This is a genomic window from Micromonospora sonchi (assembly GCF_014646235.1).
In the GTDB taxonomy this organism is placed as follows: Bacteria; Actinomycetota; Actinomycetes; order Mycobacteriales; family Micromonosporaceae; genus Micromonospora; species Micromonospora sonchi.
The window spans coordinates 1-54,318 of record NZ_BMNB01000034.1 but is presented as its reverse complement, the minus strand read 5'-3'; the positions used below and the strand labels follow the sequence as shown (position 1 = coordinate 54,318).

At 71.3% G+C, this 54,318-nt stretch carries 60 protein-coding genes and 1 pseudogene (1 of these 61 only partly in view); 37 read left to right on the top strand and 24 right to left on the bottom strand.

The genetic code is table 11. The annotated features are described in order from the left end of the window. The 9 genes from IEY61_RS26390 to IEY61_RS26350 all read left to right on the top strand — a co-directional run. Positions 1-296, top strand: the end of a protein-coding gene (locus IEY61_RS26390; protein WP_189049061.1) for a UbiA prenyltransferase family protein. The gene continues 691 nt to the left of window position 1, outside the view; 296 of the gene's 987 nt are visible here — the last part of the coding sequence; its start codon lies off the left edge, out of view; it ends in the stop codon at positions 294-296. A 1-nt stretch (position 297) separates the two neighbouring features. After that, on the top strand, positions 298-1,344 hold the full coding sequence (locus tag IEY61_RS26385; RefSeq protein WP_189049059.1) for a thiamine-phosphate kinase: 1,047 nt from the start codon (positions 298-300) through the stop codon (positions 1,342-1,344). Further along, complete coding sequence (locus IEY61_RS26380; RefSeq protein ID WP_189049057.1) at positions 1,344-2,339, top strand: NAD-dependent epimerase/dehydratase family protein; 996 nt, start codon at positions 1,344-1,346, stop codon at positions 2,337-2,339. The genes IEY61_RS26385 and IEY61_RS26380 overlap by 1 nt, the downstream gene beginning before the upstream one ends. Continuing rightward, positions 2,326-3,246 (top strand): diacylglycerol/lipid kinase family protein, encoded by a 921-nt coding sequence (locus tag IEY61_RS26375; protein WP_189049055.1) that lies wholly within the window; start codon positions 2,326-2,328, stop codon positions 3,244-3,246. Before IEY61_RS26380 ends, IEY61_RS26375 begins: the two co-directional genes overlap by 14 nt. Before the next feature lie 37 nt (positions 3,247-3,283). Then, a complete protein-coding gene (locus tag IEY61_RS26370; RefSeq protein WP_189049053.1) occupies positions 3,284-4,585 on the top strand; it encodes a glycosyltransferase in 1,302 nt (433 codons plus the stop codon). After that, on the top strand, positions 4,582-5,754 hold the full coding sequence (locus tag IEY61_RS26365) for an acyltransferase family protein (protein ID WP_189049051.1): 1,173 nt from the start codon (positions 4,582-4,584) through the stop codon (positions 5,752-5,754). Before IEY61_RS26370 ends, IEY61_RS26365 begins: the two co-directional genes overlap by 4 nt. 78 nt (positions 5,755-5,832) lie before the next feature. Further along, entirely contained in the window at positions 5,833-6,318 is a 486-nt protein-coding gene (locus tag IEY61_RS26360) for an anthrone oxygenase family protein (RefSeq protein WP_189049049.1), read from the top strand. A gap of 39 nt (positions 6,319-6,357) precedes the next feature. Then, positions 6,358-6,657: a hypothetical protein gene (locus IEY61_RS26355; RefSeq protein ID WP_189049047.1), complete on the top strand. Its 300-nt coding sequence runs from the start codon at positions 6,358-6,360 to the stop codon at positions 6,655-6,657. A 100-nt stretch (positions 6,658-6,757) separates the two neighbouring features. Continuing rightward, complete coding sequence (locus IEY61_RS26350; protein ID WP_189049089.1) at positions 6,758-7,840, top strand: NAD-dependent epimerase/dehydratase family protein; 1,083 nt, start codon at positions 6,758-6,760, stop codon at positions 7,838-7,840. An 18-nt stretch (positions 7,841-7,858) separates the two neighbouring features. Here IEY61_RS26350 and IEY61_RS26345 read toward each other — a convergent pair whose 3' ends face one another. The 5 genes from IEY61_RS26345 to IEY61_RS26325 form a co-directional block, all read right to left on the bottom strand. Then, complete coding sequence (locus IEY61_RS26345; RefSeq protein WP_229706452.1) at positions 7,859-9,103, bottom strand: hypothetical protein; 1,245 nt, start codon at positions 9,101-9,103, stop codon at positions 7,859-7,861. 48 nt (positions 9,104-9,151) lie between these two features. Beyond that, positions 9,152-9,844 carry an ABC transporter permease gene (locus IEY61_RS26340; RefSeq protein ID WP_189049045.1) on the bottom strand — a complete coding sequence of 231 codons (693 nt, stop codon included), beginning with the start codon at positions 9,842-9,844 and terminating at the stop codon, positions 9,152-9,154. Next, the gene (locus IEY61_RS26335; protein ID WP_189049043.1) at positions 9,841-10,659 is read right to left on the bottom strand and encodes an ATP-binding cassette domain-containing protein; all 819 of its coding nucleotides are present in this window, start codon (positions 10,657-10,659) and stop codon (positions 9,841-9,843) included. Before IEY61_RS26335 ends, IEY61_RS26340 begins: the two co-directional genes overlap by 4 nt. Then, positions 10,656-10,994, bottom strand: a complete 339-nt coding sequence (locus tag IEY61_RS26330) for a PadR family transcriptional regulator (RefSeq protein ID WP_189049041.1) — start codon at positions 10,992-10,994, stop codon at positions 10,656-10,658. The genes IEY61_RS26335 and IEY61_RS26330 overlap by 4 nt, the downstream gene beginning before the upstream one ends. A gap of 70 nt (positions 10,995-11,064) precedes the next feature. Beyond that, complete coding sequence (locus IEY61_RS26325) at positions 11,065-11,784, bottom strand: PP2C family protein-serine/threonine phosphatase (RefSeq protein ID WP_189049039.1); 720 nt, start codon at positions 11,782-11,784, stop codon at positions 11,065-11,067. Positions 11,785-11,846: 62 nt separating this feature from the next. On the opposite strand from IEY61_RS26325, the gene IEY61_RS31540 reads away from it, so the two are divergent. Together IEY61_RS31540 and IEY61_RS31535 are read left to right on the top strand one after the other, a co-directional pair. After that, positions 11,847-12,107 carry an ATP-binding protein gene (locus IEY61_RS31540; RefSeq protein ID WP_229706451.1) on the top strand — a complete coding sequence of 87 codons (261 nt, stop codon included), beginning with the start codon at positions 11,847-11,849 and terminating at the stop codon, positions 12,105-12,107. Next, positions 12,104-12,310 (top strand): response regulator transcription factor, encoded by a 207-nt coding sequence (locus tag IEY61_RS31535; protein ID WP_229706450.1) that lies wholly within the window; start codon positions 12,104-12,106, stop codon positions 12,308-12,310. The genes IEY61_RS31540 and IEY61_RS31535 overlap by 4 nt, the downstream gene beginning before the upstream one ends. Before the next feature lie 24 nt (positions 12,311-12,334). On the opposite strand, the gene IEY61_RS26315 is transcribed toward IEY61_RS31535, so the two are convergent. Further along, positions 12,335-12,520 carry a hypothetical protein gene (locus IEY61_RS26315; RefSeq protein WP_189049037.1) on the bottom strand — a complete coding sequence of 62 codons (186 nt, stop codon included), beginning with the start codon at positions 12,518-12,520 and terminating at the stop codon, positions 12,335-12,337. A gap of 419 nt (positions 12,521-12,939) precedes the next feature. Between IEY61_RS26315 and IEY61_RS26310 the strand changes: the two genes are divergently transcribed. Both IEY61_RS26310 and IEY61_RS26305 read left to right on the top strand, forming a co-directional pair. After that, complete coding sequence (locus IEY61_RS26310; protein ID WP_189049085.1) at positions 12,940-13,131, top strand: DNA-binding protein; 192 nt, start codon at positions 12,940-12,942, stop codon at positions 13,129-13,131. Positions 13,132-13,219: 88 nt separating this feature from the next. After that, complete coding sequence (locus IEY61_RS26305; protein ID WP_189049035.1) at positions 13,220-13,420, top strand: helix-turn-helix transcriptional regulator; 201 nt, start codon at positions 13,220-13,222, stop codon at positions 13,418-13,420. Positions 13,421-13,513: 93 nt separating this feature from the next. Here the strand turns inward: IEY61_RS26305 and IEY61_RS26300 are convergent, their stop codons facing one another. Beyond that, a complete protein-coding gene (locus IEY61_RS26300; protein ID WP_189049033.1) occupies positions 13,514-14,056 on the bottom strand; it encodes a helix-turn-helix domain-containing protein in 543 nt (180 codons plus the stop codon). A gap of 54 nt (positions 14,057-14,110) precedes the next feature. Here IEY61_RS26300 and IEY61_RS26295 point away from each other — a divergent pair, with 54 nt between their 5' ends. Continuing rightward, complete coding sequence (locus IEY61_RS26295) at positions 14,111-15,343, top strand: benzoate/H(+) symporter BenE family transporter (protein WP_189049031.1); 1,233 nt, start codon at positions 14,111-14,113, stop codon at positions 15,341-15,343. A gap of 95 nt (positions 15,344-15,438) precedes the next feature. On the opposite strand, the gene IEY61_RS26290 is transcribed toward IEY61_RS26295, so the two are convergent. From IEY61_RS26290 to IEY61_RS26260, 7 genes are all read right to left on the bottom strand, one after another. After that, positions 15,439-16,098, bottom strand: a complete 660-nt coding sequence (locus IEY61_RS26290; RefSeq protein WP_189049028.1) for a response regulator — start codon at positions 16,096-16,098, stop codon at positions 15,439-15,441. Further along, positions 16,095-17,249, bottom strand: coding sequence for a sensor histidine kinase (locus IEY61_RS26285; protein WP_189049026.1), 1,155 nt, complete (start codon positions 17,247-17,249; stop codon positions 16,095-16,097). The genes IEY61_RS26290 and IEY61_RS26285 overlap by 4 nt, the downstream gene beginning before the upstream one ends. Next, the gene (locus IEY61_RS26280; RefSeq protein WP_189049024.1) at positions 17,249-18,082 is read right to left on the bottom strand and encodes a CPBP family intramembrane glutamic endopeptidase; all 834 of its coding nucleotides are present in this window, start codon (positions 18,080-18,082) and stop codon (positions 17,249-17,251) included. The genes IEY61_RS26285 and IEY61_RS26280 overlap by 1 nt, the downstream gene beginning before the upstream one ends. A gap of 145 nt (positions 18,083-18,227) precedes the next feature. Next, positions 18,228-18,587 carry a hypothetical protein gene (locus IEY61_RS26275; protein WP_189049083.1) on the bottom strand — a complete coding sequence of 120 codons (360 nt, stop codon included), beginning with the start codon at positions 18,585-18,587 and terminating at the stop codon, positions 18,228-18,230. Positions 18,588-18,736: 149 nt separating this feature from the next. Beyond that, entirely contained in the window at positions 18,737-18,967 is a 231-nt protein-coding gene (locus IEY61_RS26270; RefSeq protein WP_189049022.1) for a hypothetical protein, read from the bottom strand. Positions 18,968-19,048: 81 nt separating this feature from the next. Next, a complete protein-coding gene (gene mscL, locus IEY61_RS26265) occupies positions 19,049-19,510 on the bottom strand; it encodes a large conductance mechanosensitive channel protein MscL (protein WP_189049020.1) in 462 nt (153 codons plus the stop codon). Between the two features lie 39 nt (positions 19,511-19,549). Next, on the bottom strand, positions 19,550-20,233 hold the full coding sequence (locus IEY61_RS26260) for a FadR/GntR family transcriptional regulator (RefSeq protein WP_189049018.1): 684 nt from the start codon (positions 20,231-20,233) through the stop codon (positions 19,550-19,552). 50 nt (positions 20,234-20,283) lie between these two features. Between IEY61_RS26260 and IEY61_RS26255 the strand changes: the two genes are divergently transcribed. Then, the gene (locus IEY61_RS26255; protein WP_189049016.1) at positions 20,284-21,621 is read left to right on the top strand and encodes an MFS transporter; all 1,338 of its coding nucleotides are present in this window, start codon (positions 20,284-20,286) and stop codon (positions 21,619-21,621) included. A gap of 10 nt (positions 21,622-21,631) precedes the next feature. On the opposite strand, the gene IEY61_RS26250 is transcribed toward IEY61_RS26255, so the two are convergent. Then, positions 21,632-21,988, bottom strand: a complete 357-nt coding sequence (locus IEY61_RS26250) for an STAS domain-containing protein (RefSeq protein WP_189049014.1) — start codon at positions 21,986-21,988, stop codon at positions 21,632-21,634. 193 nt (positions 21,989-22,181) lie between these two features. Here IEY61_RS26250 and IEY61_RS31530 point away from each other — a divergent pair. The 4 genes and pseudogenes from IEY61_RS31530 to IEY61_RS26235 all read left to right on the top strand — a co-directional run. After that, positions 22,182-22,274: pseudogene (locus tag IEY61_RS31530) on the top strand (anti-sigma regulatory factor); the annotation flags it as partial. Then, a complete protein-coding gene (locus IEY61_RS26245; RefSeq protein WP_189049012.1) occupies positions 22,262-23,281 on the top strand; it encodes a SpoIIE family protein phosphatase in 1,020 nt (339 codons plus the stop codon). The pseudogene IEY61_RS31530 and the gene IEY61_RS26245, both read left to right, overlap by 13 nt. Then, positions 23,278-24,624, top strand: a complete 1,347-nt coding sequence (locus IEY61_RS26240; protein ID WP_189049010.1) for a sensor histidine kinase — start codon at positions 23,278-23,280, stop codon at positions 24,622-24,624. Before IEY61_RS26245 ends, IEY61_RS26240 begins: the two co-directional genes overlap by 4 nt. Before the next feature lies 1 nt (position 24,625). Then, positions 24,626-26,161: a SpoIIE family protein phosphatase gene (locus IEY61_RS26235; protein WP_189049008.1), complete on the top strand. Its 1,536-nt coding sequence runs from the start codon at positions 24,626-24,628 to the stop codon at positions 26,159-26,161. A gap of 557 nt (positions 26,162-26,718) precedes the next feature. Here the strand turns inward: IEY61_RS26235 and IEY61_RS26230 are convergent. Then, positions 26,719-27,537 carry a helix-turn-helix domain-containing protein gene (locus tag IEY61_RS26230; RefSeq protein ID WP_189049006.1) on the bottom strand — a complete coding sequence of 273 codons (819 nt, stop codon included), beginning with the start codon at positions 27,535-27,537 and terminating at the stop codon, positions 26,719-26,721. 31 nt (positions 27,538-27,568) lie between these two features. Between IEY61_RS26230 and IEY61_RS26225 the strand changes: the two genes are divergently transcribed. From IEY61_RS26225 to IEY61_RS26210, 4 genes are all read left to right on the top strand, one after another. Further along, positions 27,569-28,144 (top strand): TIGR03086 family metal-binding protein, encoded by a 576-nt coding sequence (locus IEY61_RS26225; protein WP_189049004.1) that lies wholly within the window; start codon positions 27,569-27,571, stop codon positions 28,142-28,144. A 100-nt stretch (positions 28,145-28,244) separates the two neighbouring features. Continuing rightward, positions 28,245-28,781 (top strand): PadR family transcriptional regulator, encoded by a 537-nt coding sequence (locus tag IEY61_RS26220; RefSeq protein WP_189049002.1) that lies wholly within the window; start codon positions 28,245-28,247, stop codon positions 28,779-28,781. Then, a complete protein-coding gene (locus tag IEY61_RS26215) occupies positions 28,778-29,479 on the top strand; it encodes an ABC transporter ATP-binding protein (RefSeq protein ID WP_189049000.1) in 702 nt (233 codons plus the stop codon). The genes IEY61_RS26220 and IEY61_RS26215 overlap by 4 nt, the downstream gene beginning before the upstream one ends. After that, a complete protein-coding gene (locus IEY61_RS26210; protein WP_189048998.1) occupies positions 29,476-31,008 on the top strand; it encodes an FtsX-like permease family protein in 1,533 nt (510 codons plus the stop codon). Before IEY61_RS26215 ends, IEY61_RS26210 begins: the two co-directional genes overlap by 4 nt. A gap of 56 nt (positions 31,009-31,064) precedes the next feature. On the opposite strand, the gene IEY61_RS26205 is transcribed toward IEY61_RS26210, so the two are convergent. Then, positions 31,065-33,161 (bottom strand): S9 family peptidase, encoded by a 2,097-nt coding sequence (locus IEY61_RS26205; protein WP_189048996.1) that lies wholly within the window; start codon positions 33,159-33,161, stop codon positions 31,065-31,067. A 97-nt stretch (positions 33,162-33,258) separates the two neighbouring features. On the opposite strand from IEY61_RS26205, the gene IEY61_RS26200 reads away from it, so the two are divergent. Beyond that, positions 33,259-34,605 carry an FAD-binding oxidoreductase gene (locus IEY61_RS26200; RefSeq protein WP_189048994.1) on the top strand — a complete coding sequence of 449 codons (1,347 nt, stop codon included), beginning with the start codon at positions 33,259-33,261 and terminating at the stop codon, positions 34,603-34,605. 224 nt (positions 34,606-34,829) lie between these two features. Here IEY61_RS26200 and IEY61_RS26195 read toward each other — a convergent pair whose 3' ends face one another. Next, positions 34,830-36,917: a SpoIIE family protein phosphatase gene (locus tag IEY61_RS26195; RefSeq protein WP_189048992.1), complete on the bottom strand. Its 2,088-nt coding sequence runs from the start codon at positions 36,915-36,917 to the stop codon at positions 34,830-34,832. A 154-nt stretch (positions 36,918-37,071) separates the two neighbouring features. Here IEY61_RS26195 and IEY61_RS26190 point away from each other — a divergent pair, with 154 nt between their 5' ends. Together IEY61_RS26190 and IEY61_RS26185 are read left to right on the top strand one after the other, a co-directional pair. Beyond that, a complete protein-coding gene (locus tag IEY61_RS26190; protein ID WP_189048990.1) occupies positions 37,072-41,442 on the top strand; it encodes a hybrid sensor histidine kinase/response regulator in 4,371 nt (1,456 codons plus the stop codon). After that, positions 41,439-42,008 carry a response regulator gene (locus tag IEY61_RS26185; protein ID WP_189048988.1) on the top strand — a complete coding sequence of 190 codons (570 nt, stop codon included), beginning with the start codon at positions 41,439-41,441 and terminating at the stop codon, positions 42,006-42,008. The genes IEY61_RS26190 and IEY61_RS26185 overlap by 4 nt, the downstream gene beginning before the upstream one ends. Positions 42,009-42,014: 6 nt before the next feature. Here the strand turns inward: IEY61_RS26185 and IEY61_RS26180 are convergent, their stop codons facing one another. Further along, positions 42,015-42,350, bottom strand: a complete 336-nt coding sequence (locus tag IEY61_RS26180) for an STAS domain-containing protein (RefSeq protein ID WP_189048986.1) — start codon at positions 42,348-42,350, stop codon at positions 42,015-42,017. A 139-nt stretch (positions 42,351-42,489) separates the two neighbouring features. Here IEY61_RS26180 and hemL point away from each other — a divergent pair, with 139 nt between their 5' ends. The 7 genes from hemL to IEY61_RS26145 all read left to right on the top strand — a co-directional run bounded on the left by hemL (position 42,490) and on the right by IEY61_RS26145 (position 49,177). After that, entirely contained in the window at positions 42,490-43,827 is a 1,338-nt protein-coding gene (gene hemL, locus IEY61_RS26175) for a glutamate-1-semialdehyde 2,1-aminomutase (RefSeq protein WP_189048984.1), read from the top strand. Between the two features lie 184 nt (positions 43,828-44,011). Further along, complete coding sequence (locus IEY61_RS26170) at positions 44,012-44,659, top strand: histidine phosphatase family protein (protein ID WP_189048982.1); 648 nt, start codon at positions 44,012-44,014, stop codon at positions 44,657-44,659. Further along, positions 44,659-45,234: a TlpA family protein disulfide reductase gene (locus tag IEY61_RS26165; protein WP_189048980.1), complete on the top strand. Its 576-nt coding sequence runs from the start codon at positions 44,659-44,661 to the stop codon at positions 45,232-45,234. The genes IEY61_RS26170 and IEY61_RS26165 overlap by 1 nt, the downstream gene beginning before the upstream one ends. Further along, positions 45,234-46,163: a cytochrome c biogenesis CcdA family protein gene (locus tag IEY61_RS26160; RefSeq protein WP_189048978.1), complete on the top strand. Its 930-nt coding sequence runs from the start codon at positions 45,234-45,236 to the stop codon at positions 46,161-46,163. Before IEY61_RS26165 ends, IEY61_RS26160 begins: the two co-directional genes overlap by 1 nt. After that, positions 46,163-47,836, top strand: coding sequence for a cytochrome c biogenesis protein ResB (resB, locus tag IEY61_RS26155; protein WP_189048977.1), 1,674 nt, complete (start codon positions 46,163-46,165; stop codon positions 47,834-47,836). Before IEY61_RS26160 ends, resB begins: the two co-directional genes overlap by 1 nt. Beyond that, entirely contained in the window at positions 47,836-48,906 is a 1,071-nt protein-coding gene (gene ccsB, locus IEY61_RS26150; protein ID WP_189048975.1) for a c-type cytochrome biogenesis protein CcsB, read from the top strand. Before resB ends, ccsB begins: the two co-directional genes overlap by 1 nt. Positions 48,907-48,964: 58 nt before the next feature. Continuing rightward, positions 48,965-49,177: a hypothetical protein gene (locus tag IEY61_RS26145; protein ID WP_189049093.1), complete on the top strand. Its 213-nt coding sequence runs from the start codon at positions 48,965-48,967 to the stop codon at positions 49,175-49,177. Here IEY61_RS26145 and IEY61_RS26140 read toward each other — a convergent pair. Together IEY61_RS26140 and IEY61_RS26135 are read right to left on the bottom strand one after the other, a co-directional pair. Beyond that, entirely contained in the window at positions 49,162-49,380 is a 219-nt protein-coding gene (locus tag IEY61_RS26140; protein WP_189048972.1) for a hypothetical protein, read from the bottom strand. The two genes, IEY61_RS26145 and IEY61_RS26140, sit on opposite strands and share 16 nt — an antisense overlap. 160 nt (positions 49,381-49,540) lie before the next feature. Beyond that, on the bottom strand, positions 49,541-49,813 hold the full coding sequence (locus IEY61_RS26135) for a hypothetical protein (RefSeq protein ID WP_189048970.1): 273 nt from the start codon (positions 49,811-49,813) through the stop codon (positions 49,541-49,543). 238 nt (positions 49,814-50,051) lie between these two features. Here IEY61_RS26135 and IEY61_RS31525 point away from each other — a divergent pair, with 238 nt between their 5' ends. From IEY61_RS31525 to IEY61_RS26125, 3 genes are read left to right on the top strand one after another with little or no spacing between them, the layout of a single operon-like run. Beyond that, positions 50,052-50,375, top strand: coding sequence for a helix-turn-helix domain-containing protein (locus IEY61_RS31525; protein WP_229706449.1), 324 nt, complete (start codon positions 50,052-50,054; stop codon positions 50,373-50,375). Between the two features lie 9 nt (positions 50,376-50,384). After that, the gene (locus IEY61_RS31520) at positions 50,385-50,843 is read left to right on the top strand and encodes a DUF5753 domain-containing protein (RefSeq protein ID WP_268240691.1); all 459 of its coding nucleotides are present in this window, start codon (positions 50,385-50,387) and stop codon (positions 50,841-50,843) included. Beyond that, entirely contained in the window at positions 50,840-51,022 is a 183-nt protein-coding gene (locus tag IEY61_RS26125) for a DUF397 domain-containing protein (RefSeq protein ID WP_189049081.1), read from the top strand. The genes IEY61_RS31520 and IEY61_RS26125 overlap by 4 nt, the downstream gene beginning before the upstream one ends. A gap of 133 nt (positions 51,023-51,155) precedes the next feature. On the opposite strand, the gene IEY61_RS26120 is transcribed toward IEY61_RS26125, so the two are convergent. After that, positions 51,156-51,662, bottom strand: coding sequence for a MarR family winged helix-turn-helix transcriptional regulator (locus tag IEY61_RS26120; protein WP_189048968.1), 507 nt, complete (start codon positions 51,660-51,662; stop codon positions 51,156-51,158). Positions 51,663-51,725: 63 nt separating this feature from the next. On the opposite strand from IEY61_RS26120, the gene IEY61_RS26115 reads away from it, so the two are divergent. Next, complete coding sequence (locus IEY61_RS26115) at positions 51,726-52,286, top strand: carboxymuconolactone decarboxylase family protein (protein WP_189048966.1); 561 nt, start codon at positions 51,726-51,728, stop codon at positions 52,284-52,286. Between the two features lie 61 nt (positions 52,287-52,347). On the opposite strand, the gene IEY61_RS26110 is transcribed toward IEY61_RS26115, so the two are convergent. Both IEY61_RS26110 and IEY61_RS26105 read right to left on the bottom strand, forming a co-directional pair. Next, positions 52,348-53,220 (bottom strand): alpha/beta fold hydrolase, encoded by an 873-nt coding sequence (locus IEY61_RS26110; RefSeq protein WP_189048964.1) that lies wholly within the window; start codon positions 53,218-53,220, stop codon positions 52,348-52,350. 57 nt (positions 53,221-53,277) lie between these two features. Next, a complete protein-coding gene (locus tag IEY61_RS26105; RefSeq protein WP_189048962.1) occupies positions 53,278-54,162 on the bottom strand; it encodes a transglutaminase-like domain-containing protein in 885 nt (294 codons plus the stop codon). Positions 54,163-54,318: the final 156 nt, after the last annotated feature.

Here is a 54,318-nt window from a genome sequence, read left to right as displayed (position 1 = left end):
CCGCGGCGGCGGGTGCCGTGGCGGGCGTCGGCCCCGGAGGCATCTATCCGACGACTGCATTTGGGATATTGCTCAGCGTCTCGGCGCTGGCTTTCGCCCAGAGCCTGCTGACGCTGGTCCGGGCACCGGAGACCAGGGCATACGAGGCGCTGTTGTGGTTCACCAAGGCGACCACGCTGTTCGTCCTGTCGCTCGGCGCGCTGCACGAACCGACGTTCTTCCTCATCGGCACCATCCCCATGATGCTCTACCTGGAGTTCACGCTCCGCGCGACGCGGTCCTCCCGGCAGGCATGACATGACCTCCACCGCCTGGACCCGGCTGTGCCTGGATGCGGCCGAGGGCAGCATGATCACCGCTATCCGCGACGGCATGATGCGGTCTCCGCTCCAACTCAATGGCGCCTTCGAAGCGGACGCCGAACTGCTCGACCTCGGCACCGGTGGGCTTCTCGCGGTAACGGTCGACACGCTGAACGGCGGCGCCGAACTGGCCACCGCCTCGACGCCCTACGAGAAGGGATGGTTGACCACCACCGTCAGCGTGAGCGATCTCGCGGCCGTGGCTGCCGACCCCGTCGCGGTCCTGGTGTCGTGCTCGCTTCAGAAAGAGAAGTGGACTGCCGAAGCCGCCCGTGAATTCGGCCGCGGTGCATCCGACGCCGCTGCCGGGTACGGCTGTCACATCGTCGGCGGCGACACCAACTGGGCGAACGAGGAGAGCTTCACCTCGTGCGCCATCGGCACGCTCCGATCCGGTCGGTTCCTGACCCGGATCGGAGCACAGCCCGGCGACGCGCTGTACGTGACGGGCCGCATAGGAGCTGGTAACGCCGCTGGGTTTCGCAGCTCCGCACTGGGGCTGACCGACCAGGAGCCGTGGCTGCCCAAGGCGCGCGTGGTCGCGGGCGACACGCTGCGCGCGTACGCCCGGGCATGCATCGACACCAGCGACGGGCTGCTCAGCGCGGCGGTGAGCCTCGCCGAGATCAACGGTCTGGGGGTCGAGGTCACGCTGCGCAACGAGGTGTACGACCAGGCCGCAGCCGCGCTCGCCGACGCTTGTGAACTGCCCCGCTGGTTCATGGCTGCCGGCGAGTGGGGCGAGTTCGAGCTGCTGTACGCGGTCGACGCCGCCGACGCGGACGGCTGCGCACGGGCGCTGGCCGAACAGGGACTGACCGCAGTCCGTGTCGGGCAGCTGACCGCGGGCCAGGAGCTGGTGCTCTTCGACGAGTCCGACTCGCGGAGGGACCTGGGTGACCTGCTGCTGCGCATGCGGACGATCGACCCTACCGGGCCGTTGCTGGCCGACCTCCGTGCGCTGGTCACAGGAGGACGGTGATGCAGGATCGTGTCGCGCTGGTGACCGGGGTGACCGGCTGCGTCGGCCGGGCGGTCGCCGCCGCGCTGCTACGGGCCGGGTGGTCGGTGCGGGGCCTCGTGCGCGAGCCCTCTCCTGGAGGGGTCAAGTATGCGGAACACGTGGGCGACCTGACGAAGCCGGAATCCCTCCGAGGCGTAGCCGATGGCGTCCAACTCGTGGTGCACGCGGCTGCCGAACTGAGCGACTGGCGGCCCGGCCGCCGGATCTGGCAGGTGAACCGGGACGGCACGCAGGCTCTCCTGGACGAGGCGATGCGCTGTGGTGTTCACCGGTTCGTCTATCTGAGCACCGTGGACGTCTTCGGGTTCGACGCCCACGGCGTCACCGACGAGACGTCACCGAAGCTGGTTGCGCCCCATGCGTATTCGCGGTCCAAGCTTGCCGGAGAGAACCTCGCCTGGTCGTACGATGGCCGCGGGCTCGAAGTCACGGTCATCTACCCCGCCTGGATATTCGGGCCGGGTGACCGTCACTTCATTCCCGAGATCGTGCGTGGGCTCCGGGACGGCAAACTGGTTCACTTCGACCGCGGCGCGGCGCCGATCGAGTTGACCTACAGCGAAAACCTGGCCGACGCGATCGTGCTGGCCGGCACCACGCCCGACTGCGCGGGCGGCCGGTACATCGTGGGCGACTCGTACGGCTTGACCGTGGGACAACTCTTCGACCGGGTCGCCGAGCAGGTCGGCCTGCTGCCGCCGCACCGGTCCATTCCCTTCTCCGCTGCGGTGATGGTGGCGGCCCTGTCCGAACTCGCCGGGCTCGCCGGCATCGGCACCCGGTCCGGCCGGCCGATGCTCACCCGTTACGCGGTCCGGTCCGTCGCCGGGGGAATGCGCTACGACCTCGGCCGGATCAAGTCGATCGGCTACACGCCCCGGGTCGGCCTGGCGGAAGCCCTCAGCCGCACGATCAACTGGTTGGAGAGGGAAGAGGCCCATGGTCGCGGATGACGGCGAGCGGGTGGTCTGCATCGTCAACCCGACCTCGGGAGTCCAACGCCGGCGGATGATCGAGCAGCGACTTGCCGCGGAGTTGCCCGCTGCCGACTGCTGGCGTACCCGCTACCCCGGCCACGGGATCGAGCTTGGGCGCAGGGCCGTTCTGGACGGATATCGGACCGTGATCGCGGTCGGTGGGGACGGCACGCTCTCCGACGTCGCCAACGGGGTGCTGGAGGCCGGCGACGAGAAGGTTCGGCTGGGGTACGTGCCCGCCGGTACCTGCAACGACTTCGCCCGCGGCCGGGCTCCGGTCGCGAACCTCGGCTGCCTTCTCGACCGGACCCGCGATCGCGAGACGGACGTCGGGGCGGTGACGTTCAGCCGGGCCGACGGCACCTCCGCCCACCGCTTCTTCCTGGCCAGCTGCACGGCCGGGTTGGTCAGCGTGATCGGGCGGGCGTTCACCGAGAAGACGCCGGTCAACCGGGTGCTCAAACGGCTCAACCTCCAGTTCGCCGAAGCCGCGTCCAGTGCGCGGGTGTTGGCGGGTTGGAAGCCGGTCGAGGTGCGGCTCGACATGGACGGGGAGCGGTCGCGTCAGGCCGTCACCAACATCGCGGTGCTCAAGGTCCCTTACATCGCCGGTGGTCTGACCTTCGGTTCCGCGGAGCCTCCGGAAGCTGGCCATCTGGATGTCGTGCAGGCGCTCGGCGTCGGACGAATCGGCGTGATCGGGCTGATGTGGCAGGTGTTCCGGGGAAACGCGGGGGGACATCCCGCGATCCGTCGTCGTCAGGTGCGCACCTTACGAATCGACGCGGACACGCCACTGCCGCTTGAGGTGGACGGCGAGATCGTCGGATACACGCCGGCCGCATTTTCGGTGCATCCGTCGCGTCTGTTGACGGTGGTATGAGGATTTCGAAGAAGCAAGACCCGGCGGGAGGCCTGTCGTGCCACACATTGGTCTGATCTGCCCCGACTACACCGGCCACCTCAGCCCGATGGCCACGCTCGGCCGGGAGTTGCTTCGGCGCGGCCATCAGGTGACCCTTATCGCCCTGCCGGACGCCGGAACGCGGCCGTACGTCGCCGGGTTCGAGTTCGCGCCGATCGGTGAGCGCGAGTTTCCGCTCGGCTCGTTGGCCCGCTTCTCCGAAGAACAGGGAAAGCTGAGCGGGCTCGCGGCCATTCGATTCATCGTCCGCGCCTACGTGCGCGAGGTCGAGGTCCTGCTGCGCGACCTGCCGCCACTGCTGGAAAGACACCGGATGGACGGTCTGCTGGTGGATCAGGTCTACGGCGCGGCCAACAGCGTCGCCGAACGGTTCGACATCCCGTACGTGACCGTCTGCGGCGCGTTGGCACTGAATTCCGAGCCGGCCGTGCCGCCCTTCATGACGGCCTGGCCCTACCGCGCCTCTCTCCCCGCCCGAATGCGCAACGTGCTTGGCCACCGGGTGATCGACCGCGTGATCCGACCCGTGGTGAGCCTGGTGAACGAGCGGCGCGCCGAGTGGGGGATGAAGCCCGTCCGTGGGCTGAACGACGGCTCGAGTCTCGCCCAGATCGCGCAGCAGCCACGCTTCTTCGACTTCCCGCGTGAGAGACTGCCCGACTGTTTCCACTACACCGGCCCCTTCCACGACGAAGGCAGCAGCGAGCCCGTCGATTTTCCCTGGGAGCAGCTGGACGGCCGGCCACTGGTCTACGCCTCGATGGGCACCCTGCAGAACCGTCTACCGCAGATCTTCGACACCATCGCGGCGGCCTGCGTCGGGCTCGACGCGCAACTGGTCATCTCTCTCGGCAGCCGGGAGATGGAACCTCCGGCCGATCTGCCGGGCACGCCGATCGTCGTCCCGTACGCGCCGCAACTGGACCTGCTCGAGCGGGCGTCTCTCGTCATCACACACGCCGGGCTGAACACAGCCCTGGAATCGTTGGCCAAAGGCGTGCCGATGGTCGCGCTGCCGGTGGCGAACGACCAGCCCGGGGTGGCCGCGCGGCTCAAGTACCTCGGTGTGGGGGAGTTCCTCCCGGTGCACCGGGCGAAGCCGTCAGTGCTGCGGGCAACGATCGACAAGGTCTACCACGAGCCGGCCTACCGGGCGAACGCCCGAGAATGCCAACGTCGCATCGCGGAATTGGACGGCCTCCGCCGTGCCGCCGATGTCGCCGAGGAGGCGCTGCGGACACGGCGGCCGGTCCACAGAGATGAGACTCCCGCCAACCTCGAGGGTGGCCGCCGATGACGCAGAAGCTGACGAACGTGCCCGACCGCCTACCGACGTTGACCGGGATGCGGATGATCGCCGCGATCATCGTGTTTCTCTCCCACGCGACGCTGATGGGCTTCTTCGCCGATGAGCGGCTCGAAGACTGGTTTTTCCTGATCTTCAGCCGCACCGGATCCGCGGCGTTGAACTTCTTCTTCATCCTCAGTGGATTCGTCCTGGCCTGGTCCGTCCAGGATGGCGACACGAAACGGGCGTTCTGGCGTCGCCGAGCGGCCAAGATCATGCCGAACAACCTGGTCGTCTGCGCCGTCATCGTCATCCTCCTGATCTTGACCGGTCAGGGCGTGCAGCTGTGGCCGACGCTGGCGAACTTCGCGCTGGTCCAAAGCTGGTTCCCGGACATGACCATCCTCAACGGGATCAACACCCCGAGCTGGTCGCTCAGCGCCGAGGTGCTCTTCTACTTCGCCTTTCCATGGTTGTTCGCTGCCGTCCGGAGGATCCCCGGCCGGTGGCTCTGGCCAACCGCAGGTGGCCTCGTCGCGGCGATGCTGACCATTCCCTTCCTCGCCATGGCATTCCTCCCCACGGAGCCGGTCTACAACTACGCGAACGCGTCGTTCCCCCAGTTCTGGCTGGTGTACTTCCTGCCGCTGAGCCGGATGCTGGACTTCGTGGTGGGGATCGTCCTGGCCCGGCTCGTCCGGGAAGACCGGATCCGGGTGAGCCTGCGTACCGCCACACTGCTCACGCTGGTCTTCTACGGCATCTCCGAGGTGGTGCCGCTGCTCTTCTCGGTGGTCGTGGCGATGGTGATCCCCGCCGCGTTGCTGGTGGCCGCCGGGGCGCAGGCCGACATCACCGGGCAGCGCTCACCGCTGCGCGGACGTACCGCCGTCTGGTTCGGGGACGTGTCGTTCGCGTTCTACCTGATCCACATCATCGTGCTCTGGTTCGCCAGCCAGCTGGCCGGCGAGGGCTGGGGCGTCATGGGCGCGACCGTCGCCCTGGTCGTGGCCTACCTGGTGACGCTGGGGTTCGCGGCGCTGCTCTACACCGGCGTGGAGCGGCCGCTGACGCGTAGGTTCAGCAGATCCCGCCGGATCACCGCTGGTGCGCCCCAGGCTCTGCCGCCGCAGCCCGCTCCCCCCGACCTGGTACGACAACCGCCAATTGCCAGCTGATCGGCAGGGCGTACCCTCGGCAGGATCGGTTCGGCCGGCACCACGGCAGGATCGGCACCGCTACAGGGGAGGTGCGGCATGCCGGAACCGGTCCGGATCGCCGTTCTGGCCGGAGCCACCGGGGCCACCGGGCTGGTGGCGGGGCTGTTCTTCGCGTACGCCTGCTCGGTGATGCCGGGTCTGGCCGCGACCGACGATCGCACGCTGATCGGCACCATGCAGTCGATCAACCGGAAGATCATCAACGGTTGGTTCCTGACGGCGTTCCTGGGTGGGCCGCTGCTGGTCGCGGTGGCCGTGGCCGGGTACGTCGGCGACGGCGGCGCGGTGCTTGGCTGGCTCGTCGCCGCGCTGTTCTGCCACCTGGTCACGCTCGGTGTCACCGGCCGGTGCAACGTGCCGCTCAACAACCGGTTGGAGGCCGCCGGGCCGGTCGAGCGGATCACCGACCTGACGGCGGTCCGGCAGTGGTTCGAGGCCACCTGGGTGCGCTGGAACCTGGTGCGGACGGTCAGCTCGGTCGCCGCGTTCGGGTGCCTGATCGGCGCGCTGCTCGCCCGCTGAATGCCGGTGTGGCGGGCCGTGGGCGGGGAACGTCCGGGCATGAGGACGAGCAGCACTGCCGCGGTGGCCGCGTCCAGCGAGCAGACCGGGCCCGACGGCGTACGGGAGCCGGCCGGTGAGGCGCACGCCTGGCACCCGGGGCAGAACCAGACGGTCTGTGGGCTGCCGCTGAGCCGTACCCGGCTGCGCCGCTTCCCGCACGTGCCGCTCGACTACACCGCGACCGAACAGCTCACCGCGGCGGACCCGGCCGGCTGGATCTGTCCGCGCTGTGTGGCCGCCACGACCGGTCGGCGGGACATGAAGCGTCCCTGGGTTCGCCATTCACCCCGTCCCTGAAGCGCGGCACCGCCTCGACCGGCCCCGGCCCCCGTGAGCGGACCGCGGGACGGTGTGGGCGGTCATGCTTGGGAAGCGGCTGACCGGGTACGGACCGGGCATGCGGATCGTGGTGGTGGGGGCGAGCGGGAACGTCGGTACCGCGCTGCTGCGCCGGCTGCGGCGGGAGCGCGACGTCCAGGTCGTCGGCGTGGCGCGGCGACTGCCGCACGCGGGAGCCGGTGAGCCGTACGACGGGGTGCGCTGGCACTCCTGCGACATCGGGTCGCCGGGTGCGGCGGACGAGCTGACCGGGCTCTTCTCCGGTGCCGACGCGGTGGTGCACCTGGCCTGGCAGATCCAGCCCAGCCACGACCGGCGACAGTTGCGCCGGACCAACGTGGGAGGCAGCCGGGCGGTCGTCGACGCGGTGCTGCGCGCCGGGGTGCCGGCCCTGGTGTACGCCTCCTCGGTCGGCACGTACGCGCCCGGCCCGAAGGACCGGCCGATCAGCGAGCGTTGGCCGGCGACCGGGGTGGCCGGGTCGTCGTACAGCCGGGACAAGGCGGCGGTGGAGGAGATGCTCGACGGGATCGAGCGGACCCATCCGGCGCTGCGGGTGGTGCGGCTGCGGCCGGGGCTGATCTTTCAGCGGGAGGCCGGCACCGAGATCAGCCGCTACTTCCTCGGGCCGCTCGTGCCGGTGCGGCTGCTGCGGTTCGGCCGGCTGCCGCTGGTACCCGCCCACCGGCGGCTGCGGATGCAGGCGGTGCACGCCGACGACGTGGCCGACGCGTACGCCCGGGCGGTTCTGGGTGACGTGCGCGGTGCCTTCAACGTCGCCGCGGACCCGGTGCTGACCCCGGAGCTGGTGGCCCGGCACTTCCATGGCTGGACGGTGCCGGTGGCCGCCCCGGTGCTGCGCGGGGCCGCAGCGCTGACCTGGCGGGCCCGGTTGCAGCCGGTCGACGCCGGCTGGGTGGAGCTGGCGCTGAACGCGCCGCTGATGTCCAGCGAGCGGGCCGAGACCGAGCTGGGCTGGCACCCCCGCGTCGACGCGGTCGCCGCCCTGAAGGAACTCTTCGCCGGCATGGCCGACCGCGCCGGCACCCTGAGCCCACCCCTCTCCGCGACCCCCACCCTGCCCGGCCGCCCCGCCGCCCTGCTCAAGGCCCGCCCGGCCGGCCAGGGCAACCCCTACTGACCGGCCTCGTGCTGGCCGTCAGCGGAGGGTGGAGTCGGTGGTGACGGGCTGGCCGGCGCCGAGGAAGAAGATGCCGGGGTAGCCCTTGGTCTCGAAGCCGTGGCTGGGGTTACGCCGCAGGGTGGAACCCTCGATGCGCAGGGTGCCGGTGCGGTTGTTGCTGACGAAGAAGATGGCTCCGCCACCCTCCTTCGCGTCGTTGTCCTCGATGATCGTGCCAGCGGCACGTACCGAGAACTCGTTGCCGTCGCAGTAGATCGCGCCGCCGCTGCCGCCACCCGGGGTGCCGGACCTGGCCGGGTTGGCGCCGTTGCCGACGGCCGCGTTGCCCCGGAACGTGCTGTTGAGCACCTCCCAGGAGACGCCGATGCTGCTCAGCGCGCCGCCGTTGGCGCAGGAGCCGCCGGTGAAGGTGCTGTTCACCACGTACACCGGCTGCTTGTCGTGCTGGTCGAGCACCCGGATGGCCGCACCACCCAGGTCCGGGCCGGTGCGATCGCAGCGGTTGTCGACGAAGTGCGAGTCGACCACCTTGAACCGGCCGCCCCGGACGAAGATCGCACCACCGCCGCCGCCGTCGGTCCGCTGGCCGGTGGCGTCACCGTCGGCGAAGACCAGGTTCTGCACCGTCAGCTGGGGGTGATCCTGGTTGTTGCAGTGCGAAGTGGTCCAGCCCTGTAGCGCGTCGCAGGTGTTCATGTAGAGGATGCGCCGTCGGCCCTGCCCGCTGAGGGTGACCTTGCCGCCGCCGTCGAGCACCACCTGCGGGCCGTTGGCGTTGCGTACCTTGGCGGTCGCCGTCATCTTGATCGTCACCGGGTCGGGGCCGCAGTCGAAGGTGATGATCCCGCCGGCCGCCACCGCCCGGACCACCGCCGCCGAGGTGCAGCTTGCCGGGGTGCCGCTGCCCACGGTGCGGGTCGGCTTCGAGGTGTCGACGGCCCGCGCCGCAGCCGGTACGGCGACTCGGCCGGCCGGGTTTCCGCTCCGTACGCCCGCTGACCTGGCGGGTCGTGGCGAGCTGGCGCCGCTCGGCGCACCGCCCGGACCGGTACGGGCCGACGGGGTGGCCTGCCCGCTCGGCGACGGCGCGCCCTCCGACGGCTCGGTCTGTGGCTGCTCGCCCTCGTCGACCGGCGCGTCGGCGCCGCCGACGCCCGGCTGCTGGACGCTTCGTGGGTCGGCTCGGGGCACGGACGGGCCGCCGCAGCCGGACAGGACGGTGATGGCGGCAACCAGGGCGATGACGGGTCTCAGACGCACCCCGTGATGCTAGAAGCAGTTGCCCTCCGGAGCGAGCACCATCGCTGCTCAGACGAGCGGTGCGTGGTGCAGATGCCGGCGGCGGCGCAGTCGGACGCCGAACACCCCCGCCACCGTCACGATCAGCAGCGCGGTGACCACCGCCGCGTGCAGGACGCCCCGGCTCAGGTAACCACCGTCGGTGTGGTCCACCGCCCAGGTGGCGATCTCCCGGCTGGACCAGAACGGCGTCAGCTTCGCCCCGGAACTGGCCGGGTCGAGCAGCATCTGCATGGCCACCACGGTGAGCAGCAGCAGGGTGCCCTCCATCTCGCGGGGGAGCAGCGCGCCGATCACCATGCCGAACGGTGCCGCCACGAGCACGCAGCAGAGCATCGCCACGGCGATCCCGCCGTACCGCAGGTTGGTCGTGTCGACCACGGTGAGTAGGAAGAACGGCACGGAGACGGCCAGCCCGAGCACCCACAGGCCGAGCATCCGGCCGAGGTAGAGGTGATGCGGGCGATAACCGGCGAGCCGGAGCCGGGGTTCCAACTCGCGGGCGGCGCTGGTGGCGAAGAGCGCGGCGGTGCTGACCGCCCAGCTGATGCCGAGCAGCAGCGCGCGTACCGACTGCCCGACGTGCGAGTCCCGCCGGATCAGCCAGAAGGTCAACGGCATCAACAACAGAAGCAGGAGTACGCCCCGACGACGCGCCAGTTCCCGCAGCGTCATCTCGGCCACGGTGACCAGCCGGTTCATGAACGGCCTCCCTGGTGGGCCGGGGTCAGGTCGAGCACGACGTCGACCCGGTCGAGTTGATTGAGCAGATGGGTCACCACCACGATGGCCTTCCCCTCGTCGCGCAGCCGGACCAACTGGTCCCAGAGGTTGACGTAGCTGCCCTGGTCGAAGCCCTGATAGGGCTCGTCGAGGAGCAGCACGTCCGGCTCGGCAAGGGTGGACATGGTCAGGTTCAGCTTCTGCCGGGTGCCGCCGGAGAGGTGTCGGGCGAGCACGTCCCGCTCGGCCTCCCAACCGAGTTGCCGCGCTGCCGCCCGGCCGGCGCGTCGAGCCGGGTCCCGAGCCATCCGCTGCCCGGCGCCGACCAGCACGAAATGCTCGTCGGGCAGCAGGAAGTCGACGGTGCCGCCCTGCTGCGGGCAGTAACCGAGCCGGCCGGAGACGGTCACCTCACCGGCGTCGGGTGAGATCAGCCCGGCACAGATCCGCAGGAACGTGCTCTTGCCGCAGCCGTTGGCGCCGACCACGGCGGCGATCTGCCCGGCCCGTACGGTGAGCGTCGCGTCCCGCAGCACCGTGCGTCGGCCGTACCGCTTGGTGATGCCCCGGGCGTGCAGCCGGACCGGGCCGGGTCGCGGGCCGGGCGCGGTGCCGATGGTCTCCACGATCGCGGCGGCGTACGCCTGCGGCGCGCCGAAGACCAGCCACGGGTCGCCCCCACCCTCGCGCAGGTGTGTGGCGGCCTCGGCGACCACGTGCCGGGCGGCGTCGACCGCCACCCGGCGCTGGTGCAACTCGGCCGCGAACACCCGCAGCCACTCGTCGGCGTTCACCCGTCGACCCCTTTCGTGACGATGCCGGTCACCGGCGCCACGAACGCCAGCCAGGCGTTGCCGCCGTGCCGTAGTGCCGCCCGCCCGTCGTCGGTGAGCTGGTAGTACTTGCGGGCCGGGCCCGACGCGCCCGCCCGCCACTGCGCGGTGACCAGGCCGGTGCGTTGCAGCCGGAGCAGCACCGGATAGAGCGTGCCGCCCTGGATCGGCCCGACACCCGCGGCATCGAGCGACTGGGCGAGTTCGTAGCCGTAGGACTCGCCGTCGCGCAGCAGGGCGAGCACGCAGAGGTCGAGCACTCCACGCAGCCACTGCCCGCGACGGTCGGAATCCATTCGCCGAACCCTAGCGGTGCTATCTAGATGGCACAACTACCTAGCGGATCCGGGCCCCGGCGCGACCCGCTCAGCCGGGCACGACGTCGGAGACCACGACGGTGACGTTGTCCGGCGCGCCGGCCTGGTGGGCCAACTTCACCAACTGCTCGCCGCACTGCTGACGGTCGGCGTGCAGGCTCAGCGTGGCGGCGATCGTCTCGTCCGGCACGTAGTCGGAGAGCCCGTCGCTGCACAGCAGCAACCGATCTCCGGCGGCCACCGTCAGCATCCCCATCGTCGGTGGCGCGTCCGCACCCTGCACCGCCCGCGTCACCAACGAGCGCTGCGGATGGTGCCGGGCCTGATCCCGGGTCAGCGCCCCCTGGTCGATGAGGGCCTGCACGAAGGTGTCGTCCCGGGTCAGTTGGCGCAGCCGGCCCTCCCGGAGCAGATAGCAGCGGGAGTCACCGACCTGGGCGAGGACCAGCGTGTCACCGGCGAGCAGGGCGGCGGTCAGCGTCGTACCCATGCCGTCGCGGGCCGGGTCGGCCACTATCGCGCCGTGGATGCGCTGGTTGGCCGTGCTCACCACCGCGCGCAGCGCGTCGACGGCGGCGTCCGGGTCCGTCGGCGGGATCAGCTCGTCGAGGATCCGGATGACGATCTCGCTGGCCACCTCTCCGGCGGGCAACCCGCCCATTCCGTCGGCCACCGCGACGAGGCGCTCGCCGGCGAGCGCCGAGTCCTCGTTGTTGGTGCGGACCAGGCCGATGTCGTTGAGGATGGCCGAGCGGAGGATCAGCGTCATGAGACAAGCTTGCCAAGAACACCCTCGCCGCGTCTCTACGCACTACTACCTAGGGTGGGGGAATGTTGCCGGTGTCCATGGTCGGGCGCGCCGGTGAGCTGGCCGAGCTGGACCGGACGTGGTCCACCGTGGTCGGTGATCGCCGCCGGTCGCCGGCTGTCGCCGTGGTCACCGGGGGCGCCGGCGTGGGCAAGAGTCTGCTGGTCGCCGCCGCGCTGGACGGCTTCACCCCACGCCCGGAGGTGATACTCAGCGGCACCGCCCGACTACACAGCCCCGCGCCGCCCTCTCGTCTTCGGCGGGCGTCGGGTGGGCCGAGTTGACCGGTCGGGAGGTCGAGGTGCTCGACTGTCTGGTCGCCGGGATGTCCAACAAGCAGGTGGCCCGGGCCCTCGGCATCTCGGTGCGTACGGTCACCGTGCACGTGTCCAACCTGCTGCGCAAGGCCCGCTCGGCCTCGCGTACCGAGGTGGCGCTCTGGGCGGTCCGGCAGCGCCGTACGGCACCCACCCCCGCCGACCACTGACCCGCGCCGGCCGGCGTCAGGCGGCTACGCCGAGCGGCGGACCGGCACCCAGTCCGTGAAGCGTTTGTGCAGACTAGCCGGCGGCGTGGCCGAGCCCAGCTCGGCGAGTTGCTCGGCGGCCTCCTCGCGCAACGTCACCAGATAGACCAGCAGTCCCGGCATCACGAACAGCTCACGGCGGGCGATGGCGTCGCCCCGCGCGTCGAGCACGTAACAGTCAACCCACGTCCATCCGTGGTACGTGCGCCGCTCCGTACGCTCGCGAATCACGCGGACAGTGATCGGTTGGCGGAACTGGACCGACGCCTTCCGGGTCAGCAGATACACGCCAGGCGTGACCCGAGGCGTGCCGTCGTCGCGCGGACCGTAGATCCGTCCCGGCGTCTGGGGGTGCCATCGGGTATTGGGGGCTGCGTTCCACGGGTCTCTGCTCAGGCACGTGCCGACCTCCGTTACGCGGGACTTGGAGGCGTCCTCGGGGGCCCGAATGCCTTTCCCCGGTCGCCGTGCTTTAGCGTCGCCTCTTCCCGGTCGCGCGTCAAGTACCCATGACGGGTTGTCGTGCGTCAGGCTTGACGCGCGACTGGTACCCGCGTGCCTAACGTCAGACCGTGGCGAAGCTCCGACTGATGGGCACGCATGAGATTCGTGTGCGGCTCGGTGGCATCAGCCGGCAGCGTGTCTACGAATTGACCATGCGCCGGTCATTCCCCGAGCCGGCCGCCGAACTCGAACAGGGCCGTGTGTGGCTGGCTGAAGACGTCGAGCGGTGGATTGCCGAGCATCGGAGCGAACTCGCGGACAGCGAGAGCGGCGACTAGCCGACGCCCGCTGGCGCACCACCTTAAGCCCGGCGTGGCTTCGTCGCTCAGGCCGCCGACCGAGCCTGGTGAGGGCTAACCTGCGCGCATGCCAACGCACCTGTACGGGCGCGGTGAGATCGCCCGACGCCTGGGCGTCAGCAGGCAGCGTGCGGGCGAGATCATCGACCGGGCGGACTTCCCGGAGCCATACGACGTGCTGGGCATGGGTGCCGTCTGGCGGATCGCGGACGTTGAGGAATGGATCAGGCGGAACCGTCCTCACCTCGCCGAGGAGTCGGAGGCGTAACCGGCCTGGCGGCTCTTCCTGCCTGGCGCTGTTAATAAGGGACCCTTTACCTACACCAGGCGTTAAGAGGGGGCCCTTCCTTGCATTCCCTCCTTACCTCCGGGGGTAGCGGAGGAGGAGGCTGGCGGCGACCTCTTCGTCGCCGACGACGGTGTAGATGTGCGGCACGTCGGAGGCCCAGCGCAGGTGTCCGCCCGCGGCGGCGGTCAGCGGCGCGTCGGCCGGCCCGGCGCGCAGCACCCCGGCGAAGACCGTCACGTGCTCGGTGACGCCGGGCTGGTGCGCGGGGGAGAGTTGGCCGGGGCCGGGGGCGACCCGTATCCGGTACAGCTCGTAGGTGGCGTCCGCGTCGTCGAACACCTCCAGCAGGGTGGCGCTGACCGCCGCACCACGCACGATCGGCTCGGCCGCCGGCCCGGAGAGCACGGCGGCCAGCGGTACGCCGAGCTGCGCGGTGACCGCGTACAGGGTCTCCAGGGTGGGGTTGCGGGTGCCGTTCTCCAGGCCGGAGAGGGTCGCCTTGCCGATCCGGGCCCGCCTGGCCAGCGCGGACAACGAGACTCCCCGCGCCTCACGCAGGGCGCGGACCCGTCGACCGACCGCCGTGGGGTCCGGTTCTGGTGGTGACTGCGGCACCCCGCTATGGTGCTACACGCTGGTGTTCCGTATAAGGAACGATTGAGGTGGGGGATGGCGGGACGGGTGCAACCGGTGTTGGCCGGGGTGGTGACCGCCCTGGTCGGGTTCGCCAGCTCGTTCACCGTGGTGCTGGCCGGGCTGCGGGCGGTCGGGGCCACCGAGCGCCAGGCCGCCTCCGGGCTGCTCGTGCTCTGTGTCGCGTCCGGGCTCTGCGCCGCCTGGCTGGGGCTACGGCACCGACTGCCGTTGAGCGTGGCCTGGTCCACGCCGGGCGCGGCGCTGCTGGTCGCCACCGGGCCGGTTGCCGGCGGTTGGCCGGTCGTGGTCGGGGCGTTCCTCGTCTCGGGAGCGCTCATCGTGGCTGCCGGGCTCTTTCCGGCACTGGGGCGGGCGGTAGCGGCGATCCCCAAACCGGTCGCCGGCGCGATGCTCGCCGGGGTGCTGCTGCCGCTGTGCACCGCGCCGGTTCGCGCGCTCGTCGAGGTGCCCCTGCTGGCCGCGCCGGTACTGCTCTCCTGGCTGCTGCTGCACCGTTTCGCCCGGCGGTGGGCGGTGCCCGGTGCGCTGGTGGTGGCGGTGGTGGCGATCACGCTGACCGCCCCGGCGGGCGGTGGCGTCGGCGGACTCAGCCCGGTGGTCGAGGTGACCATGCCGCAGTGGAGCCTGTCGGCCGTGGTCGGCCTGGCGCTCCCCCTGTTCCTGGTGACCATGGCCGCGCAGAACGTGCCCGGCGCCGCCCTGCTGGTCGGCTACGGCTACCGGCCGCCGCTCGGCCCGGTGCTCCGGACCACCGGGCTGGCCAGCATGGCCGCCGCCCCGGCCGGCGGGCACGCGGTCAACCTGGCGGCCATCAGCGCCGCGCTGGCGGCCGGTCCGGACGCGCACCCCGATCCGGACCGCCGCTGGGTCGCCTCGGTGACCGCCGGTGCCGGACTGGCGCTGCTCGGGCTGGGCGCCGGGGCGGTGACCGCGCTGGTCGGTTGGGCGCCGCCGGTGCTGATCGAGGCGGTCGCCGGGCTCGCCCTGCTCGGCGCGCTGGCCGCCGCGCTGGCGTCGGCGTTGACCGATCCCACCGCCCGGGAGGCCGCGGTGGTCACCCTGGTGGTCACCGCCTCCGGCGTCTCGCTGGCCGGCATCGGCGGCGCCTTCTGGGGTCTGATCGCCGGCTGCCTGATGCTCCTGCTCTTCCGCTCCCGCACCACCCGTCCAGCCGGCACCCCGGCCACCGCGCCCGTCCCACCCGCCCCGCGTGAAGAGCGAGTCGATCATGAAGTTGATCGCTGACGCCGGTTACCGGACCCGCGCTACTGCGATGCCGTGGGCGCTGGCGCTGGCGCTGGCGTCGACGCACCGCCGAACGGCATCGTTACGACCGGGGCTCACGTCACCAGGCCGGTGCGGTACGCGTACACCACCGCCTGCACGCGGTCGCGCAGGTCGAGCTTGGTGAGGATGCGCGACACGTACGTCTTGACGGTCTCCTGACTGATCACCAGCCGGGCCGCGATCTCGCCGTTGGAGAGGCCGTCGGCGATCAGGCGCAGCACCTCCAACTCGCGCGGGGTCAGTCCCACCTCGTCGGGCGTGCCCTCGGCGGGGCGGATGCGGGCCGCGTACCTGCCCACGAGCTGCCGGGTCACCTCGGGCGCCAGCAGCGCGGCGCCGCTGGCGACGGTGCGGATGCCGTGGAGCAGTTGCGCCGGTGGGGCGTCCTTGAGCAGGAACCCGCTCGCCCCGGCGCGCAGCGCCTCGTAGACGTACTCGTCGAGGTTGAACGTCGTCACCACGAGCACCTTGACCGGGTGCTCCACCCCGACGCCGGCCAGCAGGCGGGTCGCCTTGATGCCGTCGAGCACCGGCATCCGTACGTCCATCACCACCACGTCCGGGCGCAGCCGGCCGGCGAGGTCGACCGCCGCGCGCCCGTCCCCGCACTCGCCCACCACCTCCAGGTCGGGCTGCGCGCCGATGATCGTCGCGAAGCCGGTACGGATCAGCGCCTGGTCGTCGCAGACCAGCACCCGGATCGGCGCGGTCACGACGCGCTCCCGGTGGGGATGCGGGCCCGCACGACGAAGCCGTCACCCTCCCGGAGTTCCGCGCTGAACTCGCCGCCGAGCACGGTGACGCGTTCGTGTAGCCCGGCCAGGCCGCGTCCGCTTCCGCCCGGGCTTGCGGCGGATGCGTCCGATCCTTCGGTGCTGATCTCCACTGTGATCTCCCTTTCCCCGTGACGCACGTGCACGGCGGTGCGGCTGCCGTGGGCGTACTTCAGGGCGTTCGTCAGCGCCTCCTGCACGACCCGGTAGGCGGCGACCTCCGCGCCGCCGGTCGTCTCCGCCGGGCTGCCCTCCTCGGTGAACTCCACCGGCTGCCCGGCCTGCCGGGTCTGCTCGACCAGGGCGTGCAACTCGCCGACGGCGGGCGTACGCGGGTCGGCGTTGTGGTCGGGGTTGAGCAGGTCGAGCAGGATCCGCAGGTCGGCGATGGCCCGCCGGCCGGTGTCGGTGATGGCGGTGAGGGTGGTGTCGAGGCGGTCCGGGGCGGCGGTCAGGTAGCGCGCCGCCTCGGCCTGCACGACCATCGCCGTCACATGGTGGGTCACGACGTCGTGCAGCTCACCGGCGATGCGGGAGCGTTCGGCGGCGCGGGCGGTCGCGGCGACGCTGTGGCGGCGCTCGGCCTCGGCCGCCCGGCTCTGCCGCAGCCAGGCCCCGGCGCCCCAGGCGAGAGCCAACACCAGGTAGAAGGTGACGAACCCGCTCACCCCCTCGGTGGACCCCTGCCGGTCCAGGGCGACGGCCAGCGCCACGTACGCGGCGGAGCCCACGACCATGGTGGTGCGCCGGCCCTGTTCCAGGTAGGCGCCGGCGCTCAGCAGCGCGACGGCCAGCGCGGCGCCCGCGACCGTGTGGTAGGCGCGCAACTGGTCGATGGTGAAGCCGAGCGACACCAGAGCGAGGGCGATCGCCGGCCAGCGTCGGCGGATGGCGAGCGGGAGGCACTCCAGGGCGATCGCCACCACGGCCAGCGCGTCGAACGGACGGCCGGGCAGGTCGCCGAGCTGCGTACCGCGGTCCTGCAACGCCGGCACCGCGGAGGCGAGGGCGATCAGCAGCGCCAACGGGAGATCCCGGACCGTGACCGGCCAGCGCCGCCACGAGTCCGGGAACGTCCGCGGGTCGACCATCAGGAGACGGTAACGCTCGCCGCCGGGGCGCCGACCGCGCGGCGACGCGGCACGATGCGACCGCGACGATGGGCCTGCCACAGGAACACCGCGGTCAGCACCAGTCCCGCCGCCACCGCGTACAGGCTGCCCTCCGGCCCGAAGTCGCCGCCGCTGAGCAGCGTCGGGCCCGACGTCGTGGCGTCCAGCAGCCCCTTCGACTCGCCGTTGCCGGAGACCACGACGCCGAAGATGCCCGCGGCAGCGAAGTTCCAGCCGAAGTGCAGCCCGATCGGTACCCACAGGTTGCGGGTGGCGGCGTAGCAGGCGGCGAGCATGAAGCCCGCCTGGATCGCGATGGCGGTCGCGCCCCACAGGCTGGCGTCCGGGTTGAGCAGGTGCATCAGGCCGAACAGCATGCCGGACAGCAGCAGCGAGAGCCAGGTCCCGAGGCGTTCCTCGACGAGGCGGAACAGCAGGCCTCGGAAGAGCAACTCCTCGGTCACGGCCGCGGTGGCCATGAACCCGAACAGCCCCACCATGCCGGACATCGAGCCCGAACCGTGTACGTGGTAGCCACCCATGAAGGCGATGTTGGCGATGACGGCGGCGAACAAGGCCAATCCGATCACCATCCCCCGGACGATCCGGGCACCGGCCCCGTCCCGGGCCAACTCCGTGACCGAACGCCCTTCGGTGCGTCGCACCACCCACTCGTACGCGAGGACCGCGGCCACGGCGGTCGCCATCCCGATGGCCAGGGCGAGCCAGGGGTTGCCCTGCACCGCCACGACGGCCCGATTGCCGACGAGGCTGACCGCCGCGACGGCCAGGATCTGCTTCAACACACGCATGATGATTCCTTCGAGAGATGACCGGCAGGAGCGCCGTGGTCACCTGAAACGCTATGAATTCGCGCGTCGGGAATCGTCACCGTGCGGTGGACACTTGCGGGTAGCTCGCACGGGGGACAAGCGTGCTTGCGATGAACTGTGGGGGTCAGATCTCGGGGGGCAGGTCGGTGGTCAGGGCGTTGAGGAGGACCTCGTGGTCGGTGACGGAGGCGATCTGGTCGGCCGGCACGTAGACGGCGCCGGTGGCGACCAACTCGGTGGAGACCTTGAGATAGCCGGTACGCAGTAGTCGGGCGGCCAGGTCCGCCGGCACGTCGGGCTCCGCCGTGGTCGTGGACTCGATCAACTCGTCCAGGCTGCCGCCGGGGTCGGCGGTGGGCGCCTGCACGGTCACCGCGTTGGGGTCGCCGCGTTGGACGAGATCCACCGTGCCCACATCGATTCCGGCGGAGTCCACCACCCGCATCCCGGTGGTGATCCTCGATACGGTCGTCCGCTGATCGATACCCTGCTGCTCCATTCCCGCGCGGTTCCCCGCCCCGCCTCCCCCCAAACCCCACCCCCACACCCCGCCCCACCCCCACAGCTCGGTTGATCAAGAAGTTCGCGTCAGGATCCGGGCGAATCTTGACGCGAACTTCTTGATCAACCGGGTCAGGGGGTGGGGCGGGGGGAGAGTTCGCGCCAGGGGTCGGGGGGCTGGAGCAGGGCGCGTACCGTCTCCTCGGCCTCGTCGAGGGTGTCGTACTCGTAGAAGCGGGAGGCTCCCTCGGCGCCGCCGGCCCGCTGCTCGACGTACCACCGGTCGGCGTCCACCCGGAGAAAGACGTCCCGCCGGGCCAGTCGCCCCCACTTCCCGTTCCACCAGTGCTTTCGCTGCTCCATGGCCGGACTTTATCGAACACGTGTTCGACTTCGTGCGGCCCCTGCGGGAATCCCGCAGGGATCGCTGTGCGAGTGACCGGTTCAGCGCTGGCTGGGCGGTTCCTCCCGGTGGCCGAGCACGTCGTCCAGCGCGCCACGCTGCTGCGCGAGGGTGGTCCGGCCGGCGGCGACGAGCGCGTCCCGGATCTCGGTGAGCAGCTTGATCTCTTCGCTCGGCGCGGCCGGCGGAGGTTCCTCGCCACGCCGACGCCGCTCCGCCAGCTTGTTCATCGGGAAGACCACGAGGAAGTAGAGCGCCGCCGCGGTGAGCAGGAACGTGATCAGCGCGTTGATGAAGGCGCCCCAGGTGACGTAGTTGTCGGTCCCCAGCTCGAAGCGGGCTCCCGGGCCGGCTGGGGACGCGCCGACGAGGTTGATGATCGGTTGGAGGAACGAGCTGGTGAACGCCGTGACCAGGCCGGTGAAGGCGGCGCCGATGACGATGCCGACCGCGAGGTCGACGACGTTGCCGCGCATGATGAAGTCCTTGAAACCCTTGAGCATCCGTACTCCCGAGGTGTCCGGTTTTCCGTCGGGGACAACCTATGCCCCGGGCGGAGGCTCCAGAAAAGCGTCGGCTTCCCGGGCGGCCCGCTCCGCATCGCCGGCCCGGATCGCCGCCACCAGCCGGGCGTGGTCGATGTGCCGCTCCGGGGTCAGCGCCTCGCCGGTCGCGTGGGCGACGGTGCTGCGTATCGCGGCGCCGATCGAGGCGTACAACTCGGCGAGCATGGTGTTGTGCGCCGCCGTGACCACCGCGGTGTGCAGTGCCGCGTCGGCCGCCACGAAGTCGGCGACCCGGCCGCCGCGCCAGGCCGCCTCGCGGGCGTCGAGCGCGGCGTCGAGTGCGGCCAGGTCCTCGGGCGTACGCCGCCGCGCGGCCAGCCGCGCCGCCTGGACCTCGAAGGCGCGGCGCACCTCGATCACTTCGGCCGCCCGGTCCTCGGTGAGCCGCCGGGCCACCACCGGCGCCAACTCGTCGGTGGAGACGACGTACGTCCCGGAGCCCTGCCGGCACTCCAGCACGCCGGCGTGGGCGAGGGCCCGAACGGCCTCCCGCACCGTGTTGCGGCCGACGCCGAGCGCCTCGACCAGTTGTGGCTCGGTCGGGATCCGGCTGCCCACCGGCCACTCACCAGCCATGATCCGCTGACGCAAGTGCGCGATCGTCTCTCGTACCCGTCGGCCCCGGGGCGGGACAGTGGCGGAATCAACCGGCGGTGGCACTGGTTACAGCCTCTCGCAGGAATTCATCCCATGATTGTAGGTTCGAGATCATGCCCCCGTCACCCGCTGGCGCCTCCGTCCCGACAACCACCGCCGGCGGACGATCGCCCGCCACCACCCCGACCGCCCCCGGCGAACTCACACCGGTCGGGCTCGACCCGGCCGATGCCGTCGCCGCGACGGTCCGGAGCGGGACGCCCCGGACCACCGGCGGGCTGCTGGTACTGGCAGGGATGCTGCTGGTGGCGCTGAACCTGCGGGCCGCCGTGACCAGCCTGGGCGCCCTGCTCGACGAGGTACGCGTCGGGCTGGCGTTCTCCGGCGCGATGGCCGGTTTCATCACCACCCTGCCCGCCATCGCGTTCGCCGGGCTTGGGGCGGTCACCCCGTGGCTGGTCCGCCGGCTCTCCCCGGCCCGGCTGCTGGTGTTCGGGATGCTCGCCCTCGCCGTCGGTCAGCTGCTGCGGGCGCTCACCGGGTCCGCCGTGGTGTTCCTGCTGACCAGCGCGCTGGCCCTGGCCGGTATCGCGGTGGCGAACATCCTCCTGCCGATGCTGGTCAAGCAGCACTTCCCGCACCGCACCGGGCTGGTCACCGGGGCGTACACGATGGCGCTGACGGTGGGCACGACGGTGGCCGCCGCCTCCGCTGTGCCGGTGGCGCATGCCTTCGGCTCGTGGCGGGCGGGGCTGGGCGTCTGGGCGGGGCTGGCGGCCGTGGCCGTACTCCCGTGGCTGCCGGCGGCGCTGCGCAGCCGGGCCACGACGCGGCGGGCGACCCGGGGTGCCACGACCACGGGCCGGTCGGGCATCCGGCCCGGACGCACCCGGCTCGGCTGGGCGATGGCGATCTACTTCGGGGCGCAGTCGCTGAGCGGGTACGCGATCATGGGCTGGCTGGCCCAGTTGTTCCGGGACGCGGGTTTCCGCCCGCAGGACGCCGGGCTGCTGCTGGCCGGCGTGACCGCGCTCGGGGTGCCGATCGCGCTACTGATGCCGGCGCTGGCCGGTCGGCTGGGTACCCTGCGTCCGCTGATCTTCGCGCTGACCGCCGCCTCCAGCCTGGCGTACCTGGGTCTGGCGTTCGCGCCACGCGACGGGGCGGTGCTGTGGGTGGTGCTGCTGGCGTTCGGTCAGGGTGCGTTCCCGCTCATCCTGACCACCATCGGGCTGCGGGCCCGCACCGCCGACGGCACGGTGGCCCTGTCGGCCTTCGCGCAGAGCACGGGATACGTCATCGCGGCGCTGGGGCCGCTGCTGGTCGGGATCCTCTACGAGACCACCGGCGGATGGACCGCGCCGGTCGGCTTTCTGCTGGCTGCGCTCGCGGTGCAGACCGGCGCAGGAGTGCTGATCGCCCGCCCCCGCTACATCGAGGACGAGCGTTGAGTCGGTGCCGTCAGGACGAGGCGGGCGTGGGGTCGCCGGCGACTGCCTGCTCGACGGTGGGGTACGTGTGCAGCACCTCGACCAGGCCGCTCACCTCAAGAATCCGCAGCACCCCCCGCTGCGGGGCGGCCAGGCGCACCACGCCGCCGGCCTCGTCGCAGCTGTTCTTGGCGCGGACGAACACCGACAGCCCGGTGGAGTCGCAGAACGAGACGTTCGACAGGTCGAAGACGAGGCGGCTGTGCCCCTTGTCGAGCAGGTCGGTGATCTGGTCCTGCAACTGGGGTGCGGTGGCCATGTCCAGTTCGCCAGCGACCGACACGACGACGACGTCACCGCGCTGTTCCGTGTGAACCGTCAAGGACATTTGCCAGACCTCCTGTTTATCTGAGGAACGGTATCCCACCCGGGCGGCGGTACGCAGAACGGGAGCGCGATCCGGTGTCCAACGCCATTCGATTGCTCTGCGGCAAGTAGTTTGTGAGCCTGCGGTGATAGAGTCCGGCCGGTCCAGGCCGAGGGGGTTGTGCGATGGCGCTGAGCGCTGACGAGAGCGGCCGCTCAGCGGCGCCCGACGGCTGGTGGACGAGTTCGAGATCCAGACCGCTCCGGGCCAGGGCACCCGGATCACGATCACCAAGTGGTCCCGGTGACCGCCGAACCGGCCTCTGACCGGGGCGTCTGGTTCCGGGTGGAGAGCGACAGCGTCGGCAGCGGGGTGCGCCGGGCGGCCGAACGCCTGGGCGACCAACTGGGTCTGCCCGCCGGCCGGGTCGCCGACCTGGCCATCGTCGCCGCCGAGTTGACCAGCAACCTGATCAAACATGCCGAGGACGGCATGCTGCTGCTCCGGCCGGTGCGTCGCGAACTGGACGCCGGCGTCGAACTGATCGCGATCGACGCCGGGCCGGGCATGGCGGACCTCACCGGCTCCGTTCGCGACGGACACTCCACCGCCGGCACCCTCGGTATCGGCCTGGGTGCGATCGTCCGCAAGGCGAGCTGGTTCGACGCCTACTCCCGGCCCGGGCGGGGAACCGTCATCGCCGTACGGGTTCTTGCCGCCGAGGACGCCACGCGCCCCTGGGTCGGCGGGCTCACCCGGCCGCTGACCGGGCAGACGGTCAGCGGGGACGGCCAGGCCTGGCGGATCGTCGGCGACCGTCGCCAGGTGCTGGTCACCGACGGCCTCGGGCACGGGCCGCTGGCCGCCGCCACCGACGCCGCGCTGACCGCGTTCCGGGACGCCCCGGCCGCCTCCCCGGCCGACGTGGTCGGACACCTGCACCGGTCGTTGGCACACACCCGTGGCGCGGCGCTCGCCGTGGCGGAGCCGGACCCGGCGGCCGGCGTGCTGCGCTACGCGGGGCTGGGCAACATCGGCGGCCACGTGGTCACCGGGGAGGGGCGGCGGCGTGGGCTGGTGTCGCTGCCCGGCATCGCGGGGCACCAACATCCGGCGATCCGGCAGTACGACTACCCGTTCGCCCCCGACAGCCTGCTGATCATGCACACCGACGGTGTGGCCGACCGTTGGCAACTCGCCGACTACCCGGGCCTGGCCGGACGGTCGCCGCTGGTGGTGGCCGCCACCCTGCTACGGGACGCCGGTGTCCGACGCGACGACGCCGGGGTGCTGGTGGCAAGGTTCTGGTCATGAGTGCACCGCTGCTGCAGATGCCGCTGCGGGTCGAGCGGGACATCTTCGTGCTCCGCCAGCGTGGTCGGGAGGTCGCCGCCGTGGTCGGCCTGGAACACCAGGACCAGGTCCGGCTCGCCACCGCGCTGAGCGAGGTCGCTCGGGACCTGCTGCTCACCGTCGGCGGAGCGGACGTGGTGTTCGCCGTCACCGGCACCGCGGACGGCCAACGTCATCTGTGGGTCGACCTCGCCCCGGTCGGTCCGCTGCCCGACGGGCGGTACGAGCCACAGTCCGGCGCGGTGGCGCGGCTGGTGGACAGGCTGAGCGTGGTTGCGATCGATGGGGATACGGTCGTGAGGATGTCGCGACGTGTCCCGGTCACCGCGCAGGCGTTCACCCCGGAACGCCTCGCGGAGCTGCGCGCCCAACTCGACACGAGTGCACCGGGCACCGTCGAGGAGGAACTCGCCACCCAGAACTCACAGCTCATCACCGCCCTCGACGAGGTACGCAGCCAGCGCGACGAGCTGGCCCGGCTCAACGAGGAGCTGGAGCAGACCAACCGTGGCGTGCTGGCGCTCTACCATCAGCTCACCGACGAGCTGGAGGAGACCAACCGGGGTGTGGTGGCCCTCTACGCCGAGCTGGACGAGAAGTCGGCGCAGCTGCGTGCGGCAAGCGAGTCGAAGACCCGTTTCCTGGCGAACGTCAGTCACGAGCTGCGGGCGCCGGTAACCGCGATCATCGGACTGGCCCGGTTGCTGAACGACTCCGCGTCCGACCCGCTCACCGAAGAGCAGGAGCGTCAGGTCGGCCTGATCCGCTCCTCGGCGTCGGACCTGCTCACGCTGGTCAACGAGCTGCTCGACCTGGCCAAGGCGGAGTCGGGCCGGATCGAACCGGAGTGGGCCGAGGTGGACCTGCGGACGGTCTTCGGTCAGCTGCGCGGCACGCTCCGGGCGCTGCGCACCGGCCCGGAGGTCGATCTGGTGGTGGAGGACCCCGCTCCACCGGCCACGGTACGCACCGACGAGGTGCTCCTCGCCCAGGTGCTGCGCAACCTGCTGCACAACGGTCTGAAGTTCACCGCCCGGGGCGAGGTCCGGCTGCGCGCCGAGCGGCGTGCGGGCACCTGGCGGCTGTCGGTGTCCGACACCGGTCCGGGCATCCCGGCGGAGCAGCACGAGCGGGTGTTCGAGGAGTTCTACCAGGTGCCGGGCCCGACCAGGGTCGGCGGCACGGGACTCGGTCTGCCGTACGCACGGCGACTGGTGACTTTGCTCGGCGGCACCCTCGAGATGGCCAGTGAGTCGGGCCGGGGCAGCACCTTCACCGTCTCACTGCCGGCAGACGGGACGTGACGTGGACGGCGCCGCAACCGTGTTGGTGGTCGACGACAGTCGGACCAAGCGTTACCTCCTGGTGAACTGGCTGGCCCGGGCCGGCTTCACCGTGCTGGAGGCGGAGACCGGGGGCGAGGCCCTGAGCCGGGTCGAAGTGGATCCGATCGACCTGGTGGTGCTCGACGTACGACTGCCGGACCTGAGCGGCTTCGAGGTGTGCGAACAGATCAAGTCGATGCATCCCGCGTTGCCGGTGATCCACGTGTCCGCGCACGCGGTCGACGTGGCGGATCGTACGCAGGGACTGACCCGGGGTGCGGACGCGTATCTGGCGGAGCCGATCGAGCCGGAGGAACTGGTCGCCACCGCCCACGCGGTGCTGCGCTACTACCAGGCTCGCCAGCGGGCCGAGTTGCTCGCCGAGCGGCTCACCGGATTGGCGGACACCACCGTGGCGGTGCACGCCGCACCGAACTTCACCCGGCTGCTCGAGACGGCGGCGACCGGCGCTGCGGAGATCTTCAAGAGCCCGGCGGCGGTGATCGCCGAGACGTTCGACGGTCACTGCCTGGCCGGGATCTGTGCCGGTCCGGGCGCGGAGGCCACCATCGTTCCGTGGTCTGTCGACGACAGCGGGGTACCGACCGGGGCGACCGTGCGGGTGCAGGCGCCGACCGACTGGGCACTGCTCGACTGGCCGGCCGGCGACACGATCACGGTGGCCGCCGCGCGACTTCGGGAGGACCGGGTGCCGCTCTACGTCGTGGTGCCCACCGCGACGCAGACCGCCCGCAGGCCGGTGCTGCGCCAGTTGGCGCAGGCGGTGGCGTCGGCGGTGGAGGCGCAGCGTTCCTTCGACGAGGAGCACCGGATCGCGGTGACGCTCCAGCGCAGCCTGCTGCCGCGCCGCCTCCCGGAGGTCGCCGGGCTCGACCTGGCCGTGCGCTACGAGCCGGCGAGCATGCAGACCGAGGTGGGCGGCGACTTCTACGAGCTGGTGATGCTCGACGGTCATCTGCTGCTGGCGATCGGCGACGTGGCCGGGCACTCCCTGCACGCCGCGACGGTGATGGCCGAGCTGCGGCACGCGCTGCGGGCGTACGCGGTCGAGGGACACCAGCCGGGTGAGATCCTGCACCGGGTCAACGAGCTGATGCTTACGCTGCTCCCGAACGAGTTGGCGACCACCTGCGTGCTGCTGCTGGAGCCGGCCACCGGACACGTCCGGCTGGCCAGCGCCGGCCACCTGCCACCCTTGATCAGCCTGGACGGCAAGACCGAGTTCGTCCAGCACTCCGCCCCGCTGCTCGGGGTGCGGGCGCCGCGCCCGGCCGACCTGGAGTTCGTGCTGCCGCCCGGGGCGACGATCGTCTTCTACACCGACGGTCTGATCGAACGGCGGGACAGCAGCATCGACGAGGGACTGAAGGCGCTGGCGGCGTGCGCCGCACAGGTCGACGCCGACCTCGACCGGTTCTGCGAGCGGCTGCTCGTCGAGCTGGCCCCCGACGAGATCCAGGACGACGTGGCCGTGGTCGCCCTCCGCCGCCGCTGAACGTGCAAGGAAGGGCCCCTTATTAACGCCTCATGTAGAGGAAGGGCCCCCTATTAACAACCGCCCCCGGTGCGCGGCGCGCGGGCGTTGGGCTTCATGCCCGTCCCGGGGAGGACCTGTGGATAGGGCCGGCCCTGTCGAGCTGAGAGCGTGAACGGATCGTGCCTTCGGCCCGCCAGTGACGCCGCCGGTCAGGTGATGCGGCTCCGACCCGACCTGCCTTGCCGGAGCGCGGGACGGACACCGACGGCTGCCAGTGACCGCCAGTGACCGCCAGTGACCGGAAGTTGCCAGCAGTGATCGACAGTGACGAGCGGCCTTTCCATGATGGCGTCAACGGTTCAGCTCGACAGGGAGCAGCAGAGCATCCAGGGGCGGGGGGACGCTCCGTCCGCCGGCGACGTGAACACCGTCCAGGCCACCGTCACGGATCTGCCGGAACCGATCGGCCCGGCCGCAGCGGTTGGCCGGCGACCTCCGCCGGTACCGACCGCACCTGTGGCAACCCGCTCAGCGCTGACCGCCGTCGCGCGAGGGAGCGAAACGTGCCGCCAACGTCATGATCGACGGTGAGTGCGGGGTGAATATGTGCCGGGGGAGATGCCGGTGATGGTGGTGAAGTCGCGGATCAGGTGGGCCTGATCGGCGTAGCCGAGTTCGGCCGCGAGGGCGGCCCAGTCGGGCGGGCCGTCGGTGGTCCGCTCGATCGCCTCGTGCAAGCGGTAGCGGCGGATCACCCACTTCGGACCGACACCGACCCGGGTGCGGAAGAGGCGTTGCAGCCGGCGGATCGAGAGCCCGTGGTCGCGGGCGAACTCGTCGACGCGGCGTACGGCCCGATCCGCCCGGATGGCCTCGACCAGCCGCAGCGCCTCGTCGGTGACCGGGTCGGGTCGGGGCGCCCAGCCCGTGAGCAGTTCGTCCAGGGCACGGCAGCGGTCGGCGTCCGTACCGGCGCAGATGACCCGGCGCGGCGCGGCGGCCGGCGGCCAGCGGTCGGCCAACTCGGCGAACGGCCGGCGCCGGCCGGTCAGCCCGGCCACCGAGCGGCGCCAGAACGGGTGGAAACCGCCGGGCCGGAACTGCACGCCGCAGACCCGGCCGGTGCCGGCGAGCACGATCGAGAAGACGTCCAGGCCCACCCCGGCCACCTCGGCGTGCTCCGGCCCGTCACCGTCGCGCTGGAACACCACGTTCACCGCGGGATGCGGCACGACGCGCTGCTCGAACGGCTCGGTCAGCTCCCAGTCGACGAGCCAGTAGTGCTCGACCCAGCGTTGCAGCGGCGCGGCGGGCAGGTGCCGACGGAACCGGACCCGTCGCATCAACCGGGCCGGATCGAGGATGCCCCGACTGTCCCCGCGCGGCTGTCGCATTTCTTCAAGACCACCTTCATACGCTGGCCCTATGGCTACTCAGACTAGTGATCTCCTGGCGGCGGCAGCGCCGCGAACCGTGGCGGTGGTCCGGGCGATCACCGACGACCAGCTCGACCTGCCGACCCCCTGCCGGGAGTACGCCGTCCGCGACCTGCTCAACCACCTGTACGAGGTGGTGGTCAACTTCCAGACCCTGGCCGCTCGGAAGCCGGTGGCCTGGGCCGACAAGCCCGACCATCTCGTCGAAGGCTGGCGGGACCAGTTTGCGGTCCAGGCCCGCCGGTTGATCGAGGCGTGGTCGGATCCGGCCAGCGAGCAGGGCGTCTCGCCCGGGATGGGGATGCCCCAGTCGGTGGTCGGCGGCATGGCGCTGCTCGACCTCACCGTGCACGGCTGGGATCTGGCGGTCGCGACCGGTCAGGAGTACGAGCCGGCGCCGGAGGCCCTGCCCGCGTTGCAGGAACTGACCGGTCAGCTCGCCCCGCAGGCTCGGCAGATGGGCGTCTTCGCCGAGCCGGTGGCGGTCGACGCCGCCCTGCCGGACCTGCCCCGGCTGCTCGCCCTCACCGGCCGCGACCCGGCCTGGTCGTCACCGACGCGCTGACCGGGGCACGGCGGTCCGCGTAGGGACGGGAGCCGGCCAGGAGGACACGCCGCCGGGTAGGGGCTTGACGCCCACTATTCGCTCGGTGAATAGTGGGCGAGTGTCCACACCGCACGTTCTGCTCGGGCTGCTCGCCGGCGGCACCAAGCACGGGTACGAGTTGAAGCGGGCCCACGACGAACGGCTGCCGCAGGCCCGCCCGCTGGCGTACGGGCAGGTCTACGCCACGCTCGGCCGGCTGGTGCGGGACGGTCTGGTGATGCCGGCCGGGCAGGAACGCCTGGCCGGCCCCGACCGGACGGCCTACGCGCTGACCGAGGAGGGGCGGACGGCGCTGGACCGGTGGCTGAGCGCCGTGGAACCTCCGATGCCGCACGTCAACAGCACGCTCTTCGCCAAGGTAACGGTGGCGCTGCTGGTCGCCGACGTGGACCGGGCCCGGGCATACCTGATCGCCCAACGCCGGGCGCACACCGACCGGCTACGCGAGCTGACCGCACTGAAGACGGCCACATCATCCACGATGGACGATGTGGTCGCCGCCGATTACGCCATCGCCCATCTCGACGCCGACCTGCGCTGGTTGCACACCACCCTGGACCGGGTCGCCGACTGGCACCGGGAGGTGCACCCATGACGCAACTACAGGCCCGCGGTCTGGTGAAGTCGTACGGTCCGACGCCCGCCCTGCACGGCATCACGCTGGACGTCGCCGAGGGCGAGATCGTCGCGGTGACCGGGCCCAGCGGCTGCGGCAAGTCCACCCTGCTGCACTGCCTGGCGGGCATCCTGCGCCCCGACGCCGGTGAGGTGGTCTGGCGCGACCAGCGGATCGACACCTGGCCGGAGGCGGCCCGGTCCCGGCTGCGGCGTACCGAGTTCGGGGTGTTGTTCCAGTTCGGCCAACTCGTCGCCGAGCTGACCGCGGCGGAGAACGTCGCCCTTCCGTTGTTGCTCGCCGGCACGGGGCGGCGAGCGGCACGCACGGCGGCGCTCACCTGGCTGGACCGCTTCGGCGTGGCGGAACTCGCCGATGTCCGGCCGGGTGAGATGTCCGGCGGTCAGCAGCAGCGCTGCGCCACCGCCCGGGCCCTGGTCACCGAGCCACGGGTGCTCTTCGCCGACGAGCCGACCGGGGCGCTCGACACGCTCACCGGCGAGCAGGTGCTCACCCAACTGGTCCGGCTCGCCCGCGAGCAGCGTACGACGGTGGTGTTGATCACCCACGAGCCCAGGATCGCCGCGTACGCCGATCGCGAGATCGTCCTGCGCGACGGCGTGATCGACCACACCGGCCTGGGCCTGGACGCTTCGCTCGCCGGCGGTGCCCGGTGAGACCCGGCACCTTCGTCCGGCTCGCCCTGGCCGGCAACCGCACCGACGCGGCCCGGGTTGCGCTGACCGCGCTGAGCGCGGCCCTGGCCGCGCTCGCCGTGTTGGCGGCGTTGAGCGTCCTGGCCATCCAGACGCCGCCCGGCGGCCCCCGGCAGGAGTCCGAGCACTACACCAACGCCCTGCTGCGGGAGCCGGGGTTGCGCGGCGGCACCGCGTTCGCGATTCTGCTGCTGACCATTCCGGTGCTGGCCCTCGCCGGTCAGTGCGCCCGGCTCGGCGCCCCGGCCCGGGACCGCCGGCTCGCTGCGTTCCGGCTGGCCGGGGCGACCCCCGGTCAGGTGACCCGGGTCGCGGTGCTGGAGACCGGCCTGGCCAGCCTGCTCGGCACGGCCGCTGGGCTGGCCACCTACCTCGTCGGGCGGGCGCTGCTGCACCGTCCGGACGTCAACGGCCGGCTCGCCCTGCCCACCGACGTGTTGCCGACCGTGCCGGAGCTGGCGCTGGTGGTGCTGGCCCTGCCGCTGATCGCCGCCGTGGTCAGCGCGTTGATGCTGCGTGGCGTCACCGCCACGCCGCTCGGGGTGACCCGCCGGGCGCGTCGTGCCGGTCGACCCCGCCCCTGGCCGGCGCTGCTGATCGCGCTCGGCGTGCTGGGGGCCGCCCTGTTCGAGCCGATCCGGCGGGCGTCGGCTGATGGGCTGGACACCTTGCTGTTCGCGTGGGTGCTCCTGGGCACGTTCACGGCCGTGCTCGGGGTGGTTCTGGCGGCCGGCTGGATCTCGCACCGGGCCGGACGGCTGCTGCACCGGTACGCCCGCAGCCCGGCCCAGCTGCTGGCGGCCCGCCGGCTGACCGAGGACCCGTGGGCCGGCAGCCGAACCTTCGCCGCCCTGCTGGCGGCGCTGGCCATCGGCGCCGGCGCGACGGCCTTCCGGGCCTGGTTCGCGCTCCGAGAGCAGGTCTGGCGGGAGGACAACCGGCGGGCCGGTATTAGCGCCTTCGATGACCTCGACGACCAGCGCAGCGCCTTCTACCTGCGCACCATGGATCTGGTCGACCTGGCGGTTGGGGTGGCGGTGGCCATCGCCGCCGCCGGTCTGCTCGTCATGCTGATCGAGGGAATCACCGCGCGGCGTCGGACGTACGCCGCCCTCGTGGCGGGCGGGGTGCCGCGCGCCACCATCGGTGTCTCGATCCTCTGGCAGGTGCTGACCCCGGTGGTGCCCGCCGTGCTGCTCGCGCTCGGCGCCGGCTACACCCTCGGTCGAACCGTCAACGCCGACATCGTCTCCGGCGGCGACTGGGAACCGGTCTGCCGGGCGACGGCCGAGCTCTGCGCCGATCCGGCCACCCGTGATCGCCACATCGAGTGGGTGCTGGCCGGCGGCGTGGTCCGCTCGCCCGGCGTACCGCTGGAACAGTTGGCGTTGCTGGGTGGTGGCGCGGTGGCCGCGACCCTGCTCACGGTCGGCCTCGGGGTGCTCCTCCTCCGGCCGAACACCGCCGTGGAGGAGCTGCGGGCCACCTGAGGGATCAGGCGGCCCGCAGGTAGGGTCAGCGCGGCCAGCACCCGGCGTTGCGGTGCTCAGGCCAGGCCGAGGCGGTCCAGCGTCCAGGCGTTGACGAAGGCCTCCTCCCGCCAGGCGTCGTAGCGTCCGCTGGGCCCGCCGTGCCCGGCCTCCATCTCGGTTTTGAGCAGGTACTCGCCCTGCGGCGCGACCGCCCGCAGCCGGGCGATCCACTTCGCCGGCTCGTGGTAGTAGACCCGGGTGTCGTTGAGGCTGGTCATCGCGAGGATCGCCGGATAGTCCAGCGGGGCGACGTTCTCGTACGGGGTGTACGACTTCATGTACGCGTACACCTCCGGATCGGCCAGTGGGTTGCCCCACTCCTCCCACTCGGTGATGGTCAGCGGCAGCGACGGATCGAGGATCGTGCTGAGCGCGTCCACGAACGGCACCTGGGCGACGACGCCGGTGAAGGCGTCCGGCGCGAGGTTGGCAACCGCGCCCATCAGCAGCCCGCCGGCCGAGCCGCCCCGCGCGACCAGCCGGTCCGGCGCGGTCCAGCCGGACTTCGCCAGGTGCCGGGCGCAGGCGACGAAGTCGGTGAAGGTGTTCTTCTTGGCCAGCATCTTGCCCTGCTCGTACCAGCGGCGACCCAGTTCGCCGCCGCCCCGCACGTGGGCCACCGCGAAGACCACCCCGCGGTCCAGCAGGGACAGCCGGCCGACCGAGAACCACGGGTCCATGCTGGCCTCGTACGAGCCGTAGCCGTAGATGACGCAGGGCGCGGAGCCGTCGCGGGGAGTGTCGCGGCGGCAGACCAACGAGATCGGCACCTTGGTGCCGTCGTCGGCCAGCGCCCAGTCCCGGTGCTGCTCGTAGTCCTCGGGTCGGTACACCCGTCCGTCCGGACCGGGCAGCACCGGCCGGCGGCGCAACAGCGTCAGCTCGCGGGTCACCAGGTCGTAGTCGTACACCGAGTCCGGGGTGACCAGCGAGGTGTAGCGCAGCCGCAGACGCCCGGTGCGGTACTCGGGATTGGCGTCCAGACCGACGGTGTGCAGCGGCTCGGGGAACTCGATGTCGTGGGTGTCGCCGCCGCCGATCGGCAGCACCCGCAGCCCGGTCAGGCCGTTGTTGCGTACGGCGATGACCAGGTGGTCGGCGAAGGCGTCCACCGACTCCAGCCGGGTGCCGGGGGTGTGCTCGATCAGCGGCACCCAGTCTCCCGGCGCGTCCGCCGAGGTGTACGCCAGGGCGAAGTCCTCCGCGCCGTCGTTGTGCAGGATCAGGAACCGGTGCCCGTGGTGCTCCACCGAGTACTCCACGCCCTGCCGGCGGGGGGCGATCACCGCCGGCTCGCCGGTCGGGTTGCCGGCCGGGATGACGCGTACCTCGCTGGTGATCTTGCTGGCGATGTCGATGAGGACGAACCGCTCCGACCGGGTCAGTTCGACCCCGACCCAGAACCGCTCGTCGTCCTCGGCGTGCACCACCACGTCGTCGGCGGCGGCCGTGCCGATCACGTGCCGCCAGACCCGGTGCGGACGCCACGCCTCGTCGACAGTGATGTAGAACAGCACCGAGGCGTCGGCGGACCAGGCGGTGCCGTAGAAGGTGCCGGGGATCTCGTCGGGCAGCAACTCGCCGCTTTCGAGGTCCTTGATCCGCAGGGTGAACCGCTCGTCGCCGGAGAAGTCGGTGGAGTACGCCAGGAAGCGCCCGTCCGGGCTGACGTCGAAGGCGCCCAGGGAGAAGAAGTCATGCCCCTCGGCGAGCAGGTTGCCGTCGAGCAGGATCTCCTCACCGTCCAGCGGGGCGCCGTCGGGGCTGATCGGCGGAGCGGTCTCGCCGTCGCGGACCGCCCGACGGCAGTGCACGCCGTACTGCTGACCCTGCACGGTGCGGGTGTAGTACCAGTGCCCGCCCTTGCGGGTCGGCACCGACAGGTCGGTCTCCTGGGTCCGCCGCCGGATCTCCTCGAACAACTCCCCCCGCAGCCCGGACAGGTGCGCCGTGCGCGCCTCGGTCCACGCGTTCTCGGCGTTGAGGTAGTTGATCGTCTCCGGATCGTCCTTGGCGGCCAACCAGGCGTACTCGTCGACGACGGTGTCGCCGTGGTGGACGCGTTCGGTCGGCACCCGCCTGGCTACGGGTACGGGGGTCTCGGTGGTCACGGCGCCACGTTACCGGCCGCCTTCGCCCGCCGGCTGCCCGCGCCGGCGTGGCTCCAAATCCCCACCTGGGCATTCGAACACATGTACGATTGCAGTCATGGTGCCAGCGCGTTCCACCGGCTCGTCCGGTGCCCTCGACATCGCCCGCCGGTTGACCGAGATCTGTGGTCCGCGCTTCGCCCGGTTCGCCGGCGCCGCCGACGAGGTGGCCGGGCGCGCGGCACGCTGGGTGGCGGTGCCGGGCGGCGCGCACGCGGCGGCACAGGTGCTGCGACTGGCGGCCCGACACGACCTGACGGTGGTGCCACGGGGCGCCGGCACCAAGATCGACTGGGGTGCCCCACCCGAGCGGGTCGACATCATGCTCGACACCGGGCGGCTGGCGGGCATCGGCCACCGGTCGCCGAGCCAGGGCACGGCCGAGGTCGGCGCCGGCACGCCGCTGCGCGCGGTACAGGCCGTGCTGGAACGCATCGGCCAGCGGCTCGCGGTGGACGCCCCGTCGCCCGGCGCCACCATCGGCGGCGTGCTCGCCGCCGACGAGGCCGGTCCGCTGCGGCACCGGCACGGCACCGCCTGCGACCAGTTGGTCGGCCTGCGCTACCTGGCCGCCGACGGCGAGCTGACCGAGGCCGGCGGCGGGGCGACCGGGCTGGCCCGGGCCCGATTGCTGTGCGGTTCGGAGGGGGCGCTCGGTGTGCTGGTCAGTGCGACGCTGCGGGTGCAGGCGCTGCCGGCCAGCCGGGTCTGGGTGACCCGACCGGTGTGGACCCCGTTGGAGGTGCACGACCTGGTCCGGGCGGTGCTCGCCGCCCGCCTCGAGCCCGCGGCGGTGGAGATCGACCTGCCGGCCGGCGCGGTACCCCGGCCAGGGCGGGATCCCCGGGCCGAGGCGATGGCGCGTCATCCGTCGATGACGGGGCGCCGGTCGACCGGCCCGGCGGGCACCGGCTCGCTGGCGGTGCTGCTGGAGGGCGGGCCGGCCGAGGTGACGGAACGCGCCGACCGGCTGGTGTCGTTGTTCGGCGGCCGGTCGACGGTGGCCGGAGCGGCCCCACCCTGGTGGCGCAGCTACCCGTTCGCCCCCGGCGACACCGCGCTGCGATTGGAGGTGCCGATCAGCGACCTGCACGCCGCCGTGTACGCGTTGCGCGACGCGGCCGGCGCGCCGGTGCCGGTCCGCGGCTCGGCCGGGCTCGGTGTGGTGCACGCCGCCCTGCCCGGCACGCTCTCGCCCGAGCGGGTGGCATCGATCCTGGCCGCGGTGCGCGGCGTACTGCTCGCCCGACAGGGCCGCTGCCTGGTCCTCGCCGCGCCACCGCCGGTCCGGCGGGCCGTCGACCTCTGGGGCGACCTGGCCGGTCTGTCCCGCCTACGCGCCGCCAAACAGCACCTCGACCCCGCCCACCGCCTAGCCCCCGGCCGCCTCCCCGGCAACCTCTGACCCACCCCGCCCCCCGCCCCACCCCCGCCCCGCCCCGCCCCACCTCGTCGATCTTGCACTTTCGGTCGCCGAAACACGGTTCTATGTGGCTTTTGTGGCGACAAAAAGTGCAAGATCGACGCCGATGGTGGTGCCGATGGTGGTGCCGAGGGTGGTGCCGAGGGTGGTGCCGAGGGTGGTGGCGGGGGGCGACGCCGAGAGCGGCGGCGGGGGCGCGGCGGGGGTTAGACGGCGTCGTTGCGGAGGACGAGGATGGCGATGTCGTCGCGGGGCTCCTCCACCGAGAAGTTGATCGCAGTGGAGCGCAGGCGGGCGGCCACCACGTCCGCCGGGTAGCCGGCCAGCGGCGTGGCGGCATCCCGTAGCCGGCCGGTGCCGAACAACTCCCGACCACGCCGGCGCTCGGTCACCCCGTCGGTGTAGAAGACCAGGCAGTCACCCGGATCGAGGACGATGTCCGCGGTCGGCGAGGCGATGGTGTCGAGCAGGCCGAGCGCCGTTCCGCCGGTGCCGACGAAGCTGGCCGGACCGCCCCCGGAGCGCAGCAGCGCCGGCCGGTCATGCCCGGCCAGGTGCAGCTCGACGTCGAGCCGGTCGCCCTCACCCGGCGCGACGGCGGCCAGGGCCAGCGTGCAGTAGCGACCGGCGCCCCGCTCGACCAGGGTCTCGTTGAGCCGGGCCAGCACCTCGGGCAGCGGCTTGCCGTCCCCGGCCAGCACCCGGATCACGTCCCGCACCAGCCCGGTGACCGTGGCGGCCTGCACGCCCTTGCCCGAGACGTCGCCGATCACCACCAGCCAGCGGCCGTCCGGCAGCGACACCACGTCGTAGAAGTCGCCGCCGACGTCGGCGTCGCCACCGGTCGGGACGTACTCGGCGGCGAAGCCGATGCCCTCCACGACCGGCAGCGCCGGCGGTAGCAGCGACTGTTGCAGTGCCTGCGCCACCCGCCGGCGTTCGGCGTGGATCCGGGCGTTCTCAATCGCCAGGGCCGCCCGCCGGGCCACGTCCTCCAGTACCGCGATCTCGTCGGGGTCGTGCCGGTGCCGCTGGTGCCGCCCGACGGCGAGGGTGCCGAGGCGCTGTCCCCGGGCGGTCAGCGGTACGGCGAAGCCCTCCATCGGCGCGCCCAGCGGCGTCTGGGTGCCGTTGCGGCTGGCCTCGCGCAACCGGGACTGGATCGAGTCGGGGCCGGCCTCGCGCAGGGTGGCGTGCAGTTGCGGCAGCATCGACTCGTCCGCGTGGCTCGCTGCGGCGAGGCGGAGCCGACCCCACTCGTCGGTGGTGTGCACCGCGCACCACTGGCCGAGCCGGGGCACCACCAGCTGCGGGATGAGCGCCATGGTCAGCTCCACGTCCAGGGACTGCGCGAGCAGTTCGCTGGCCTCGGCGAGGAAGGTCAGCCAGGCCTGCCGGCGGACGTTGGCACGGCGCAGCCGGTCGTTCTCCAGGTGCAGCGAGAGCCGCTCGGCGGTCAGCGCCGCGAGCGGCCGGGCGTACGCGGTGGGCGCGGCGTCCAGCTCCAGCTCTCCGGCGTACGGGCGGTGCACGGCCAGCGGCACCCGGATCAGGTCGTTCCCCGCCCGGGGCTGCCGGCCGTAACGGGCGAGCATCTGCGTGCCCTGGCCGTCCCCCCGGTCCAGTCGGATGACGCCACCGGCGGCGCCGACCATCTCCGCCACCCGGGTGAGCAGGCCGGCGGCGAAATCGGGCAGCGGATCCTCGGCGTACGGATCGGGGGTGATCTGGAGCAGGGCGCTCATCGCCCCGGCGCTGGCGGCGGAGGTGTGTCCGGTGGAGTCCCGATCGCCGATTGGCGGTGCGAAGTCGTCCCCGTGTGACCCGGAGTCGTCCCCGTGCTGCCCGCCACGGCGCCTGCGGTCCAGCCGGAACCACACGCCCTTGCCCTTGGGGAGGTACGTCGTGCCCCAGCGACTGGCGAAGTGGTCGACCAGCAGCAGCCCGCGCCCGCGTTCGGCCACGTCGACGATGTCGCTCGCCACATTCCGTACGCCCACGGTCAGCTCGTCGACGGGGCCGGCGGCGAAGTCCGAGACGGTCACGGTCAACCCGGCGGGGTCGGCGCTGACCTCGATGTCCAGTTCGGTGCCGGCGTGCTCGACGGCGTTGGTGGACAGCTCCGTGGTCAGCAGAAGTGCCTCGTTCACCAGTTCGTCCAGGTGCGCCTCGGTGAGCACGGACCGGACGACCGCCCGTGCAGCGGCTGGCGTACGGCGGTCGGCGGGAAGCCTGACGCGTCGTACGTGCTCGTCTGGGCCCTTGGTCGTGGCGGGCCCCGTCTCCGCCGACACGTTCGTATCCTCCCCCCACACTCGCTCGGTGCCAAGCCGATCACCTGCCGGGCCAGCATCGCGACCGGCGGTGCGGCGTGGCGATTTCCAGCTCACGGGGACAATGATGGGGTGGCCGGCGCGAGCCGGCATACCCTGAGGTGAGCGAGGAATGATGACCACGGCGAAACAGTCGGGGCTGGCGGACACCTCCGCCGCCGACCACGAGGCGGTCCTCACCGAGCTGGCGGAGGCGCTGCGACAGGTCCGCCGTGGCGACCTCAAGGTCAGGCTGCCCCGGCGGTCGGGTGTGGGTGGCGAGGTGGCGGACGCCTTCAACGACGTGGTGTCGCTCCAGGAGCGGCAGCATCTGGACCTGCGCCGGATCAGCCGGATCGTTGGCCGCGACGGTCGGTTGACCGAGCGGCTGGACGAGGAGGGGCTGGACGGCTCGTGGGCCGAGGGCCAGCGGGCGGTCAACTCGCTCATCGACGACCTGGGCCGGCCCACCACGGAGATCGCCCGGGTCATCGTCGCGGTCGCCGACGGCGACCTCTCCCAGCACATGGCGCTGGAGATAGACGGCCGCCCGCTGCGCGGCGAGTACCTGCGCATCGGCCACACGGTCAACACCATGGTCGACCAGCTCTCCTCCTTCTCCAACGAGGTGACCCGGGTCGCGCGCGAGGTGGGCACCGAGGGCAAGCTCGGCGGCCAGGCCGACGTCCGTGGCGTCGCCGGCACCTGGAAGGACCTCACCGACTCGGTGAACACCATGGCGTCGAACCTGACCGGCCAGGTGCGGTCGATCTCCCAGGTGGCCACGGCGATGGCCAAGGGCGACCTGAGCCAGAAGATCACGGTGAGCGCCCGGGGCGAGATCGCCGAGCTGGCCGACACCATGAACTCGCTCACCGACACCCTGCGGCTCTTCGCCGACGAGGTGACGCGGGTGGCCCGTGAGGTGGGCACCGAGGGCAAGCTCGGCGGTCAGGCCGAGGTGCCCAACGTGGCCGGCACCTGGAAGGACCTGACGGACAGCGTCAACTCGATGGCGTCGAACCTGACCGCCCAGGTGCGCAACATCGCCCAGGTCTCCACGGCGGTGGCCCGGGGCGACCTGTCCCAGAAGATCACCGTGGCCGCGCAGGGCGAGATCCTCGAACTCAAGGACACCGTCAACACGATGGTGGATCAGCTGTCGTCGTTCGCCGACGAGGTGACGCGGGTGGCCCGTGAGGTGGGCACCGAGGGCAAGCTCGGCGGCCAGGCCCAGGTCCGCGGGGTCTCCGGGACCTGGCGGGACCTCACCGAGAACGTGAACCAGCTCGCCGGCAACCTGACCAGCCAGGTCCGCAACATCTCCCAGGTCTCGACGGCGGTGGCGAAGGGCGACCTGAGCCAGAAGATCACCGTGGATGCCCGGGGCGAGATGCTGGAGCTGAAGAGCACCGTCAACACGATGGTGGATCAGCTGTCGTCGTTCGCCGACGAGGTGACGCGGGTGGCCCGTGAGGTGGGCACCGAGGGCAAGCTGGGCGGCCAGGCCGAGGTCAAGGGCGTCTCGGGCACCTGGCGGGACCTGACCGACAACGTCAACTCGATGGCGTCGAACCTGACCAGCCAGGTCCGTAACATCGCCTCGGTCACCACCGCGGTGGCAAAGGGTGACCTGTCGCAGAAGATCACGGTGGATGCCCGGGGTGAGATCCTGGAGCTGAAGTCGACGGTGAACACGATGGTGGATCAGCTGTCGTCGTTCGCCGACGAGGTGACGCGGGTGGCCCGTGAGGTGGGCACCGAGGGCAAGCTCGGCGGCCAGGCGCAGGTCCGCGGGGTGGCCGGGACCTGGCGGGACCTGACCGACAACGTGAACTCGATGGCGTCGAACCTGACCGCCCAGGTGCGGAACATCGCCCAGGTCTCGACGGCGGTGGCGAAGGGTGACCTGTCGCAGAAGATCACGGTGGATGCCCGGGGTGAGATCCTGGAGCTGAAGTCGACGGTGAACACGATGGTGGATCAGCTGTCGTCGTTCGCCGACGAGGTGACGCGGGTGGCCCGTGAGGTGGGCACCGAGGGTGAGCTGGGCGGCCAGGCCGAGGTCAAGGGCGTCTCGGGCACCTGGCGGGACCTGACCGACAACGTCAACTCGATGGCGTCGAACCTGACCAGCCAGGTCCGCAACATCGCCTCGGTCACCACGGCGGTCGCGAACGGCGACCTGTCGCAGAAGATCACCGTTGACGCGCAGGGCGAGATCCTGGAGCTGAAGAACACCGTCAACACGATGGTGGACCAGCTCTCCTCCTTCGCCGACGAGGTGACCCGGGTGGCCCGCGAGGTCGGCATCGAGGGCAAGCTGGGCGGCCAGGCCCAGGTCAAGGGCGTCTCCGGCACCTGGCGGGACCTCACCGAGAACGTCAACCAGCTCGCCTCCACCCTGACCACCCAGCTGCGCGCGATCGCCGAGGTCTCAACGTCGGTGACGCGGGGCGACCTAACCCAGCGAATCGCGGTGAAGGCGCAGGGCGAGGTCGCCGAGCTGAAGGACAACATCAACCAGATGATCGTCACGCTCCGGGAGACCACCCACAAGAACGCCGAGCAGGGCTGGCTCGACTCCAACCTGGCCCGCATCGGCGGTCTGCTCCAGGGCCAGCGTGACCTCGGCGAGGTCTGCCGGATGATCATGATGGAGGTGACGCCACTGGTCGACGCGCAGCTCGGCGCGTTCTTCCTGGCGGACCACTCCGAGGGAGTGATGCGGCTGCGGTTGACCGCCTCGTACGGCTACGTGTCGCGGGGACACGACGTGACCTTCGGGCCGGGCGAGGGGCTGGTCGGGCAGAGCGCGCTCTCCCGGCGCACCATCCGGCTCGGTGCCGTGCCGGACAGCCGGATCACGCTGCGGTCGGGGCTGGCCGACACCCCGCCGCAGGACCTGGTCGTGCTGCCGGTGCTCTTCGAGGGCGAACTGCTCGGCGTGATCGAGTTCGCCAGCGTGACGCCCTTCTCCGAGCTGCACCTCGCCTTCCTGGAGCGACTGGTCTCCACCATCGGCATCGCGGTCAACACCATTCAGGCCAACCGTCGTACGGAGGAGTTGCTCGCCCAGTCCCAGCGGCTGGCGCACGAGTTGCAGGAGCAGTCGGCGGAGTTGCAGCGCACCAACGCCGAGTTGGAGGACAAGGCCAAGCTGCTGTCCGAGCAGAAGGCGAACATCGAGACCCAGAACCGGGAGATCGAACTGGCCCGGCTCGGCCTGGAGGACAAGGCGCAGCAGCTCACCCGAGCCTCGGCGTACAAGTCCGAATTCCTGGCGAACATGAGCCACGAGCTGCGTACGCCGCTGAACTCCCTGCTGCTGCTGGCCCGGCTGCTCGCCGAGAACTCGGAGCGCAACCTGACCCCGAAGCAGACCGAGTTCGCCCGCACGATCCACAGCGCCGGTTCCGACCTGCTCTCGCTGATCGACGACATCCTGGACCTGTCCAAGATCGAGGCGGGTCGGATGGACGTGGAGCCGACCGAGGTCCGGTTCACGGAGATCCGCGGCTACGTCGAGCAGGCGTTCGCCCCGCAGGCCGACGAGAAGGGCCTGGACTTCCAGGTACGGATCAGCAAGGACCTGCCGCCGGCGGTGGTCACCGACGCCCAGCGCCTCCAGCAGGTCCTGCGCAACCTGCTGTCGAACGCGGTCAAGTTCACCGACAACGGCGCGGTCACGCTGCGCATCTCCCGGGCGCCGGAGCACGCGGTCTTCGACGTACCGGCGCTGACCAACGCCCGGCAGGTGATCGCGTTCACGGTGATCGACACCGGGATCGGCATCTCCGACGACAAGCTGTCGCTGATCTTCGAGGCGTTCCAGCAGGCGGACGGCACCACCAGCCGCCGCTACGGCGGCACCGGGCTGGGCCTGTCGATCAGCCGGGATCTGGCCCGGCTGATCGGCGGTACGATCACCGTCAGCTCGGCGCCCGGCCAGGGCTCGACGTTCACTCTCTACCTGCCCGATGTGCTGGCGCCGGACGCGGTGGTCGCGCCGGCACCGCCCTCGCCGCAGCGGGCCGGCCTGCCCTCGTCGCTGCTGATGCCGCCGATGGAGCTGCTGCCGCAACGGCCGGAGGCACCGACGACCCGCCAGTTGGACGGGTCCACCGTACTGATCGTCGACGACGACGTGCGTAACGTCTTCGCCCTGACCAGCGCGCTGGAACTGCACGGCATGACCGTGCTCTACGCCGACAACGGAACCGACGGGGTGCGCCTGCTGGCCGAGCACCCGGAGGTGGACATCGTCCTGATGGATGCCATGATGCCGGATCAGGACGGGTACGAGACGACCCGGCAGATCCGCCGTAACCACCGCTTCGCGGAGCTGCCCATCGTCTTCCTGACCGCCAAGGCGATGCCCGGTGACCGGGAGTCGGCGATCGCGGCCGGGGCCAGCGACTACATCACCAAGCCGGTCGACCTGGACGAGCTGATCGAGTTGATGGGCTCCTGGATCAGCGGCAGCCGAACCGAGGAGGGCTCGTGACGCAGGTGGCGAAGGCGCTGCTGGTCGATGACCGCCGGGAGAACCTGATGGCTCTGGAGGCGATCCTCCAGGGACTGCCGGTGCAGTCGGTCGCAGTGGAGAGCGGGGAGGCGGCGCTGAAGCAGCTGCTGGTCGACGATTTCGCGGTGATCCTGCTGGACGCCCAGATGCCGGACATGGACGGCTTCGAGACGGCCAGCCACATCAAGCGGCGGGAGCGCACCCGGCACGTACCGATCATTTTCCTGACCGCCGCCGACCGGGACGCCCAACTGGCCCTGCGCGGCTACGCGGTCGGCGCGGTGGACTACCTGACCAAGCCGTTCGACCCCTGGGTGCTGCGGGCCAAGGTGTCCGTCTTCGTCGAGTTGTGGACCAAGACCCGGCAGTTGGCGGTGCAGTCGGAGATGGTGCGGGAACGCGACGCCCAGTGGCGACTGCTCACCGACGCGGTGGACGAGGCCAGCGCCCTCCTCCGCGCCGCCGAGGAGGCTCCCGAACCCGACGCGATCTCCCGCGCCCTGGCCCTCCTGGAACAGGCCCGCTGGGGCGCGACCCCCGACTGACCCCGATCAGGGGGTGGGGGTGTTGTTGCGGATCATCAGGGCGCTGCGGAGGCCGGTGATGTCCAGGACGCGGAGCAGGAAGTCGCCGACGTTGGTCAGGATCAGCAGGCTCTGCGCGTGGCTGGCCTTGCGGCTGAGGACCACCAGAGTGCCGAGGCCCTGCGAGTCGCAGAAGGTGACTCCGCCGAGGTCGAGCACGATCCGGGGTGGCGGCTCGGCGATAACCTCATTGACGATTGTCGACAGCTGGGCGGCCGTGAGCATGTCGATCTCACCGGCGAGGCGCAGTACGGCTTCGTCACCCGTCCGGTGTACGGTGATGGACAGTTCGGCACGATCCACCTGGCCAGCCTATCGCGATCTCGCGCGCCCGACCTGTCGAGGCGAGTGGTCGCCCGTCGGTGTGCCGCAGGTGAGCCTGGTAACCCTGATCAGGGGTGCCTGCCGATCCGGCCTCAGGCGCTGACACAATGGCCACATCGTGACCGAGGTGTTTTCCGCCGGCTCCGACCGTTATCCGGTCGACGCGCCGGCCTCAGCAGCCCTGTTCGACCGCGCTCGCGCCATCGTGCCGGGCGGGGTGAACTCCCCTGTGCGCGCCTTCCAGGCGGTCGGCGGCACACCACGCTTCATGGTCCGGGGTGAGGGGCCCTGGCTCCACGACGCCGACGGGCGGCGCTACGTCGACCTGGTCTGCTCCTGGGGCCCGCTGATCCTCGGCCACGCCCACCCCGAGGTGGTGGCCGCCGTGCAGGCCGCCGCCGCGAAGGGCACCAGCTTCGGTACGCCCACCCCGGGCGAGGTCGAGCTGGCCGCCGAGATTATCGAGCGCACCCCGGTCGAGCAGCTCCGGCTGGTCAACTCGGGCACCGAGGCGACCATGTCGGCGATCCGGCTGGCCCGGGGCTACACCGGCCGCTCAAAGATCATCAAGTTCGCCGGTTGCTACCACGGGCACGTCGACGCGCTGCTCGCCTCGGCCGGTTCCGGCGTGGCCACCCTCGGGCTGCCCGACTCGCCCGGCGTCACCGGCGCGGCGGCCAGCGAGACCATCGTGCTGCCGTACAACGACATCGCCGCGGTCGAGGAGGCGTTCGCCGCCGAGGGCCAGCACATCGCCGCCGTGATCACCGAGGCGGCGCCGGGCAACATGGGCGTCGTCGCCCCCCGGGACGGGTTCAACGGCGAGTTGGCCCGGATCGCCCACGCGCACGGCGCGCTGCTCATCATCGACGAGGTGATGACGGGCTTCCGGGTGTCCCGCTCCGGCTGGCACGGCCTCGATCCGGTCGACGCGGACCTGTGGACGTACGGCAAGGTCATGGGTGGTGGGCTGCCCGCCGCGGCGTTCGGCGGGCGCGCGGAGATCATGTCGCGACTGGCTCCCGCCGGCCCGGTCTACCAGGCCGGCACCCTCTCCGGTAACCCGCTGGCCTGCGCGGCCGGGCTGACCACCCTGCGGTTGGCCGACGACGCGCTCTACCGTCGGCTGGACGACACCGCCGCCCTGGTGGGCCGGCTCGCCGCAGACGCGCTGGCCGCCGCCGGTGTCCCGCATCGGCTGTCGTACGCGGGCAACATGTTCTCGATCTTCTTCACCGACGCCGACGTGGTCGACTACGACAGCGCCCGGGCCCAGCAGGTGCCCGCGTTCAAGGCGTTCTTCCACGCGATGCTCGCCGCCGGGGTGTATCTCCCGCCGAGCGCGTTCGAGTCCTGGTTCGTCTCGGCGGCGATCGACGACGCCGCCCTGGAACAGATCGCCGCGGCCCTGCCGGCGGCGGCCGATGCGGCGGCAGCGGCAGGTACAGGGGGGTAGTGGTGAGCGCGAGGAGTGAGCCGGTCTTGCGAGCCCCGCAGTCGCGAACGGAGATGGGCCCGGTGAGCGCGAGGAGTGAGCCGGTTTTGCGAGCCCCGCAGTCGCGAACGGAGATGGGCCCGGTGAGCGCGAGGAGTGAGCCGGTTTTGCGAGCCCCGCAGTCGCGAACGAAGGGGGCACCGCGGTGAGCAAGACGGTGGTCCACGTGCTTCGGCACGGCGAGGTGCACAATCCGGATGGCATCCTCTACGGCCGACTGCCCGGGTTCCGCCTCAGCGAGCTGGGTGTCCAGATGGCCAAGGCCGCCGCGCAGGGGCTCGCCGACCGCGAGGTCGTGCACGTGGTGGCCAGCCCGCTGGAACGCGCCCAGCAGACCGCCGAACCCGTCGCCGCCCAGTTCGGGCTGCCCGTCGGGGTGGACGAACGACTGATCGAGAGCGCCAACTGGTTCGAGGGCAAGAAGGTTTCCCCCGGCGACGGTTCCTTCCGTGACCCCCGCAACTGGTGGGTGCTGCGCGACCCGGTCACCCCCTCCTGGGGCGAGGCGTACCGGGTGATCGCCGAGCGGATGTTCGCCGCTCTGCACGCCGCCCGGGTCGCCGCCGAGGGACGCGAGGCGGTGCTCGTGTCACACCAGTTGCCGATCTGGACGCTGCGCCGGCACGTCGAGCGCAAGCGGCTCTGGCACGACCCGCGCCGCCGGCAGTGCGGGCTGGCCTCGCTCACCACCTTCCACTTCGACGGCGCCAAGGTCGTCGGCATCGGCTATTCCGAACCCGCCGCGCACCTGGTGGCGATGTCGCCGACCGGGCGGACGGCCAAGGGGGCCTGATGGCTGCCCGGAGGCTGGCCGCCGGCCTGTTCGCCGCCGTGACCGCCACGCTGCTCCTGGCCGGCTGCTTCGGTGACGGCGGGAAGCCGGAGTGTGACAACGTCGACGGCATCGTGGAATGTCGCCCGGACCAGCGCTCGGGGGCTCCCAGGATCACCGGCGAGCTGCTCAAGGGCGGGTCGTACGACGTGGCGGAGCAGCGCGGTCAGGTCGTGGTGGTCAACTTCTGGGGTTCCTGGTGCGCGCCGTGCCGTGCGGAGGCCGACGACCTGGAGGGCACCTACCAGGCGACCAAGGATTCCGGGGTGACCTTCCTCGGCATCAACGTGCAGGACAGCCGGGACAAGGCGATCGCCTTCGAGGAAGGCCGGGTCAGCTACCCGAGCATCTTTGACCCGGGCAGTCGCCTCGCCCTCGCCATGGACATCCCACCGAACACCGTCCCGGCCACCGTCATCCTCGACCGGGAGGGCCGGATCGCCACCGTGATCCGGGCTGCGGTCCGGCAGGAGGGCCTGCAACCCATCGTCGAGCGGGTCGCCGCGGAGTCGCCCGCGCCGGCCGGCCAGCGCTGATGGGCGAGACGTTCGGCCAGCTCGCCACCTCGGGCCCGCTGCTGCTGGCGATGGGCGCGGCGGCCCTGGCGGGCCTGGTCAGCTTCCTGTCGCCGTGCGTACTCCCACTGATGCCCGGCTACCTCTCCTACGTCACCGGCCTCGCCGGTGCCGACCTCGAACACCGAGGTGAAAGGAAGGGCACCCTATTAACGCCTGCGGTAGAGGAAGGGCCCCCTGTTAACACCGCAGCCGCCGCCGGCGAGCCGACGCGCGACACCGCAGCCGCCGCCGGCGAGCCGACGCGCGCCGGCGCCGAAAGCGGCGGCGTGGGTACGGCGGTACGCGAGCACGCCCGGACCGGCCGGGCGGTGAAGGGCCGGGTGCTCGCCGGGACGCTGCTCTTCATCGCCGGGTTCACCGCCGTTTTCACCGCCACCGCGATCCTGTTCAGCGGCATCGGCCGGGTCTTCTTCGACTACGAGCGCACGCTGGAGATCGTCATCGGCGGCCTCGTCGTCGTGCTCGGGTTGGGCTACCTCGGTGCGCTGCCCGGGTTCCAGCGTGAGCTTCGGATCAACCGGCTGCCCGCGGCCGGCCTGGCCGGCGCCCCGGTGCTGGGCGCGGTGTTCGCGCTGAGCTGGATCCCGTGCACCGGGCCCACCCTGGCCGCCGTGCTCGGCATGGCCACCACCAGCGGGCAGATGGACCGGGCGCTGGTGCTGGCCGTGGCGTACTGCCTCGGGTTGGGGATCCCGTTCATCATCTTCGGGCTGGGCTTCGAGCGCCTGCTCGGCGTCTTCCGGACGGTACGACGACACAGTCGCTGGGTCACCCGGATCGGTGGTGCCCTGCTGATCATGATCGGCCTGGCGCTGGTCACCGGCGGCTGGACGAACGTGGTGATCTGGCTGCAGACCACCTTCGGCACCGGCGAGGTGAGCATCTGATGACCGCCGTGGACGACCGGCCGGGCACGCCGGCGCAGGCACCCCGGCGCCGCCCCAACCCGTTGCTGGCCCTGCTGCGCAACTCGTGGCGGCAGCTGACCAGCATGCGTACCGCACTGGTGTTGCTCTTCCTGCTCGCGGTCGCCGCCATTCCCGGCTCGGTGCTGCCGCAGCGCGGCGTCAACCCGGAGGACGTACGCGACTTCTTCACCGAGCACCCGGATCTGGCTCCGTGGCTGGACCGGATCGGTGCCTTCGAGGCGTTCAGCTCGGTCTGGTTCTCCGCGATCTACCTGCTGCTGTTCACCTCGCTGATCGGGTGCATCACGCCCCGGCTGCGCGACCACGTCCGGGCGCTGCGCGCCAAGCCGCCGGCCGTACCGAGGCGGCTGGAACGGCTGCCGCAACACGCGGTGCTGCCGGCCCCGGACGGCGGCGCGGTGGCGATCGCCGAGACGCTGCGACGCCGACGGTGGCGGGTGGTGGTCCGCGGCGACGAGGTCTCCGCCGAGAAGGGCTACCTCAAGGAGACCGGCAACCTGATCTTCCACACCTCAATGGTGGTGGTGCTGGTCGGGGTCGCGCTCGGCTCCTGGTACGGCTGGCACGGCAACCGGCTGCTCGTCGCCGGCGCGGACCACGTCTTCTGCAACACCGGTCAGCAGTACGCCGAGGCGTCGTTCGGTCCGCGCGTCGGCGACGACCTGCCGCGCTTCTGCATGCGGCTGGACGATTTCGACGCCCGCTTCCTGCCCAGCGGCCAGCCCTCCTCCTACAACGCGAAGGTGACCGTCGACGAGGACGGCGGCTCGCCCCGCCCGGCGGAGTTCTCGGTCAACTCGCCGCTGCGGCTCGACGGCGCGAACGTCTACCTGCTCGGGCACGGGTACGCCCCGGTGATCCGCTACACCGACCGGTTCGGCAACAGCCAGCACAGCGCCGTGCCCTTCCTCAGCAACGGCGACATCGGGCTGACCAGTGAAGGGCTGGCCGCCTTCCCCGACGCCAACGTCAACCCGGACACCGGCGAGCGGGACCCGAACCTCCAGATGGCCTTCTCCGGCCTCTACCTGCCGACCGCCCCGCAGAAACCCCCGTTCAGCCGGTCGGAGCACCCGGCCGAGCAGAACCCGCTGCTCGGCCTGGTGGCCTACCGGGGCAACCTGGGCCTGGACGGCGGGATCCCCGGCTCGGTCTACCAGCTCGACCAGCGGCAGGTCCGCAACGGCCGGCTCACCGAGATCGGCACGAAGGAGCTGCGGGTGGGGGAGAGCTGGACGCTGGGCGACGGCACCACGCTCGAGTTCCTGGGCACCGAGCCGTACATCGTCCTGTCCGTGCGCCACGACCCGGGTGCGGCACTGCTGCTGGTCAGCTCCGTCGGACTGGTGCTCGGGTTGATGGGTTCGCTCTTCGTCCGGCGCCGGCGGGTCTTCGTGCGGGTGCTGCCGGCTGGTTCCGGCGACCCGGGCAGTGGATCTCCGACGGGCGGTAGTAGTTTGGTCGAGGTGGCGGGTTTGCCGCGTACCGAACATCCCGGGTTCGCTGCCGAGTTCGCCGAGCTGGTGTCCGCGATCGGCGGTGACCAGCGGGCCGATGCCGCGACCGGGGCTGGAGCGCCGGCCGGCACCGGAGCCGGGGCGAGCGCCGGGGCGCGAGAAGGAGCCGAGTGATGTCCGCACTCTCCGACCAGGTGGTGTCGATCGCCACCATGGTGTACCTGCTGGCGATGATCAGCCACGCGGTCGAGTACGCCCTCGGCGCCTCGCGGGCCCGGGTCGTCGCGGCACCCGCCCCCGAACTGGTTGGCGCGGCGGTCGGCGGCGGCTCGGTGGCCGTCGTTTCGGCGGGCATCGCCGGTGATCCGGTGGTCGGCGGTGGTGCGGTGGCCGGTGGTTCGGCGGGCGCGGCCGGCGGCCCGGTGGCGGCCGGAGAGGCGGTGCCGGCGACCGACGTCGCAGCCGACCCGGCCTGGCGTACGGCGTGGCGGGCCGAACTGGCCGGCCGGATCGCGGTCGGGCTGACCGCCCTCGCCGCTGCGCTGCACCTGGTCGCGCTGGTGACCCGCGGTCTCGCGGCGGACCGGATGCCGTGGGGCAACATGTACGAGTTCGTGCTCACGGTCTCGTTCATCGGGGTCGCCGCCTGGCTGGTGGTGCTGGTGAAGGTGCCCTCGCTGCGCCGGCTCGGGCTCTTCCTGACCCTGGTCATGGTGCTGCTGGTGGCCACCGCCGAGCTGGTGCTCTACACGCCGATCGTGCCGCTGGTGCCGGCGCTCAACTCGTACTGGTTCATCGTGCACGTGTCGACCATCGTCTTCGCCTCCGGGCTGTTCCTGCTGGGCGCGGTGCCGGCGGTGGCGTACCTGATGCGGGCCGGCTACGAGCAGGGCAAGCGCAGCTTCCCGTACACCCTGGCCAAGCGGCTGCCGGCGGCGGCCGCCCTGGAGCGGCTGACCTTCGTGCTGCACGCCTTCTCGTTTCCCCTCTTCACCTTCGCGGTGATCGCCGGGGCGATCTGGGCCGAGGCGGCCTGGGGGCGGCCGTGGGGCTGGGACCCGAAGGAGACCTGGGCCTTCATCTCCTGGGTGGTGTACGCCGGCTACCTGCATGCCCGCGCCACGCCGAGCGTGCGGCGCAACGTCGCCACCTGGCTGGCCATCCTCGGCTTCCTCACCGTGCTGATGAATCTGTTCGGCGTGAACATCTTCTTCGAGGGCCTGCACTCCTACGGCGGCCTCTGACCCTGATCGGCGGCCGGCAAATCGCTCTACAGAACGTATAACTACACTTACAGTAACTGTGGTTATACATTTTGTGGGTGGCTGTGGACCGTTGGCCCGGGCCACCGGCGGCTTCTATTTCGGGGCCACCGAGGCGACTCAAACCGAATCGCTACGGCGCCTCGGAGAAGCGGTCGGCCGATACACGAACGCCCCGGGCCTGCGTACGGCCGGCCGTGCCCGGCCCGGGGTGATTCTCGTCGACCCGATGCGCCTCTACTCCGGCGACTGACGGACGGTCGGCGCGGGCCAGTGCCGGAGTGTCTCGCTCACCCGCAGGGTGACCTGGTAGGCGACCTCCGGCACGTCGGCCAGTTCGATCCGCTCCGACCGCAGCGCCAGCTGGGCGTGCAGCTCCCGAGCGATCGCGTCCCGCAACTCGACCTGCAACGGCGACAATCCGTCCGGATCACCGACCACGTACGCATCCGACATGCCATCACCCTGGCACCGGCACAGTCACTCAGCCAGCATCGGTGAGAATTCCCGCAGCGCCAGGCACGCCATTCGAGGGCCGCACATAGATCTTGGACGTTTTCCGTTAGCAGCTAACGGAAAACGTCCAAGATCTGTGATTTTCGGTAGGGCAATGTGATCACGCTGAGGACTGAGGTCGTGGGGTGCGGGGGGCGGCCCAGCCGAGGAAGCGGTCGTGCAGGGTGGCGGGCTTCGGCACGGTCTGCGGGTCGAGGCGGTACAGGTCGTCGACGGCGTCGTACAGCATCGCGGCGAGGTAGATGGACAGGGCGACGCGGTCGTGCCGGTAGCCGGCCAGCAGGGTGAGCCGGGCGGGTGAACAGGGCCAGGGCGCGGCGCAGATCCGACACAGCCAGAGCGGCCGGAGCGGCAGGTGGGACTGCGATGTCATCTGCGTACCTCTGCTGCGGGTTTGCCGGTTGGAGGCGGGGCCGTCCGTCGCCGACGTGCCGGACGGCCCCGCTTCGGTTGCGCCCGTCCTTTTTGGCGCGGATCCGGGCGGTTCCGATGTGCACAGTGTGGTGACGAGGCGACTACTGTCGGAAGGCATCCGGTCGCCCTGTGCGGTGGGTACGGGCACCGGTGAGGGCCGTGAGAAACGCGGTATGCGCTGGTGAGGAGTGGTGTGCATGGATGAGCGGTCGCGGATGCTGATCGAGGAGCTGCGGCACATGCGGGCGGCGCGGAAGATGACCCAGGAGGAGTTGGCCCGCGCGATCAGCTATTCGCCGTCGACGGTCGCCATGGTGGAGACTGAGGCGCGTAAGCCGCCGCCGGGCTTCTGGGAGCGGGCGGACGTCGCGCTCGACACCGGTGGCGCGTTCGCCCGACTGCTGGCCCGGCTCGGGTCACCACAGTGGATGCGCGACTGGCAGGCCAACGAGCGGCAGGCCACCGTGCTCCGGTCGTTCGAGAACACGGTGGTGCCGGGCCTGTTGCAGACCTCGGCGTAGGCCCGCTCGCTGTTCCGCAGCGTCGGCCTCTACGACGAGGAGGAGGTGGAGCGGCGGGCCTCGGCGCGACTGGACCGGCAGGCGGTGCTGACCGGTGAGAATCCACCGCAGCTCGTCGCGGTGCTGGACGAGCATGTGCTGCGCCGCCCGGTCGGCGGCCCACTGGTGATGCACGAGCAAGTGCGTCGGCTGGTGAAGCTGGCGATCGAACAGCCCCGGGTACGGCTGCACGTGGTGCCCGCCTCGGTCGGCGCATATCCGGGTGTCGCCGGAGCCTTCGTGCTGGCTACCCTTCCGAATGGGGAGGACGTCGCATACCCGGATGATCAGCTCAAGGGTCAGGTGATCGACCACACCGAGGACGTGTTGGCGATCCGGGCCTCCTGGGAGGCGATCCAGGGCGAGGCGTTGCCGCCCCAGCAGTCGATCGAGTTGTTGACGGAGGTGGCGGAGTCATGGCGGAGCTGACCGGTGCCCGGTGGCGCACCAGCACCCGGAGCAGCACCAACGGCGGCAACTGCGTCGAGGTGGCGGACAACCTGCCCGGCCTGGTCGCGGTACGCGACAGCAAGGACCGCGACGGCGGAGTGTTGACCTTCGGCCCGACGGCCTGGCGCACCTTCGTGGCCTCGGCCCGCCGCCACTGACCGGCCCGAGCGGAAGATCGTCACCGTTTCGCCGGAATCGCGGTAACCGGGCGCACCTGAACCGCCACCTCGCCGAAACGGCGTCGGCCGAGATCAGCCGGGGTTGGCCGGGTCGCCGGGGTCGGCCGAGGGGTCAGCTGGCGAACCAGCCGGGTACGTCGAGCCGGAACCAGTTGGCGGGGGTGACGGTACGCAGGTCGTCCTCCAGCGCGGCGACTCGCTCGGCACCGAGGGCGGCCACCCAGCGCTGCCGCAGCTCGTCGAAGATGACCGCCGACCGGTGCAGGCCGTCGAGGCCGTGCGGCGTCAGTCGTACCAGCTTGCGCCGTGCGTCGTGCGGATCGTCGACGCGTTCCAGGTAATCGAGGGCGACCAGCCGGTCCACGGTCTTGCCGGCGGCCTGCTTGGAGACGCCCAGCTGCTGGCCCAGCTCAGTGGCGGTGGTGCCGGTGGCGCCGACCGCTTGGAGCACGAAGCCGTGCAGCGGACGCAGCTCGGGGTGGCCCTGGCGGGCCAACTCGGCGTGCAGGTCGTCGATGAGCGTGCGGAATCCGGCCAACAGCAGCAGGGGCAGCAGAAAGCCGGGCCGCTGCGGGTCAGGCGTTTGCGGTTCGGGCGTTTGCGGGTCAGGCGTTGCCAAGTTCGACAACCTCGCTTACGGTTTGGTCAATCACGTTGACTAAAATACGCCAAGGACCCTCTCATGTCCAAGCACGTCTTCACCGTCCACACCACCGACACCGCGCCAGAGGCCGCCCGGTCCACGATGAACGGCGTACGCCGCGCGCTCGGCCACCTGCCCGGCGCGGTCGGCCTGATGGCCGAGTCACCGGAACTGCTCCAGGGCTTCCTGACCGTCAACGGCATCTTCGAGAGCTGCGGGCTGAACGAGGTCGAGCGGGAGGTCGTGGTGCTGGCGGTCGCCGTTCGGAACGAGTGCCACCTCTGCGTCGCCATGCACACCGCCACCCTGGCCCGACACGGCGGCGCACCGGAGTTGATCGACGCACTCCGCGCCGACACGCCCCTGCCGGACGAGCGGCTGGAGGCGCTGCGGCGCTTCACCCACGCAGTGCTCGACCACCGGGGCGCGGTACCCGACGAGGAGCTTTCCGCCTTCCTCGCGGCCGGCTACCAGCCCCGGCACGCCCTGGATGTGGTGCTCGGCGTCGGCACCTACACCATCTCCACCTTCGCCAACCGGCTCACCCGGGCGCCGCTGGACCCGCCCGTGGCCGCGTACGCCTGGGAGCCGGCCGCGTGACGAATGTTAAAAGGGGGCCCTTCCTCTACCGTAGGCGTTAATAAGGGGCCCTTCCTTTCGCTCAGGCCTTCAGGAAGGGCAGGAGCAGGGCGGTGAGTTCCGCCGGTTGCTCCTCGTAGAGCCAGTGGCCGCTGTCCTTGACGACCTCACCGGTCACCGAACTGGCGTACCGGCGGACCTGCTCAGCCACCTGGCCGCCGAGACTCGCCTGCGCGCCAATGGCGAGCACCGGCATGGCCAGCATCGACTTCCGATAGTCAGCGTTGTCCGCGATGTCCTGCCCGAAGGCGCGGAAGCACTCGAAACTCGCCCGCAGGTGGGCCTCGTCGCGCAGATGCCGGGCGTACTCCTCGATGTCCGCCGCGTCCAGGCTGCCCTTGCGCATCATCAGCGAGTCGGTGAACCGGTCGACCCAGAGCGTCTCGCGGCCGGCGACGAGCTGTTCCGGCAGCCCGTTGGTCAGGCTGAAGAAGCCGAAGTTCCACACCGCCGGGCCGGCGGCGGTCAGCGCCGGGAAGGTGTAGATGCTCTCGTCGGGGATCGGCGCCTCGCTGAGCACCAGCCGGCTCACCCGGTCCGGGTGGGCTGCGGCGTACGCGTACGCGACCATGGTGCCGACATCGTGGCCGACCAGCCGGAGGTCGCGGTCCAGGCCCAGGTTGGTGAGCAGCCCGTGCAGGTCGGCGGCGAGGGTCTTCTTGTCGTAGCCGCCGGGCGGGGCGTCGCTGCCACCGAAGCCCCGCAGGTCCGGCGCGATCACCTCGAACGATCGTCCCAGCTCCGGCAGCACGTGACGCCACATGTACCAGGTCTGCGGATATCCGTGCAGCAGCACCAGCGTGGGCCCGCTGCCGCCCCGGACGTAGTTGACGGCGACGTCGCCGATCTGCGCACGCTGCTCGGTGAACCCCGCCGGAACCCGTCCGTCACCCATCGCCGCTCCCCGCCTCGTCGGGCGGCTCGACTACCCGGCCGACTCCCGTCCATGCCGTCAGATTGGTTCGTCGCGGTCGCGTACGGCGTTGCGGACGGTGGTCGGGACGCGTAGCCGCTCGTCCGCGCAGAGGCGTCGCAGCTCGTCCGCGTGCTGGTCGGGCTCGTGGGTGAGCCGGGCCAGCTCGTCGAAGAGCACCATCCGCTCCTCGTCGATCTTCTCCTCCGGGGCGGGCATCACACCCCACATGTCCCAGGGGAGCAGCTCGACCACGTTCAGCGCGGCGGCGTCCCGCATCAGGTTGCCGGCGATCCACCACCAGCCGCTCTCGTTGGTCCCGCTAAGCCCGAAGGTGTCCGGGTCGGCTTCGCCGGCGCGGCAGCGTGCCCACGCCTCGCCGGCGACCAGGAACCGGTCTCGCGGCACGTCCGTGATGTCGAAGTCGACGCCGAACAGCTCTCGCTGGCGCTCGTCGACCTGAGCGTCGACCATGGTCCACCGGCGCTGCTCGGCGTTCCAGTACTCGCCGACCCAGTGGTCCTCCCAGCGACCTGCGGCGAAATAGTCGCCGAAGCCGCAGCGTGCGCGGGCTGGCACGCCACGGGCCCGCAGCGCGGTGACCAGCAGGAGGGTGTAGTGCCGGCAGTTGCCGGCCACCCGCTGTCCGGGCACCCGGGGGACGTTCAGCGGGCGGTTGTCCCGACCGGCGACGCGGGCGAGCAGTTCCTCGGCGGGCCGCAGGTGCACGCTCTGCCGGTCGGCGTCGGACAAGGCGACCCCGTACGCGCCGACGAGGTGCTCATGGATCACCAGCCCCTGGAAGGTCCGGACGATCCCCGCCGGGTCCGCCGGCACCGCTTCGAGGAGAGCGGCGTACGCGCCGGCGGAGGTCAGCCGGCCCGGCCGCGCGTACCGGGAAAGGTTTGTCTGGTCCTGGTCCATCTGCGCTCCTGATTTCCGCTCTCGCCGGGTGTTATTGATGGGTAACCCAAATGTCCCGTGGTCATCCGGCGGCGTAGCGGACTTCTGGTTTGCCGAACAGGCTCCGGATGAGGTGGGGCTGGTTCTGTCGCCGGCGTAGGTGGGTGCGGGCCTGGG

What these genes read in the sequence shown, in the direction of transcription:
- IEY61_RS26250 (WP_189049014.1), bottom strand. Translation starts at nt 21,988, where the DNA reads ATGTCCTTGACGGTTCACACGGAACAGCGCGGTGACGTCGTCGTCGTG.
- IEY61_RS31540 (WP_229706451.1), top strand. Translation starts at nt 11,847, where the DNA reads ATGTTGCCGGTGTCCATGGTCGGGCGCGCCGGTGAGCTGGCCGAGCTG.
- IEY61_RS26365 (WP_189049051.1), top strand. Translation starts at nt 4,582, where the DNA reads ATGACGCAGAAGCTGACGAACGTGCCCGACCGCCTACCGACGTTGACC.
- IEY61_RS26105 (WP_189048962.1), bottom strand. Translation starts at nt 54,162, where the DNA reads ATGGACCAGGACCAGACAAACCTTTCCCGGTACGCGCGGCCGGGCCGG.
- IEY61_RS26140 (WP_189048972.1), bottom strand. Translation starts at nt 49,380, where the DNA reads ATGTCGGATGCGTACGTGGTCGGTGATCCGGACGGATTGTCGCCGTTG.
- IEY61_RS26380 (WP_189049057.1), top strand. Translation starts at nt 1,344, where the DNA reads ATGCAGGATCGTGTCGCGCTGGTGACCGGGGTGACCGGCTGCGTCGGC.
- IEY61_RS26385 (WP_189049059.1), top strand. Translation starts at nt 298, where the DNA reads ATGACCTCCACCGCCTGGACCCGGCTGTGCCTGGATGCGGCCGAGGGC.
- IEY61_RS26135 (WP_189048970.1), bottom strand. Translation starts at nt 49,813, where the DNA reads ATGACATCGCAGTCCCACCTGCCGCTCCGGCCGCTCTGGCTGTGTCGG.
- IEY61_RS26165 (WP_189048980.1), top strand. Translation starts at nt 44,659, where the DNA reads ATGGCTGCCCGGAGGCTGGCCGCCGGCCTGTTCGCCGCCGTGACCGCC.
- IEY61_RS26340 (WP_189049045.1), bottom strand. Translation starts at nt 9,844, where the DNA reads ATGAACCGGCTGGTCACCGTGGCCGAGATGACGCTGCGGGAACTGGCG.
- IEY61_RS26225 (WP_189049004.1), top strand. Translation starts at nt 27,569, where the DNA reads ATGGCTACTCAGACTAGTGATCTCCTGGCGGCGGCAGCGCCGCGAACC.
- IEY61_RS26255 (WP_189049016.1), top strand. Translation starts at nt 20,284, where the DNA reads ATGCCCCCGTCACCCGCTGGCGCCTCCGTCCCGACAACCACCGCCGGC.
- IEY61_RS31525 (WP_229706449.1), top strand. Translation starts at nt 50,052, where the DNA reads ATGGATGAGCGGTCGCGGATGCTGATCGAGGAGCTGCGGCACATGCGG.
- IEY61_RS26350 (WP_189049089.1), top strand. Translation starts at nt 6,758, where the DNA reads ATGCGGATCGTGGTGGTGGGGGCGAGCGGGAACGTCGGTACCGCGCTG.
- IEY61_RS26305 (WP_189049035.1), top strand. Translation starts at nt 13,220, where the DNA reads ATGCCAACGCACCTGTACGGGCGCGGTGAGATCGCCCGACGCCTGGGC.
- IEY61_RS26325 (WP_189049039.1), bottom strand. Translation starts at nt 11,784, where the DNA reads ATGACGCTGATCCTCCGCTCGGCCATCCTCAACGACATCGGCCTGGTC.
- IEY61_RS26270 (WP_189049022.1), bottom strand. Translation starts at nt 18,967, where the DNA reads ATGGAGCAGCGAAAGCACTGGTGGAACGGGAAGTGGGGGCGACTGGCC.
- IEY61_RS26295 (WP_189049031.1), top strand. Translation starts at nt 14,111, where the DNA reads ATGGCGGGACGGGTGCAACCGGTGTTGGCCGGGGTGGTGACCGCCCTG.
- IEY61_RS26355 (WP_189049047.1), top strand. Translation starts at nt 6,358, where the DNA reads ATGAGGACGAGCAGCACTGCCGCGGTGGCCGCGTCCAGCGAGCAGACC.
- IEY61_RS26215 (WP_189049000.1), top strand. Translation starts at nt 28,778, where the DNA reads ATGACGCAACTACAGGCCCGCGGTCTGGTGAAGTCGTACGGTCCGACG.
- IEY61_RS26110 (WP_189048964.1), bottom strand. Translation starts at nt 53,220, where the DNA reads ATGGGTGACGGACGGGTTCCGGCGGGGTTCACCGAGCAGCGTGCGCAG.
- IEY61_RS26330 (WP_189049041.1), bottom strand. Translation starts at nt 10,994, where the DNA reads ATGGATTCCGACCGTCGCGGGCAGTGGCTGCGTGGAGTGCTCGACCTC.
- resB (WP_189048977.1), top strand. Translation starts at nt 46,163, where the DNA reads ATGACCGCCGTGGACGACCGGCCGGGCACGCCGGCGCAGGCACCCCGG.
- IEY61_RS26280 (WP_189049024.1), bottom strand. Translation starts at nt 18,082, where the DNA reads ATGCGTGTGTTGAAGCAGATCCTGGCCGTCGCGGCGGTCAGCCTCGTC.
- IEY61_RS26240 (WP_189049010.1), top strand. Translation starts at nt 23,278, where the DNA reads ATGAGTGCACCGCTGCTGCAGATGCCGCTGCGGGTCGAGCGGGACATC.
- IEY61_RS26230 (WP_189049006.1), bottom strand. Translation starts at nt 27,537, where the DNA reads ATGCGACAGCCGCGCGGGGACAGTCGGGGCATCCTCGATCCGGCCCGG.
- IEY61_RS26360 (WP_189049049.1), top strand. Translation starts at nt 5,833, where the DNA reads ATGCCGGAACCGGTCCGGATCGCCGTTCTGGCCGGAGCCACCGGGGCC.
- ccsB (WP_189048975.1), top strand. Translation starts at nt 47,836, where the DNA reads ATGTCCGCACTCTCCGACCAGGTGGTGTCGATCGCCACCATGGTGTAC.
- IEY61_RS26200 (WP_189048994.1), top strand. Translation starts at nt 33,259, where the DNA reads ATGGTGCCAGCGCGTTCCACCGGCTCGTCCGGTGCCCTCGACATCGCC.
- IEY61_RS26190 (WP_189048990.1), top strand. Translation starts at nt 37,072, where the DNA reads ATGACCACGGCGAAACAGTCGGGGCTGGCGGACACCTCCGCCGCCGAC.
- IEY61_RS26375 (WP_189049055.1), top strand. Translation starts at nt 2,326, where the DNA reads ATGGTCGCGGATGACGGCGAGCGGGTGGTCTGCATCGTCAACCCGACC.
- IEY61_RS26160 (WP_189048978.1), top strand. Translation starts at nt 45,234, where the DNA reads ATGGGCGAGACGTTCGGCCAGCTCGCCACCTCGGGCCCGCTGCTGCTG.
- mscL (WP_189049020.1), bottom strand. Translation starts at nt 19,510, where the DNA reads ATGCTCAAGGGTTTCAAGGACTTCATCATGCGCGGCAACGTCGTCGAC.
- IEY61_RS26285 (WP_189049026.1), bottom strand. Translation starts at nt 17,249, where the DNA reads ATGGTCGACCCGCGGACGTTCCCGGACTCGTGGCGGCGCTGGCCGGTC.
- IEY61_RS26310 (WP_189049085.1), top strand. Translation starts at nt 12,940, where the DNA reads ATGGGCACGCATGAGATTCGTGTGCGGCTCGGTGGCATCAGCCGGCAG.
- IEY61_RS26115 (WP_189048966.1), top strand. Translation starts at nt 51,726, where the DNA reads ATGTCCAAGCACGTCTTCACCGTCCACACCACCGACACCGCGCCAGAG.